51 protein-coding genes, 1 tRNA gene and 3 rRNA genes (2 of these 55 cut by a window edge) are annotated in these 57,671 nt (G+C 38.8%); 46 read left to right on the forward strand and 9 right to left on the reverse strand.

The window, feature by feature from the left end:
• Positions 1 to 1,181 carry the 3' portion of an alpha-N-arabinofuranosidase gene (locus OZX58_RS01140; protein ID WP_277141146.1) on the forward strand. The gene continues 313 nt to the left of window position 1, outside the view, so 1,181 of the gene's 1,494 nt are visible here — the last part of the coding sequence; the start codon falls outside the window, past its left edge; it ends in the stop codon at positions 1,179 to 1,181.
• A gap of 81 nt (positions 1,182 to 1,262) precedes the next feature.
• Here OZX58_RS01140 and OZX58_RS01145 read toward each other — a convergent pair whose 3' ends face one another.
• Positions 1,263 to 2,345, reverse strand: a complete 1,083-nt coding sequence (locus tag OZX58_RS01145) for a GntR family transcriptional regulator (RefSeq protein WP_277141147.1) — start codon at positions 2,343 to 2,345, stop codon at positions 1,263 to 1,265.
• Positions 2,346 to 2,660: 315 nt separating this feature from the next.
• On the opposite strand from OZX58_RS01145, the gene OZX58_RS01150 reads away from it, so the two are divergent.
• The 7 genes from OZX58_RS01150 to araA are packed head-to-tail and all read left to right on the forward strand — an operon-like array spanning position 2,661 to position 11,376.
• Entirely contained in the window at positions 2,661 to 4,265 is a 1,605-nt protein-coding gene (locus OZX58_RS01150) for an FGGY-family carbohydrate kinase (protein WP_277141148.1), read from the forward strand.
• Position 4,266: 1 nt separating this feature from the next.
• On the forward strand, positions 4,267 to 4,995 hold the full coding sequence (locus tag OZX58_RS01155; RefSeq protein WP_277141149.1) for an L-ribulose-5-phosphate 4-epimerase: 729 nt from the start codon (positions 4,267 to 4,269) through the stop codon (positions 4,993 to 4,995).
• A gap of 30 nt (positions 4,996 to 5,025) precedes the next feature.
• Positions 5,026 to 5,994, forward strand: coding sequence for a family 43 glycosylhydrolase (locus OZX58_RS01160; protein WP_277141150.1), 969 nt, complete (start codon positions 5,026 to 5,028; stop codon positions 5,992 to 5,994).
• 14 nt (positions 5,995 to 6,008) lie between these two features.
• Positions 6,009 to 7,268: an oligosaccharide MFS transporter gene (locus tag OZX58_RS01165; protein WP_277130743.1), complete on the forward strand. Its 1,260-nt coding sequence runs from the start codon at positions 6,009 to 6,011 to the stop codon at positions 7,266 to 7,268.
• 18 nt (positions 7,269 to 7,286) lie between these two features.
• Entirely contained in the window at positions 7,287 to 8,792 is a 1,506-nt protein-coding gene (locus tag OZX58_RS01170; protein ID WP_277141151.1) for an alpha-N-arabinofuranosidase, read from the forward strand.
• A complete protein-coding gene (locus OZX58_RS01175) occupies positions 8,789 to 9,943 on the forward strand; it encodes a sialidase family protein (protein WP_277141152.1) in 1,155 nt (384 codons plus the stop codon). The genes OZX58_RS01170 and OZX58_RS01175 overlap by 4 nt, the downstream gene beginning before the upstream one ends.
• Positions 9,944 to 9,954: 11 nt before the next feature.
• Positions 9,955 to 11,376, forward strand: coding sequence for an L-arabinose isomerase (gene araA, locus OZX58_RS01180; RefSeq protein WP_277141153.1), 1,422 nt, complete (start codon positions 9,955 to 9,957; stop codon positions 11,374 to 11,376).
• Positions 11,377 to 11,438: 62 nt separating this feature from the next.
• Here the strand turns inward: araA and OZX58_RS01185 are convergent, their stop codons facing one another.
• On the reverse strand, positions 11,439 to 12,389 hold the full coding sequence (locus OZX58_RS01185) for a 1-phosphofructokinase family hexose kinase (protein ID WP_277141154.1): 951 nt from the start codon (positions 12,387 to 12,389) through the stop codon (positions 11,439 to 11,441).
• 22 nt (positions 12,390 to 12,411) lie between these two features.
• On the reverse strand, positions 12,412 to 13,155 hold the full coding sequence (locus OZX58_RS01190) for a DeoR/GlpR family DNA-binding transcription regulator (RefSeq protein WP_277141155.1): 744 nt from the start codon (positions 13,153 to 13,155) through the stop codon (positions 12,412 to 12,414).
• Positions 13,156 to 13,319: 164 nt separating this feature from the next.
• On the opposite strand from OZX58_RS01190, the gene OZX58_RS01195 reads away from it, so the two are divergent.
• From OZX58_RS01195 to OZX58_RS01220, 6 genes are all read left to right on the forward strand, one after another.
• On the forward strand, positions 13,320 to 13,778 hold the full coding sequence (locus OZX58_RS01195) for a PTS sugar transporter subunit IIA (protein ID WP_277141156.1): 459 nt from the start codon (positions 13,320 to 13,322) through the stop codon (positions 13,776 to 13,778).
• Positions 13,775 to 14,095: a PTS galactitol transporter subunit IIB gene (locus OZX58_RS01200; protein ID WP_277141157.1), complete on the forward strand. Its 321-nt coding sequence runs from the start codon at positions 13,775 to 13,777 to the stop codon at positions 14,093 to 14,095. Before OZX58_RS01195 ends, OZX58_RS01200 begins: the two co-directional genes overlap by 4 nt.
• A 24-nt stretch (positions 14,096 to 14,119) precedes the next feature.
• On the forward strand, positions 14,120 to 15,484 hold the full coding sequence (locus tag OZX58_RS01205) for a PTS transporter subunit IIC (protein WP_277141158.1): 1,365 nt from the start codon (positions 14,120 to 14,122) through the stop codon (positions 15,482 to 15,484).
• Between the two features lie 9 nt (positions 15,485 to 15,493).
• A complete protein-coding gene (locus tag OZX58_RS01210) occupies positions 15,494 to 15,706 on the forward strand; it encodes a hypothetical protein (RefSeq protein ID WP_277141159.1) in 213 nt (70 codons plus the stop codon).
• Positions 15,703 to 16,473 carry a class II aldolase/adducin family protein gene (locus tag OZX58_RS01215; RefSeq protein WP_277141160.1) on the forward strand — a complete coding sequence of 257 codons (771 nt, stop codon included), beginning with the start codon at positions 15,703 to 15,705 and terminating at the stop codon, positions 16,471 to 16,473. Before OZX58_RS01210 ends, OZX58_RS01215 begins: the two co-directional genes overlap by 4 nt.
• 279 nt (positions 16,474 to 16,752) lie before the next feature.
• Positions 16,753 to 16,815, forward strand: coding sequence for a hypothetical protein (locus OZX58_RS01220; RefSeq protein WP_277141702.1), 63 nt, complete (start codon positions 16,753 to 16,755; stop codon positions 16,813 to 16,815).
• A 49-nt stretch (positions 16,816 to 16,864) separates the two neighbouring features.
• Here OZX58_RS01220 and OZX58_RS01225 read toward each other — a convergent pair whose 3' ends face one another.
• A complete protein-coding gene (locus OZX58_RS01225) occupies positions 16,865 to 17,806 on the reverse strand; it encodes an aldo/keto reductase (RefSeq protein WP_277141161.1) in 942 nt (313 codons plus the stop codon).
• A gap of 396 nt (positions 17,807 to 18,202) precedes the next feature.
• Here OZX58_RS01225 and OZX58_RS01230 point away from each other — a divergent pair, with 396 nt between their 5' ends.
• The 21 genes from OZX58_RS01230 to OZX58_RS01330 all read left to right on the forward strand — a co-directional run bounded on the left by OZX58_RS01230 (position 18,203) and on the right by OZX58_RS01330 (position 40,981).
• Positions 18,203 to 19,309 (forward strand): MFS transporter, encoded by a 1,107-nt coding sequence (locus OZX58_RS01230; RefSeq protein ID WP_277141703.1) that lies wholly within the window; start codon positions 18,203 to 18,205, stop codon positions 19,307 to 19,309.
• A 2-nt stretch (positions 19,310 to 19,311) separates the two neighbouring features.
• Complete coding sequence (nadC, locus tag OZX58_RS01235; protein WP_277141705.1) at positions 19,312 to 20,160, forward strand: carboxylating nicotinate-nucleotide diphosphorylase; 849 nt, start codon at positions 19,312 to 19,314, stop codon at positions 20,158 to 20,160.
• Positions 20,161 to 20,236: 76 nt separating this feature from the next.
• The gene (locus OZX58_RS01240) at positions 20,237 to 20,734 is read left to right on the forward strand and encodes a cupin domain-containing protein (RefSeq protein WP_277141162.1); all 498 of its coding nucleotides are present in this window, start codon (positions 20,237 to 20,239) and stop codon (positions 20,732 to 20,734) included.
• 338 nt (positions 20,735 to 21,072) lie between these two features.
• Positions 21,073 to 21,984 carry an L-lactate dehydrogenase gene (locus OZX58_RS01245; RefSeq protein ID WP_277141707.1) on the forward strand — a complete coding sequence of 304 codons (912 nt, stop codon included), beginning with the start codon at positions 21,073 to 21,075 and terminating at the stop codon, positions 21,982 to 21,984.
• 298 nt (positions 21,985 to 22,282) lie between these two features.
• Positions 22,283 to 22,651, forward strand: a complete 369-nt coding sequence (locus tag OZX58_RS01250) for a helix-turn-helix transcriptional regulator (protein WP_277141163.1) — start codon at positions 22,283 to 22,285, stop codon at positions 22,649 to 22,651.
• Between the two features lie 28 nt (positions 22,652 to 22,679).
• A complete protein-coding gene (locus OZX58_RS01255) occupies positions 22,680 to 23,555 on the forward strand; it encodes an ATP-binding cassette domain-containing protein (protein WP_277141164.1) in 876 nt (291 codons plus the stop codon).
• Positions 23,555 to 24,310 (forward strand): ABC transporter permease, encoded by a 756-nt coding sequence (locus OZX58_RS01260; RefSeq protein ID WP_277141165.1) that lies wholly within the window; start codon positions 23,555 to 23,557, stop codon positions 24,308 to 24,310. The genes OZX58_RS01255 and OZX58_RS01260 overlap by 1 nt, the downstream gene beginning before the upstream one ends.
• A gap of 23 nt (positions 24,311 to 24,333) precedes the next feature.
• The gene (locus OZX58_RS01265) at positions 24,334 to 25,098 is read left to right on the forward strand and encodes an ABC transporter permease subunit (protein ID WP_277141166.1); all 765 of its coding nucleotides are present in this window, start codon (positions 24,334 to 24,336) and stop codon (positions 25,096 to 25,098) included.
• 29 nt (positions 25,099 to 25,127) lie between these two features.
• Complete coding sequence (locus OZX58_RS01270; protein ID WP_277141167.1) at positions 25,128 to 25,343, forward strand: hypothetical protein; 216 nt, start codon at positions 25,128 to 25,130, stop codon at positions 25,341 to 25,343.
• 303 nt (positions 25,344 to 25,646) lie between these two features.
• The gene (locus tag OZX58_RS01275) at positions 25,647 to 26,732 is read left to right on the forward strand and encodes an ABC transporter ATP-binding protein (RefSeq protein WP_277141168.1); all 1,086 of its coding nucleotides are present in this window, start codon (positions 25,647 to 25,649) and stop codon (positions 26,730 to 26,732) included.
• Complete coding sequence (locus OZX58_RS01280; protein WP_277141169.1) at positions 26,732 to 27,598, forward strand: sugar ABC transporter permease; 867 nt, start codon at positions 26,732 to 26,734, stop codon at positions 27,596 to 27,598. Before OZX58_RS01275 ends, OZX58_RS01280 begins: the two co-directional genes overlap by 1 nt.
• Positions 27,599 to 28,423 carry a carbohydrate ABC transporter permease gene (locus OZX58_RS01285; protein ID WP_277141170.1) on the forward strand — a complete coding sequence of 275 codons (825 nt, stop codon included), beginning with the start codon at positions 27,599 to 27,601 and terminating at the stop codon, positions 28,421 to 28,423.
• Complete coding sequence (locus OZX58_RS01290; RefSeq protein WP_277141171.1) at positions 28,407 to 29,702, forward strand: MBL fold metallo-hydrolase; 1,296 nt, start codon at positions 28,407 to 28,409, stop codon at positions 29,700 to 29,702. The genes OZX58_RS01285 and OZX58_RS01290 overlap by 17 nt, the downstream gene beginning before the upstream one ends.
• A 47-nt stretch (positions 29,703 to 29,749) precedes the next feature.
• Entirely contained in the window at positions 29,750 to 31,054 is a 1,305-nt protein-coding gene (locus tag OZX58_RS01295) for an extracellular solute-binding protein (protein WP_277141172.1), read from the forward strand.
• A gap of 143 nt (positions 31,055 to 31,197) precedes the next feature.
• Positions 31,198 to 32,694: a hypothetical protein gene (locus OZX58_RS01300; protein WP_277141173.1), complete on the forward strand. Its 1,497-nt coding sequence runs from the start codon at positions 31,198 to 31,200 to the stop codon at positions 32,692 to 32,694.
• A gap of 257 nt (positions 32,695 to 32,951) precedes the next feature.
• Positions 32,952 to 34,253 (forward strand): extracellular solute-binding protein, encoded by a 1,302-nt coding sequence (locus tag OZX58_RS01305; protein ID WP_277141174.1) that lies wholly within the window; start codon positions 32,952 to 32,954, stop codon positions 34,251 to 34,253.
• Positions 34,254 to 34,393: 140 nt separating this feature from the next.
• Positions 34,394 to 35,311, forward strand: a complete 918-nt coding sequence (locus tag OZX58_RS01310; RefSeq protein WP_277130727.1) for a magnesium transporter CorA family protein — start codon at positions 34,394 to 34,396, stop codon at positions 35,309 to 35,311.
• 14 nt (positions 35,312 to 35,325) lie between these two features.
• On the forward strand, positions 35,326 to 36,246 hold the full coding sequence (locus OZX58_RS01315) for a serine hydrolase (RefSeq protein ID WP_277141175.1): 921 nt from the start codon (positions 35,326 to 35,328) through the stop codon (positions 36,244 to 36,246).
• A 125-nt stretch (positions 36,247 to 36,371) separates the two neighbouring features.
• On the forward strand, positions 36,372 to 36,935 hold the full coding sequence (locus OZX58_RS01320; protein WP_277130723.1) for a TetR/AcrR family transcriptional regulator: 564 nt from the start codon (positions 36,372 to 36,374) through the stop codon (positions 36,933 to 36,935).
• Positions 36,936 to 36,950: 15 nt separating this feature from the next.
• Positions 36,951 to 39,818: an MMPL family transporter gene (locus OZX58_RS01325; protein ID WP_277141176.1), complete on the forward strand. Its 2,868-nt coding sequence runs from the start codon at positions 36,951 to 36,953 to the stop codon at positions 39,816 to 39,818.
• 143 nt (positions 39,819 to 39,961) lie between these two features.
• The gene (locus OZX58_RS01330; protein ID WP_277141177.1) at positions 39,962 to 40,981 is read left to right on the forward strand and encodes a zinc ribbon domain-containing protein; all 1,020 of its coding nucleotides are present in this window, start codon (positions 39,962 to 39,964) and stop codon (positions 40,979 to 40,981) included.
• A gap of 58 nt (positions 40,982 to 41,039) precedes the next feature.
• On the opposite strand, the gene OZX58_RS01335 is transcribed toward OZX58_RS01330, so the two are convergent.
• From OZX58_RS01335 to OZX58_RS01345, 3 genes are all read right to left on the reverse strand, one after another.
• On the reverse strand, positions 41,040 to 42,416 hold the full coding sequence (locus OZX58_RS01335; RefSeq protein ID WP_277141178.1) for an NAD-dependent succinate-semialdehyde dehydrogenase: 1,377 nt from the start codon (positions 42,414 to 42,416) through the stop codon (positions 41,040 to 41,042).
• A gap of 173 nt (positions 42,417 to 42,589) precedes the next feature.
• Positions 42,590 to 43,369, reverse strand: a complete 780-nt coding sequence (locus tag OZX58_RS01340; protein ID WP_277141179.1) for an alpha/beta hydrolase — start codon at positions 43,367 to 43,369, stop codon at positions 42,590 to 42,592.
• A gap of 83 nt (positions 43,370 to 43,452) precedes the next feature.
• Positions 43,453 to 43,881: a cytidine deaminase gene (locus tag OZX58_RS01345; RefSeq protein WP_277141180.1), complete on the reverse strand. Its 429-nt coding sequence runs from the start codon at positions 43,879 to 43,881 to the stop codon at positions 43,453 to 43,455.
• Positions 43,882 to 44,001: 120 nt separating this feature from the next.
• Between OZX58_RS01345 and OZX58_RS01350 the strand changes: the two genes are divergently transcribed.
• The 11 genes from OZX58_RS01350 to OZX58_RS01400 all read left to right on the forward strand — a co-directional run bounded on the left by OZX58_RS01350 (position 44,002) and on the right by OZX58_RS01400 (position 55,511).
• Entirely contained in the window at positions 44,002 to 44,610 is a 609-nt protein-coding gene (locus OZX58_RS01350) for a TVP38/TMEM64 family protein (protein ID WP_277130714.1), read from the forward strand.
• Complete coding sequence (locus tag OZX58_RS01355; RefSeq protein WP_277141181.1) at positions 44,610 to 45,152, forward strand: GNAT family N-acetyltransferase; 543 nt, start codon at positions 44,610 to 44,612, stop codon at positions 45,150 to 45,152. The genes OZX58_RS01350 and OZX58_RS01355 overlap by 1 nt, the downstream gene beginning before the upstream one ends.
• Before the next feature lie 226 nt (positions 45,153 to 45,378).
• Entirely contained in the window at positions 45,379 to 46,686 is a 1,308-nt protein-coding gene (gene serS / locus OZX58_RS01360; RefSeq protein WP_277141182.1) for a serine--tRNA ligase, read from the forward strand.
• A 591-nt stretch (positions 46,687 to 47,277) separates the two neighbouring features.
• A 16S ribosomal RNA gene (locus OZX58_RS01365) occupies positions 47,278 to 48,845 on the forward strand.
• A gap of 212 nt (positions 48,846 to 49,057) precedes the next feature.
• Positions 49,058 to 51,969 (forward strand): 23S ribosomal RNA (locus OZX58_RS01370).
• 82 nt (positions 51,970 to 52,051) lie between these two features.
• Positions 52,052 to 52,168, forward strand: a 5S ribosomal RNA gene (rrf, locus tag OZX58_RS01375).
• The 16S, 23S and 5S rRNA genes sit together here with 1 tRNA gene alongside, the layout of an rRNA operon.
• A gap of 11 nt (positions 52,169 to 52,179) precedes the next feature.
• A tRNA-Asn gene (locus tag OZX58_RS01380) sits at positions 52,180 to 52,252 on the forward strand.
• Between the two features lie 125 nt (positions 52,253 to 52,377).
• Complete coding sequence (locus tag OZX58_RS01385; protein ID WP_277141183.1) at positions 52,378 to 53,379, forward strand: mannose/fructose/sorbose PTS transporter subunit IIA; 1,002 nt, start codon at positions 52,378 to 52,380, stop codon at positions 53,377 to 53,379.
• 18 nt (positions 53,380 to 53,397) lie between these two features.
• On the forward strand, positions 53,398 to 54,204 hold the full coding sequence (locus tag OZX58_RS01390) for a PTS mannose/fructose/sorbose transporter subunit IIC (protein WP_277131309.1): 807 nt from the start codon (positions 53,398 to 53,400) through the stop codon (positions 54,202 to 54,204).
• Between the two features lie 26 nt (positions 54,205 to 54,230).
• Positions 54,231 to 55,145 (forward strand): PTS system mannose/fructose/sorbose family transporter subunit IID, encoded by a 915-nt coding sequence (locus tag OZX58_RS01395; RefSeq protein ID WP_277131311.1) that lies wholly within the window; start codon positions 54,231 to 54,233, stop codon positions 55,143 to 55,145.
• A 6-nt stretch (positions 55,146 to 55,151) separates the two neighbouring features.
• Positions 55,152 to 55,511 carry a DUF956 family protein gene (locus tag OZX58_RS01400; protein ID WP_277131312.1) on the forward strand — a complete coding sequence of 120 codons (360 nt, stop codon included), beginning with the start codon at positions 55,152 to 55,154 and terminating at the stop codon, positions 55,509 to 55,511.
• A gap of 50 nt (positions 55,512 to 55,561) precedes the next feature.
• Here OZX58_RS01400 and OZX58_RS01405 read toward each other — a convergent pair whose 3' ends face one another.
• Positions 55,562 to 56,932, reverse strand: coding sequence for an amino acid permease (locus tag OZX58_RS01405; RefSeq protein WP_277141184.1), 1,371 nt, complete (start codon positions 56,930 to 56,932; stop codon positions 55,562 to 55,564).
• Between the two features lie 60 nt (positions 56,933 to 56,992).
• Positions 56,993 to 57,671, reverse strand: the 3' end of a protein-coding gene (locus OZX58_RS01410; RefSeq protein WP_277141185.1) for an amino acid permease. The gene runs 692 nt beyond the window's last position; 679 of the gene's 1,371 nt are visible here — the last part of the coding sequence; the start codon falls outside the window, past its right edge; its stop codon occupies positions 56,993 to 56,995.

Raw genomic sequence — 57,671 nt, forward strand, 5'->3', positions numbered from 1 at the left:
GTCTGCATGAATTTATGAATTGGGTACAAAAAATCAATGCTAATGCTGATATGGCAATAAATTTGGGAACTAGGGGAATTGATGCTGCTAGAAATTTAGTAGAATACTGTAATTTTCCTAAAGGAACCTATTGGAGTGATTTGAGAATTAAGAATGGACAAACGGAACCATTTAATATCAAGTTGTGGAGCTTAGGCAATGAAATGGATGGCGATTGGCAAATTGGTCATAAGACTGCTGAAGAATATGGACGCTTAGCTCATGAAACTGCAAAGGCAATGAAAATTGTTGATCCTTCAATTGAATTAATTGCTTGTGGTAGCTCTAGCCATACGATGGCAACTTTTGGTAAGTGGGAAGAAACGGTTTTAGATCATGTTTATGATGATGTTAATTATCTTTCTTTGCACCAATATTATGATAATAATGAACATAATATTAAGAAGTTTTTGGGCTTTTCTGTTGACTTTGATAATTTTATTAATGATGTTGTTGCAATTTGTGATGCGGTAAAGGCTCGTAAACATAAAAATAAGACAATGTATTTAGCCATGGATGAATGGAATGTTTGGTACCATTCTAAAGATGCTGATGCTAAAGCAGATCCTTGGCAAATTGCGCCACATTTATTGGAAGATCATTATAATTTTGCAGATGCATTGGTTGTTGGTGCAATGGCAATGGTACTGATAAATCATGCTGATCGAGTTAAAATTGGTTGTTTGGCACAGCTTGTTAATGTTATTGCACCAATTATGACCAATACTGAGGGAGAGCCTTCAGTTTGGCTGCAATCTATTTTTTATCCATTTATGCAAGTTTCTAATTATGCTCAAGGTGAGGCGTTAAAAGTTGAAGCTAACTGTAAGAGCTATACGGTAGAAAATATGACAGTGCCGTATATTAGCTCAAGTGCGGTATATAATTCTGATAAAAACGAGCTTGTTTTATTTATTGAGAACAAGTCTGATCAGGAGTCCCAATTTAATTATGAATTGACTAGTTGTACGGATGTTAGCTTAGTTGATGCAACTCAATTTTGTGGTTATGATTTGAAACAAACCAATGAAGATCAAGCGATGCAATTAGAAAAATTATCTAAAATTAAAGTAGCTGCAAATAGTATAGCGGGTAAGTTGGGACCATATTCATGGAATATGATTAGATTATCTGCTAACTAAAATAATTATTTTAGTTAAATAGATTAAAAAACAGATTAAGTGTTTTTCGATAACAACTTTTAATCTGTTTTTTTAATGCATTTATTTTTCTATAGGTTTAGCAACTGAAGCTCTTATTTTTAACTTAGGATAGTGAACAATGGATTTAAGTTTTTTCCCGTGAATTAATTTCAAAATCCCTTGCCCTGCTTCTTTGCCAACAGAGGTTCGCTCGTAATTCATCGTCGTTAAACTTGGTGTTAGGTATGCGGCTGAGTCAAAATCATCAAATCCAACCAGTGAAATATCTTCTGGAACCTTTAACTGCATTTTTTTAAGCATATCTAAGACTAATAAGGCCAAACTGTCGTTGTAACAAGCGATTGCTGTGGGCTTCTGACTATCTTTTAAGTAAAAGGCTATTTTTTTGCTGATTGCTTGGAAGGGATCATGAGAATTATACATGATGATACTGCTGTTAGAGAGATTGGAGTTGGTTTCTTGATAAGCTTCTACAAAACCATCCATCCGATGTACTCCTTGAAGATCATCAACTTGAAATATTCCTAATATTCGCTGATGTCCTAGCTTAAGCAGGTACTTGATAAGCTCTGTTTCTGCTTTTTTGTCATCATTTGTGATTGATGGAAAATTCAATTTAGAATATTCCGCATTGATGAATAACAGTGGAATCTTACTTTTAGCAATTCGTTTATAGATATCGAGATTTGGGCTAGTCTTGGCACTTTCACTTGGCTCAATAATTAATCCTGCAACTTGTGAGTCAAGCATTTTAATTAGGCTTTCACGTTCTTTTGAAGGTTGATTATGGGTGTTAGCCAATAGTAAGGAATATTCTTTTTCACTTATTTCATTATCAATCTGTGAAATTATCTTAGGAAAAATATAGTCTGCGATATGGGTGCAGATTAATCCAATTGTTTTACTTTCGGGATTAACCTGCCATTTTTTATTCCAGTCCTGAATAAACATCCCGCTGCCTTGAACCTTATAGATTAGATGCTCATTTTGTAGTTCAGTTAACGCTTTACGAACAGCATAGCGGGATTTGTTAAACTGCTGCATTAATTCAGTTTCAGTTGGTAATTTCTGATTAATTTGAAAGTGGCCAAAGGTTATTTCTTTTTTTAGAGTCTCTTTAATTGTGAGATAATCACTTTTCATTTTAGAAACCTCCATATTTATCCGAATAAATTATATATTACGAAAAATATCATGCTTAAAATAATAGTTTAGCACTTTGTTGATAAATATCAATTAATAAATTTTGAAATTACGCGAAAAAATTTTGGGTAAAAAAATAAAAATATTTTTAATTAGTAAATAAATGTGATATACCAATATATTTTTATTAATAATTATTCGAATGAATTTTAGGAGAGCTTGAATTATACGTATAAATATTATATTATGTAATCGCTTTCTAGAGAGCGTAGCTACATCTCAATTTAATGAGATTAGAAATGGAGATGTGATTTGTTGAATATCACGGATACAGCTGAATTAATTCGGTCAGGAAAAACTGCTTTAGGAATTGAATTTGGTTCAACACAAATTAAAGCAGTGCTAATAGATGGTCAATTTAATCCTATTGCGACAGGTACTTTTCAATGGGAAAACAGTTTAAAAGACGGTATTTGGACGTATGCAGATGAAGAGATTTGGTCAGGATTAAGAGCCAGTTATAAACAGCTTGCAGCTAATGTTAGTAGTAAGTATCATGTTAAGATTGAAAAAATTAATGCGATCGGAATTAGTGCCATGATGCATGGCTATCTAGCATTTGATCAAAAAGATCAATTGCTAGTGCCGTTTAGAACTTGGCGTAATACGATTACTGATGATGCAGCCAGTGAATTAACACGCTTATTTAATTTCAATATCCCACTTCGTTGGAGTATAGCACATTTATACCACGCTATTTTACATGATGAAAAGCATGTAAAGGATATTGCATATATTACAACTTTAGCTGGATATGTTCACTGGAAGTTATCTGGCGAAAAAAGCGTTGGTATTGGTGATGCTTCAGGGATGTTCCCGATTGATCAGACAGGGGACTTTAATTCCAAGATGCTCGAACAATTTGATAACTTGCCACAAGTTATCAAATACCCGTGGAAAATTAGAGATATTTTACCGAAAGTTTTGACTGCAGGACAAGTAGCTGGCCATTTAACTGAAGAAGGTGCTAAGTTGCTTGATCCAACTGGAACACTGCAAAGTGGTAGTATAATGGCACCACCTGAAGGTGACGCTGGTACCGGTATGATCAGTACTAATAGTGTCCGACTTAGAACCGGTAATATTTCTGTTGGCACTTCTGAATTTTCAATGGTAGTTCTGGATAAGCCTCTTAAGAAGGTTCACCGTGATATCGATATTGTAGCAACTCCAGATGGCTTACCAGTAGCTATGGTTCATGTAAATAATTGTTCTTCTGATATTAATGCTTGGGCAGAAATTTTTAAGGAGTTTGCTGAGCGTTTAGGTAGAAACCTATCTGCAGATGAACTGTATAGTACGTTGTTCTTAAATACTACTAAGTCAGACCCAGATGCTGGTGGCATGGTTAATTATAGTTACTTCTCTGGTGAGCCAGTAACCAATACCGATGAAGGTCGGCCAATGCTTGTTAGAACTCCTAACAGTAAATTTACATTAGCAAACTTTATGTTGGCACAACTTTATTCGGCTTATGCTCCGCTTAAGATTGGGATGGATGTTTTGACAGATGAAGAGAATGTCAAGACTGATGTCATGATTGCACAAGGTGGCTTATTTAAAACACCGGTAGTTGGACAGCAAGTATTATCTAATATCTTAAACTTGCCAATTTCCGTCATGCTTAATGCCAGTGTTGGTGGCCCATGGGGCATGGCAGTGCTTGCGCAATACGCTGCACAAAATGAATCAGTCGCATTGGCAGATTATCTCGATAATCAAGTTTTTGTTAATTCAGAAATGATGAGTTTAAGTCCAGAGCCTGAAGGTGTCAAAGGTGCACAAAAGTATATTGATCGCTATAAATTAGCACTAGAACTTGAAAATCAGGCGGAAATACTAAAGGACGAGGAAGAATAGAATGTTAGAACAACTGAAAAAAGAAGTTTATGAAGCTAACATGCAATTACCTAAGCTGGATTTGGTTACCTTTACTTGGGGCAATGTGTCTGGGATTGATCGTGACAGCGGCTTGTTTGTTATCAAACCTTCAGGTGTGGAATATGAACAACTGAAACCCGATGATATGGTGGTGGTTAATCTTAAAGGCGAGGTAGTTGAAGGTACGCTAAACCCATCAAGTGATACGCCGACGCATACTTTCTTGTACAATGCCTTTCCTAAGATTGGCGGTATTGTCCATACCCATTCACCGTGGGCTGTAGCCTTTGCGGCAGCCAAAATGGATATTCCTGCAATGAACACAACTCATGCTGATACCTTTTATAATGCAATTCCGGCAGCTGATGCTTTAACTAAGGTTGAAATTGAGGAAGATTATGAAGGTTACACGGGTCAAGCGATTGTGCGGACATTCAAAGAACGCGGTTTAGATTATGAGGCGACTCCAGGAGCATTGGTCAGTCAACATGGTCCATTCTGCTGGGGTGAGACGCCCAAAAAGGCGGTATATAACGCTAAGGTACTAGAAGTAGTGGCTGAGGAAGATTATCACACTTTGCAACTAACAAGGGCTAATAGTGAATTACCACAATACTTACTGGATAAGCACTATTATCGCAAGCATGGTAAGAATGCCTATTATGGTCAAAATAATGCACAATCACAGACACATGCAAAGAGAAAATAGAAAAATTTTTAAAAAAGGGAGTTAATTAAAATGACAGATACGTATACTAACCCTTTGATTATTCAAAGAGCAGACCCGTTTATTTATAAACATACAGATGGTTATTATTATTTTACGGCTTCAGTACCAGCTTACAACCGGATTGAATTAAGAAGAGCTAGAACTTTGGAAGGCCTAGCTCACGCTGCACCGAGAACGATTTGGCGTAAACATGATGAGGGTGAAATGAGCCAATTAATTTGGGCTCCAGAATTGCATTATATCCAAGGCAAGTGGTTTATTTACTTTGCCGCTGCAGAAACAACCGCTTTTGATGAAAATGGTATGTTCCAGCATAGAATGTTTTGTATTGAATGTGATGAAGATAATCCAATTACAACTGAAGATAAATGGATTGAACGTGGTCGGGTGATGACACCGATGGATAGTTTTTCACTAGATGCTACATGTTTTGAGTATCAAGATAAGCTTTATTATGTTTGGGCACAAAAAGATCCAGATATTAAGGGTAACTCTAATTTATATATAGCAGAAATGGAAAATCCTTGGACACTCAAGACAGATCCAGTAATGCTTTCAAAGCCTGAATATGATTGGGAAACTAGAGGCTTTTGGGTAAATGAAGGTCCAGCAGTAATTCACCATGGTGGCAAGTTCTTCTTAACGTACTCTGCAAGTGCTACAGATGAAAATTATTGTATGGGAATGTTAACTGCTTCTGACGAATCGAATTTATTAGATCCTAAGAGTTGGAGTAAAAATGCTGAACCTGTATTTAGAAGTGATTTAGAGCAAAAACAATATGGTCCAGGCCATAATTCATTTACTAAGGCAGAAGATGGGGAAACAGATGTTTTAGTTTATCATTGTAGAGATTATACCGATATTAAGGGCGATCCATTATATGATCCAAACCGCCATACAAAGGTTCAAACTTTTAGTTGGAATAATGATGGTACGCCAAACTTTGGTAAACCAGTACCATATAACTATAAATAAAGAGGGTAGTAAGAATGAATACAGAAACTAAAAATAAACACTTTTGGGGTTTCCCATTTACAGATTTTACCTATTTCTTCATTTGGGCAACTGTTAATGGTTATTTGACCCTTTGGATGGAACAAGTAGGCCACCTGAATGGTACAGAATCAGGATTAGTTTTCTCAATGATGGCCGGAATTTCGTTGATTTTCCAACCATTCTTTGGAATTATTTCGGATAAGTTACTATTTAAAAAGAACTTGATTGTAATTATTGGTATCGCTGGTATTTTTATTGGACCGTATTTCCAATGGCTATTTATTCCACTAATGAAAGTTAATTCTTTCTTAGTTGCAATTGTTACTGGTACATTTCTTAGTTTTGTATTAAACGGTGGCGTCAGTGTAGTCGAAGAGTATGTTCAACGTGCTAGTTTAGCTAATGGCTTTGAATATTCACATGCTCGTTTGGGTGGTTCAGTTGCCGGAATTGTAGCTTCACTTGTAGCTGGTCGGTTATTCTTATGGCAACCAAATGCTATTTTCTGGAGTTGTTCGATTGCAGCTGCTATCTTTGTTTGTTTACTTCTATTTAGTGACAAAATCAATTTAGCTAATGCATCAGCAGCTGGTGATACTTCTAATTCGTTAGATATGTCAATCATTGGTTCTGTTTTTAAGAGTAAGAATTTCTGGGTATTATCAATTTTCTACATGGGAGCTTCAGCTATTTTTGATGTTTTTGACCAACAATTTATTATTTTCTTCAAGACATTCTTTGCTACAGCTGCCCAAGGTACACTGGTTTACAGTTACATGTCTTCTGGACAAACTTTAATTGAATTTTTCTTAATGTTTCCAATGCCTTGGATTATTAACAAAATTGGTGCCAAAAATGGATTAATTGCTTATGGATTTTTAACTTGTATTCGAATTTTAGGTTCATCTTTATCACCAACTTGGGGTTGGATTGTCTTCTTCAGATTACTTGCTGGATTAGAAATGCCATTACTTTTAACTTCAATTACTAAATATATTTCAGGAGCATTTGATATTCGTTTGTATGCAACAGTTTATGCAATGGCGTCAAATTTTGCTAAACAAATATCGGTATTCATATTCTCGTCGCTTGCGGGTAAATTATACGATAGCATGGGTTATCAACATACATACGTTATGATGGGTATCTTTGTCTTTGTTATTACTTTATTTGCAGCACTTACTTTAAAGAGAGAAGATCCAGTACAAGCTGGAGAAGTTGAAGAAGAGCCTGTTGCAAAGTCGACTAATTGAGCCGAATAGAGGTTAATTATGTTAAAGGCTAGTTTTAAGATAAACAGTGATAATCGAATTGGTAAAATTGATCCTAGAATGTGGGGATCTTTAACTGAGCAACTTGGTCGTGGTGTTTATACTGGCATTTATCAACCGGATCATCCGCTAGCTGATGAAAATGGCTTTCGTAAAGATGTTGTTTCTGCGATTAAAAAGTTAAACGTCCCTCTAATTAGGTATCCTGGTGGTAATTTTGTTTCAGGATACAATTGGGAAGATGGCATTGGACCAAAAGAAGAGCGTCCAGTTAAATTAGATCTGGCTTGGAAAAGTATAGAGACTAATCAATTTGGACTTCATGAGTTTATGAAGTGGTGTCAAACTATCGGTGCTCAAGCTGATATGGCGATTAATCTTGGTACACGAGGAATTGATTCTGCCAGAAATTTAGTTGAATACTGCAATTTCCCTAAAGGTACGTATTTAAGTGATCTAAGAATTAAAAATGGTCAAACTGAGCCCTTTAATATTAAGTTATGGAGTTTAGGCAATGAAATGGATGGCGAATGGCAAATAGGCCATAAAACAGCAACAGAATATGGTCGCTTAGCCCATGAAACTGCTAAGGCAATGAAAATTGTTGACCCAACTATTGAGTTAATAGCTTGTGGTAGTTCTTTACATACTATGGATACTTTTGGTGTATGGGAAGAGACAATTTTAGACCATATATATGATGATGTTGACTATCTGTCCCTTCACCAATATTACGATAATGATGACCATGATATTAAAAAGTTTTTATCATCATCAGTTGATCTTGATAGTTTAATTAATGATGTAATTGCAATTTGTGATGCAGTTAAGGCACGTAAACACCAAAATAAGACGATGTATCTAGCTATGGATGAATGGAATGTTTGGTATCATTCTAAAAAAGCTGACGATAAACAAAAGCCTTGGCAAATTGCACCACCTTTATTGGAGGATCATTATAATTTTGCTGATGCATTAGTAGTAGGATCATTAGCAATGGTATTAATGAATCATGCCGATCGGGTTAAAATTGGCTGTTTAGCACAATTAGTAAATGTTATTGCTCCGATAATGACTAATATTTCTGGAACACCAACAATTTGGTTACAATCAATTTTTTATCCGTTTATGCAAATATCAAATTACGGTCAAGGCGAAACTTTACGGGTTCAAAGTCATTCAGAAAGTTACAGCTTGGAAAATAGAGTAGTTCCTTATGTTGAAACATCAGCTGCGTACAATTCTGCTAAAAATGAAATAGTTTTATTTATTGAAAATAAAGCAGATAAAGAAGTTGAAATTTCTTATGAAATAGATGATTTTCCAGCTATAAATATTATTGAAGCAACGCAATTTTGTGGTTATGATTTAGAACAAACTAATGAAGATCAATTAATGAAAATTGAAGAATTAAAGCAATTAAATCTTGATAGTAATCGTGTTGTTGGTAAATTAGAAGCATATTCGTGGAATATGATAAGACTATCTGTAAAAGATAAGGGATGAATATTATGAGAATGCTTAATAAGAAAAGATTTTTATTAATATTAGGACTTGCTTCGCTCGGCTTAACTTTTGGATATACAAAGAATACAGCTCAAGCAGATACGAATGGCCCAATAGTTACGATTGCAACTAAGACGCAATTTCCAGATACAAAAAGTCCTAGTTTTTTGTATGGAAGAGGTTTAGTTACAAGTCATACAAGTACAAAATATAACGGAAGACTTTATGTAACGTCAGAACATTATGTTAGCGATACCCCCACTTTTTTAATATTTGAAAGCTTAAATAATGGTAAGACGTGGTCAAAGATTAGTGAAATTAAAGATACACATAATTTTGCATCTAATGGCCAGGCATGGGGCAATCGTTATCAACCATTTCTGTATGAATTGCCAGAACAAATCGGAAAGATGCCTAAGGGGACTATAATTTGTGCGGGGAACTCTATTCCTGGTGATTTAAGTAAAACTTCAATTGTTTTGTATTATAGTACGGATCATGCTCGTAGTTGGAAATATTTAAGTACTATTGCTACTGGTGGCTATGCTGATGTAAATACAACCAGTAATGGTCCTGTATGGGAGCCGTTTGTTAATGTAGTTGATCATAAATTAGTTTGCTACTTTTCAGATGAACGAGATAAACCTGCGCATAGTCAAAAATTGTCTCATCGTGTTTCAACTGATGGAATTAACTGGTCAAACGAAGTGGATGATGTTGCTTTTAAATCAGAACAAGCTCGACCAGGAATGGTTACTGTAGCTAAAATGGCTAATGGTAAATATATTATGACTTATGAAGTTGTTAATTCCGGTGAATGGCGTACAAATTATAAAATTTCAAATGATGGTTTAACTTGGAATGCAAGCGATGAAGGAACACGTCTAGCTTATGGTGGAGCCCCGTATGTAGTAGTGATGCACAATGGTGATGTTGTAGCAAATACTGATGGCAGCGGTGATTTATATGTTAATAAGCACAATGGTAATGGGGCATGGCAAAATGTAAAAATTTCTATGCCACTTGCTTACTCCCGCTCATTAACTGTATTGCCTAATGATGATTTATTAATTGTAAGTGGTGGACCGCTTAAGTCACCAACTGATCCTAACAGTAATTCATTAACCTCGATGATCTATAGTTTTAAGTAAGGAGAATATAAATGTTATCTATTCCAAAATATGAATTTTGGTTTGCTGCTGGGAGTCAACACCTTTATGGTGAAGAAGCTTTAAGTCAAGTTGCAGAGAATTCCAAAAAAATTGTTGCTAGTCTAAATGAAAATGGCAATTTACCATATAAAATTGTGTTTAAAGAAGTACTAACAACTGCTGATGAAATCACTAAGTTTATGAAAGAAGCCAACTACAATGATAATGTTGCTGGGATAATAACTTGGATGCATACTTTTTCACCAGCTAAGAATTGGATTCGCGGATCACAATTATTGCAAAAGCCATTGTTGCATTTTGCTACACAATACTTAAATTACATACCTTACGAAACGATGGACTTTGACTACATGAACTTGAATCAAAGTGCTCACGGTGACCGGGAATATGGCTATATCAATGCTCGTTTAAATATGCGTAATAAGGTTATTTATGGTCACTGGCAAGATCCAGAAGTTGTAAAGCAAATTGCTGATTGGGAAGATGTTGCAGTTGCTTATGACGAATCATTTAAGACTAAGATCTGTCGTTTTGGTGATACGATGCGTAATGTTGCCGTTACAGAAGGTGATAAGGTTCAAGCACAAATTCAATTAGGTTGGACAGTTGATTACTATCCTGTTGGTGACTTAATTGACGAAATGGACAAAGTTAAAGAATCTGAAATTGATGACGAATATGCTGACCTGAAATCGCGCTACATTATGGTTCAAGGCGATATGGATGCAAAAGCTTATGAAGATACTGTTCGCTATCAATTAAGACAATATATTGCTTTAAAACGTTTCCTTGAACGTGGTGGCTATACTGCCTTTACGTCAAACTTTGAAGATTTGCACGGAATGAAGCAATTGGAAGGTTTGTCAGCTCAATTGATGATGCGTGATGGCTATGGCTTTGCCGGCGAAGGTGACTGGAAGACTGCTGGATTGTTGCGGATCTTTAAGATTATGACACATAACAAGAGAACTGCATTTATGGAAGACTATACTCTTGATTTGCGTAAGGGTCATGAAGCTATTTTAGGCTCACACATGCTTGAAGTTGACCCATCAATTGCTTCTGAAAAGCCACGGGTTGAAGTTCACTCATTAGACATTGGTGGCAAGGATGATCCTGCGCGGCTGGTATTCTCCGGTGGTGAGGGCGACGCTGTTGATGTAACTTTGGCTGACTTCCGTGATAACTTCGAGATTGTTACTTATCCAGTAATTGGTCATAAAGCTGAGGAAACACCACACTTACCTGTTGCTAAGCAAATGTGGACACCAAAACCTGGCCTTAAAGAAGGTGCCACTAAGTGGATTCATGCTGGTGGTGGTCACCATACTGTAATGTCATTTGCAGCTACTGAAGAACAAGTTCGCGACTTGGCTACAATGTATGGCGTTAACTTATGTGATATTGAATAAGGCTAATATTATAAATAAAATAAAAACTTCAGTAGACATTTGAATCTACTGAAGTTTTTATTTTATTTGATGGGAACCAATTCAATGGTTTTCATTATTTGTTTAACATTATTTTTTTGAACAAAACCTGTTTTTGTTTCCATAGCGTTTGCTGTTCCCGAAGCAATTGCCCAACGGATAGCAGATTCGAAGTCAAGCTGTTTGTCTAATGCATATAATAGTCCACCAACAACCGAGTCACCAGATCCTTCAGTGTTTACTACCTTTACTGGATTAAATTTTACTTGAAAGAAGTGATCATGATGTTTAACTAATGCACCTTTGTCGCCTAATGAAACAATAATATTTTGAATTTTATTTAGATTACTTTGAGTGATTTCCTTTTTTAAAGCGTAACAATCATAAGTTACTGTAGTTGAAAGAAGATCTGCAATTTCTTGTTCATTAGGTTTAATAAAGTCAGGCAACAAGTTGCTTTTTAATACTTCCGTTAAAGCTTTACCGGAAGTATCCAAAATAATTTTTATCTTTGGGTCCAGCGTCCTAATTAGGCTAATAATTCTAGTATAAAAATTATTAATTTGAGTAGGAGGTAAGCTACCATTTAAAGAAATTGCTGAAATTTTGTTATTGCCTATTAATGATTTCAATTTATTGAGTAAATGTGTGAAATTTAATGAAGATAAATAGTCTCCGTGTTCATTAATTTCTGTTTTTTTATTATTTTGTTGAATTATTGTGTAGCAATTGCGGGTGTTACCAGCAATCTTAATAAAATCAGCAGTATATTGATCTTCACATGCCTGATCTTCAATATATTGACCATTGTAACCTGCTAAAAAACCTGTTGCTGCTGTTTTTGCACCAAGATTAGATGCAACACGAGCAGCATTAATTCCTTTACCGCCAACCATCTTTTTTATTAAATTGACTCGATTAAGTGAGCCTACTTTTAATTCTTTGAGTTGGTATAGACGGTCAACGGATGGGTTGACTGTAATTGTAATATCCATTATCTATTCCTATTCTAAATTATTAGTAAATCATTTTAATATATTTTGAATATTTCTTAACTTTTTCATTTTCAATTTCTGGATCTGTTACCAAACAATCAAATTTATCTAATTTTTGAAAAGTTATAATATCTGAATGATCTAATTTAGTGTGATCTGCTACAACAAATGATTTTTCAGAATGTGCAATGGCAATATTTTGAATGTTGCCTTCAGGTATTGTGCTTGTTGTAACACGATTTTCACTGATTCCATTGGTAGAACATAATGCATAATCTAAATTGAGACCATTAAAAATATTTTCAGCTTTTTCTCCTAAGAATTCTTCGGTGTTTCTATGTAATTCACCGCCAGTAAGTAATAAACGACAGTCACTTTTATTTATTTCATTAAAAGCTGGCAAACTGTTAGTTACAAAGGTCAAATTCTTCGGTATTAATAGGGGTACTGCCATTAGTAAAGTGGTTCCCGCACCTAAAAAAATTGTTGAGTTATTAGTAATTTCATTTGCTAATAATTTGGCAATTTCTTTTTTTTCAACGATATTTTTCTTTAATTTTTCGTTTGTTGTTGATTCTGTCTGATTATTGCTTTGGGCACCGCCATAAATCCTGGTTATTTTTCCCTGTTCTTCTAAGCGCTTAAGATCACGTCTGATAGTCATTGGTGAAACTTGTAAATTTTTTGCAATATCAACAGTTGTCATAAACCCTGTTTTACTTAGAATATTGTTAATCTCTGTTAATCTTTTTTCTTGTAAACTCACAAAATCACTTCTTCATACTAGAATTATATTACACACATAGTATAGCAAACATTCCTGAACAATAAAAGTAATTCTGTGTTTATCTTTGTTAAATTTAGGTTGACAATGTTCAACTTAGGTATTATATTGAAAACGTATACATAATAAGAAAGGAGGTTTAAGTATTGTTTTACGAAAATTTAATTGATTTAAATGTTTCTGTGTCTACTGAAGAGCAGTTATTTGATTTGGTGGGGTTAAGAGCCATCAATTTGAAGTATGCAAATTTAGGTTATATTACGAGTCTTGAGAAGAGGGAGCTCTCTTATCCGACTGGATTAAAGTTCCCGAAAATATCCTTAGCGTTGCCACATGTGGATCCACAATATGTCAAACGACCATTTATATATATTGCGAGAACTAATCAACCATTAAAATTAAGACAAATGGGTGATAATGCTGAGATTACAGCTAGTGATTTTTTGTTTTTGGGTTTAAAGAATGGTAAAAAGCAACCAGAATTGCTATCTCAAATAATTTCAGCTTTTCAAGATGAAAACTTTGTTGGGCAATTTAAAGAGATAACTACTACTGAAAAGATGCTTCAGTTAGTTGAAAGAAAGTTTGAGGGATTATCAAAATGAAAACTATTTTAGTTTGTTGTGGAACGGGCGTTGCTACTAGTCCTCAAGTCGCTAATAAAATTAATGATTTTTTAGCAGACCAAGGATTAGATCAAATTGCTGAAGCTACGCCAGAGCCTGTCGCAGAAGCCAAAGGATCTGTTGAAAATGATGCTAATGTCATTATTTATGTTGGCATTGCTCCAGCTGATGGGGAACTTCAAGAAGCACTTGATCAAAACAACGTTGTTGGTATGGTAGGTTTACCATGGCTAACTGGTATGGGACAAGATGAAGCTAATCAAAAAGTAGCTGATATTGTTAAACAGGCAAAATAACAAATCGTATAGGAGATGATTTGAATGGACTGGAACGCGATAGTTCAAGGAATTTTAAGCGTTGGAGCTCAAGTATTAATTCCAATTTTAATTATGATTTTGGGACTAATATTTGGAATGAAGCCTTCTAAGGCTGTAACTTCTGGACTGTATCTAGGAACTGGGTTTATTGGTATGTCAATGGCAATAAACCAATTAACTCAAACTGTTAGTCCTGCTGCTAAAGCTTTAGCTAAATATACTGGAATCAATTTACCTGCGGTAGATTTCGGCTGGACTGGTGCAGCTTCAATTACATGGAGTTGGACCTTAGCTTTTCTTTTCTTTGCAGTGGAAATTGTTGTAAATATCATTATGCTTCTGGCAAAACTGACAGACACGATGAACGCAGATATGTGGAATGTTTGGGGAGTGGCCTTAACTGGCTATATGGTTTACCAAATTTCTGGTAGTTTAATTTGGGGCTTCATCTGTGGTGCAATTCAAGTAATGATTTGCTTGAAACTTGGCGATATGTGGAGTAAAGAAATTGCTAATATGTTAGGTTATGAGGGTGTTACTGTAACTCACATTGAGGCTTTCACTGCTATTATTATGTCACCTATTAATAAATTGATGGATTACATTCCGATTTTTAATCGTGAATGGGATGCTACTGCTTTAAAGAGAAAAATAGGTGTTTTTAGTGAGCCTGTAGTTATGGGATCGATTATTGGTCTGATTTTAGCTTTAGCAGGAAGATATAGTATTGGTGATGCACTTAATCTCGCAGTCACTGTAGGTGCGGTAATGGCAATTTTTCCAGTAATGGCTAAGTTCTTTATGGATGCTTTGACACCATTTGGTTCAACTATGAGTGACTTTATGAAAAAGCATGTTAAAGGTAGAACATTTGTCATCGGTTTAGATTGGCCTATTTTAGGTCAAAGTACGGAATTATGGGTAACAATGGTTCTAATGATTCCTGTATCAATTATTTATGCTGCCATTTTACCTGGAAATACTATTTTACCAATTGCTGGTGTTATTAATTACTGTATTGGTGTTGGTGGATTGCTACTTACAGGTGGTAATTTACTAAGAATGTTGGTTTTAGGCGTTATTTATGAACCGGTTTTCTTATACGGTGCATCATACTTTGCTAATATTTTTACTAAATTAGCTAAATCAAGTACTTCTATTAAGGTACCAGCTGGCTCTCAGGTCTCATGGAGTTCAATTGAAGCTCCTGAGTTAAGATATGCAATGGCTTGGGCTGGACGTGGCAATATTTGGGCCATTATAGGATTGATTGCTTTACTTGCTATTTTTTGGTGGCTATATAGATCATTTAAAAAGAATCCAATTCCAGCTTTAAAGTATCAAAAACCTACTGCTAAAACAAAATAGGAGTCACAAATGAAAAAAAGCTCAGGTAAAAAAATATTTTGGACTTGTTTGTCTTTTTTAACTTTTGGTTTATTTAGTTTGGCGCTTATTTCTAAAAATTATTGGCTTAACATTTTCGTTATTGTTTTAGGGATGCTTATTAATAAGAAGGGAAGTGATGCTCTTTTTATTAAAAAAAGTTTTATTGCTAAGAGTGATATGAGGAGGAAAAATAATTTATGAAATATCCTGCAGGAAGAATTCCTTTTGAATATGAACGGGAAGATTTAGCAAAAGTTGTTCGTGAAGTTATGGAACGTCGAGACACTAATATTGTTGGTGGCAACATTAGTATTAAGGTTCAAGACGAAACGGGTAAAAATTATTATGTTATGACACCAACAATGATGTCAGAAGCATATATGGGTTATCTAAATGCTGATCAGATTTTAGTTATTGAACCACATACGCGTAGAGTAATTTCAGGTAATGGCAAAGTTACTCGTGAGATTAATATGCATGAAGCAATTTATGATACTAATCCAGATATTAAATGTGTTTTTCACTCACATGCAGATCAGTGTATGTTTTGGGGAACGAGTGGCTTGAATATGCCAAATGTTACAGAAGCTACACAAAAACTTAAAGAAATTAAAACGCTTGACTGGCACCCAATGTGTACAGAAGAATTGGCACAATATGTTGCTAGTGAAATTAAAAAGTTAGGTGCTAAGGCTTTAAGAAATGGTTTTCTGTTAAATTCTCATGGTACATTGTTTACTTCAGGTGGTAAGGATATGGATCCATTAACAGCACTCCATAAATCTTTAGCCGATGTAGATATTACCGAATATAATGCTAAAGTTGCATATAAGCAAACTGTTTTCCAACAAATTGGAGTATTAGATGGATATTATTCTGAAGACACTAAAATTGGAACTTGGGAAGATGTTAAGGCCGGGAAAGCACTCTATAATAAAAAAACAGCTCAAAATAAAAAGGGCGACTAAAAAAGTGCCCTTCTTATAAAGTTTAACCACTTTGACCATATAATATTTTTTTATTGAATGCAACTATTTATCAAGATTAATTGTGCAAACCCTGATCATTTTGATCAGGGTTTTTTGTATAATTTATTGATAGTTATTATTTGAATAAGTTAAGCTACATAAAGATAAATATATATAATTTAAGTAATTTTTTAGCAGATGAATTTAATAATGGAAAAATTGTAATAGCAATCAGGTAAGATTGTATTTGCGACCAAAGGAATTAATCTAAGTCGGCGAGTGATTACGAAATATCGCCAAAAATTGAATATTGCTAACAGTTATCAACGCAAAACAAAATAATAGCAATCCCAAAATGCTCGGATTGCTGTTATTTGTTAATTGCTAAATTTTACGGCAAATCGTTACCTGCTGCTAAATAAATGTCATACCACTCTTGAGCAGATAAACTAATGTCTGCTCCCTTCACACTATCAATGATATGTTCAGGGTTCATTGTGCCGATAACTACTTGAATTTTAGCAGGATAGCGCAAAATCCATGCTGCCGCAATGGCATTTTTGGAAACACCTTTTTGGTCGGCTAACTTTTGTAAAGCGGCATTTACTTCAGGAAATTTAGGATTACCAATAAAGTTACCCTCGATTTGCCCATATTGAAATGGGGACCATGCTTGAACCGTCATGTTGTGCAAGCGAGAATAATCAAGGACGCCGCGATCATGGTCAATACTACGTGTATCAGTCATGTTGGTATGAATGCCAAAGTCGATGGGTTCCGTGTGCATGACGCTAAATTGTAGCTGGTTAATCAGTAACTTTTGACTGATACCTTGTTGCAATAATGCAACTTGCATCGGGTTGAAATTAGAAACACCGAAGTGGCGCACCTTTCCTGCAGTTTGTAATTCGTCAAAGGCAGCACCAATTTCAGCTGGGTCCATTAGGGCATCAGGTCGATGCAAAAGTAGACTATCAAGATAATCAAGCCCCATTCTGGTTAAAATGCCATCAACAGCCTCAATGATATATTTTTTGGAAAAATCATAGCGGGTAGTTTTGTAATTTAACCCAGGATTTTCGTAAATACCAGTTTTGGATTGGATATAGAAGTCTTCGCGGTTAAGTGATGATTGCTTAAATGCTTTGCCGAAAACTTCCTCGGACTTGCCGTGACCGTAAACGTCGGCTGAGTCAATATAATTAATACCGACATCATGAGCGGTTTCTAAAGCCGTCGCGGCTTCATTAGTCGTTAGTGCATTCATGCGCATAATGCCTAGCGCAATTTCTGAGCCAGAAAAATTTGTCTGACCAATTTTAATTTGTTTCATAAGAGTACCTCCTTACGATTAGTATAAGTCTTTTTGAGCCTAAAGCTAATCGAATATTATGTTTGTAGGTGATGTAAATAAAAGGAAACAAATTATTTGTTTTGTGCTTTATTTTTTATAAAATAAGAACTTTATCTTAAAAATAAGCATAAAAATTCATATAACACGAATTATTTGCTGAAATAATGTTGAAATATTACATTAGAAAGTCTACAATTAACGAGAATTGTCAATTGGTGATTTATGAATGGTAAATAATTAACGAAATATTTTAAATGACGTCGAGACTTTATGGCGTTAAGTTTACCGATAATTGTTAATTTGTGGGGTAAAAGAGTGTATAAGAAAAAGGGATTTATTTTTGCAATTGTTGGCACAGCCTGGCTGTTTGATGCGATGGATGTTGGTTTATTGTCGTTTATTATGCCAATTGTGCATAAGGAATGGGCATTGACCAATTCACAAACCGGTTTAATTAGTTCAATTAGTACGATTGGCATGATCTGTGGTGGCTTTTTCTTTGGTTATTTGGCTGATCGAATTGGTCGCAAAGACACATTAATGTTGTCGCTACTAACGTTTTCAATTGGGAATTTTGTATTAGCGTTTGCACAAGGCTTCGATTCATTTTTAATAATTAGGTTCTTCGTTGGGATGGGACTTGGTGGTGAGCTGCCAGTTGCAGCAACCTATGTTTCGGACTTATATAGTGGTGCTAAACGATCACGAATGTTAATTTTAGCTGATAGCTTTTGGGCTTTGGGCTGGCTAGTTGCATCATTTTTGTCATTTGCATTGAATGGTATTTTATCTTGGCGTGGTTTGTTAATAGTAACGGCAATTAGCGCATTTTTTGCAATTGTTGTGCGTAAACACGTACCAGAAATTAAGCAGCCGGCTAAAAAAGAACATCACTTTACCATTAGTAAATTTTTAAACTTTAAAACGATTATGCTGTGGCTAGCTTGGTTCATGGTTATGTTTAGTTACTACGGTATGTTTATGTGGCTCCCGGGAATTATGACAAGTAAAGGTAATAGTGTAGTAGATAGTTTTGGCTATTCAGTTATTATTATCGTTGCACAATTGCCTGGATACTTCACTGCTGCTTGGCTCACTAAAAAAATTAACCTACGTTATATTTTTGCAATATATATGGTAGGAACAGCAATTGGCGCCGTTTTATTTGGTCAAGCACAGACACCGGTTGCAACGGTAATTTGTGGTTGTATCTTGTCCTTCTTTAATTTGGGTGCTTATGGGACGATTATTGCCATCACACCAAGTATCTATGAACCAGCAATTAGAGGAACAATGACTGGATTGGCTGAAGGAATTGGCCGAATTGGTGCAGTAATTGGGCCACTGCTTGTTGGGGTATTAATTGACCAAAAGATTGGAATTAATGCAATTTTTGTTATTTTCATGATTTCGCTGCTCGTTGGAGCTGCGGCAATGCTCTTAATACCTGTCAAAAAGCAAGCAGAAGTTAATGAGGATTAATGATGAACAATTTATTATTACGTGAAAAACTAATTGGCTTTTTAGAAGAAGATCTTGAAAAAGGTGATTACAGTACCCAGTTTTTAACCGGGAAAAAGATCAGCGGTCATTTTGTTGCTAAACAAGATGGCGTTATCTGTGGTCAGCAGGTACCACAAGTTGCTTATGATCTATTGGGTCAGGCAAACTATCATCCACTAGTAACCGATGGTACTTTAGTTAAACAAGGAACGTTAATTGGGGAAGTAACTGGTGATGCAGCAGTTATTTTAAGTGCTGAACGTGTGGTATTAAACCTTATTCAGCGAATGAGCGGCATTGCAACGACAGTTAAAAAGGCTATTCAGCTTTTGAACGACGATTCGATTAGAATTACTGATACCCGTAAGACTGCGCCGGGATTGCGCATGTTTGATAAGTATGCTGTTAGAATTGGTGGTGGAGTTAATCATCGTTTTGGCCTGACTGGTGGTGCCATGCTTAAGGATAATCATGTTGCCTTGATGGGCGGCGTTAAAGAAGCAATTTTAGAATTAAAATCTGTTCAGGGACCGTTAACCCCGATTGAAGTTGAGGTTGAATCAATATCTGAATTAAAGGAAGCAATTGCAGCTAAGCCGACCACAATAATGTTTGATAACCAAACGCCGGCTACAATTAAGGAATGGGTTAAATTGGTACCTTCTGGAATAATTACCGAAATTTCTGGCGGTGTTAATCTGACCAATTTGGCTAGTTATCGCGGATGTGGTTCCGATTATATTTCAATGGGATGCTTGACCAATGATGTGTCCCCTATTGATATCAGTTTTTTAGTCCAAGGTGTCTACAAGTCAGGTGCAATTAAGTAATTTGTTCAACTTTTTCGGGTAATGGTAAAATAATTTTGATTACTAACCTTTGTTTATGAGAAAGAGAACAGAATCTATGAATACTAAGGAAGATTATATTGAAAAGCTGGACTTAGAGCCACACGCTGAAGGTGGCTGGTTTAAGGACATTTCTCATAGTCCAGACAAGTACTTTGCGCCAGAGAGTAACGGCGAACGTTATCGTTACACTTCAATTGTGTTTTTGCTTGATGCTAGCAGTCCATCGCATTTACACAAGCTTAACCACGATGAAATTTGGTTTTATCATGATGGCCAGCCGATTACCATCCATTGTATTAGTGAAAGTGGCAAATACTGGACTGTTAAATTAGGTAAGGACATTAAGAATGGTGAAGTTTTGCAATACAGCGTACCGCAGAATACAATTTTTGGTGCTGAGGTAGAGGGCGGCAAGGGCTTTTGTCTTGTGAGCTGTGTAGTAGCACCAGGCTTTGATTATCATGACTTTATTTTATATAGTCGGCAAGAATTGCTAACGATGTATCCTAAGTTAACTGATGTTATTACGCGAATGACAGTTGATGAAAAATAACGTAAAAAGAGTACTTCTCAAACAGAAGTACTCTTTTAGTTTGTGGAAAATTACAACATAAAAACTTATGAACAATAAATTCACAGTACCTGTGCAAAAAAAATCGTGAGTGAAGAAATAATCGCTAAATTAGCGTCATACTGGTAATAAAAAATAAAGTTATCAACAGAAAATGTGGAAAAGAGTTCAAAATCAGTGTATTACTATTTGTGCTCTGTGCATATTTCAAAAACACTGCTGATTATTTTAATATTTTTTTCAAAATAAATTTATTTTTAATTGGGATGAGCTTATAATGGAGTTTATATTAACAATCTTATCAACAGAAGGGGGAAATTATTATGAATAAAATTGGCATTATTGGCGATGGCCACGTTGGCTGTACAGTTGCTCACCAGCTGATTGTTTCTGGATTGGTAGACGATCTGGTATTAATTGACGAAAACGAAGGTAAAGTTAAGGCAGACGCGCTTGACTTTGAGGATGCAATGGCGAACCTGCATCATCACGCTAATATAACGGTTAACGATTATGCGGCTCTTGGCGATGCGGATATTATCATTAGTGCAATGGGCAATATTAAGTTGTCCGCGAAGGATCGTTTCGGCGAGTTGCGCTATAATAAGCCGCGCATGGCTGCAGTTACTGATGGCATTAAGAAGAGCGGTTTTAATGGGATTATTATTTGTATTTCTAACCCTGTTGACGTCATTACCGGCTTGTATCAGGAATTAACAGGGCTGCCGAAAAACCATGTCTTTGGTACAGGCACCCTGCTTGATACTTCGCGAATGAAGCGTGCTGTTGGTAAAAAGACAGGGGTTGATCCACGTTCGGTTATTGGCTTTACACTTGGTGAACATGGTGATTCACAATTTACTGCTTGGTCAACGGTTAAGGTCTTGGAAAAGCCGTTCATTGAAACTGCTAAGAAGAACTCTTGGAGTTTGGCTGACATGAACGAAGAAATTAAGCAAGGCGGCTACACGGTTTATGCCGGTAAGCAATACACCAACTTTGGTATTGCAGCTGCGGCTGTTCGCCTAGTTGAAGCTGTCTTAAGTGATTCGCGTACAGAAATGCCAGTATCCAATTATCAGGAAGAATACGGGACATACATGTCATATCCTGCAGTAATTGGCAGGGATGGTATCGTGCAAAAGGTTGAATTGGATTTAACTGATGCCGAAAAGAAGCAATTAAAAGAAACTGCCGAAACCATTAAGGAAAAGGCAAAGAAAGAAATTTAGTTGGATATTAGTTAAAAGGTCAGTGAACTAATCAAAGTTCACTGATTTTTTGTGTTGATTTTTCAAAAAGTAATTGAGTATTTTTTGAGCTGATAATAGCTTGCCATAAATTAACATGTAATTTGCATTGTTTTGACTGCAACCAACAAATGCCTTGCAATTCAAGGGTTTTTAACCAGCTTCGCAAAAGCTAGTTGCGTAATTGTCAGTTGCTTTTTACATTACTGATTGAAATAATTGCTTGCTTATTTAATGGATTATGACAAACTAAATGAGTAACAATTTAGGAGGAGAAAAAATGATTAAGTTTGCAGAACAATTAAAAACTTACCGTAAAAGTAATTCTTTGTCACAGGATGAACTAGCAGCTAAATTACTTATCAGTAGACAGGCTATTTCGAAATGGGAGTCTGGTGATTCAACACCTGATTTGGATAATGTAGTTAAATTAGCAGAAATCTTTAACGTCAGTTTGGATGATTTGGTATTAGGAATTAAGACAGACTCAAAAATAGATAAAACTCAATTTGTCTTTAATCCACAAAAAAATAAATATGTTCGGCGTTATGGCACAATGAATTTTTGGGATTTCTTAGGTCATTTTTGGTGGTTGTTTATTATATTTTTAGTTGCGCTGTTTTTTATAGCTCTGGTTATTCATCTATAAGATAAGAAATTAGTTTAGAAGAAAATATATGCTAATAGTTGATAATCTGAATGTCTTTATTGGGCATAAAAAAATTGTTAATCAGGTTAATTTTAATATTAAATCTGGGGAAATTGTTGGCCTAATCGGTCCCAATGGTGCTGGCAAAACAACAATAATGAAAACTATTCTTGGACTAACAAAATTTACTGGTGAAGTTAAAGTAAATAACGAAAATGTCACGGAAACTAATCATCATGCACTAACGAAGGTTGGCGCATTGATAGAGCATCCCGCAATATATCCTTTTTTAACTGGTAGGCAGAACCTAGAGCTATATAGTGAGCAATCTACAGACACGGCTTATTTAGTTTCAACGCTTGAAATGAACAATTATCTTGATAAAAAAGCTTCTGGATATTCTTTAGGAATGAAGCAAAAGTTAGGAATTGCCATTGCTTTTTTGAATACGCCACAATTAATTATTCTTGATGAGCCGATGAATGGTCTTGATATTGAAGCAACCATTAGAGTTAGGCAGCTGATTGAACACTATGCAAAAAAGGGGACGGCATTTTTAATTTCCAGCCATATTTTAAGTGAGCTGCAAAAAGTCAGCACTAAAGCAATCTTAATTAGTAATGGCCAAATTATTATGAATCGAAAAATAGCAGAATTTAATAATTTTGTCCGGCAAGATTATAAGTTAATGACTGAAAATAATTCTCTTGCAGAAGATTTATTTAAAACGAAAAAGATTAAATTCGCGGAGCAGGATAATTATTTGATAGTAAAACCACAAAATCTCTATCAAATCCAAGATGAGCTTTTAAAGCAAAATATCCACTTAAAAGAAGTGTCGCCAGTAGTAGCTGATTTTGAACAAGTCATAGTTAATCTTTTAGATAAACAGGGGACGAAGTGATGATTAAGGCTGTAAAAGAAGAAATTTATAAATTTAATCATCAGAAAACGCCATTGTATGGCTTGCTTACTTTAATATTATTGATGATTTACAGCGCCGTTACTTCCAATATTAGTGTTATAAATTTAACGTCAGCCTTTGGTGCAATTGAATGGGTACCAATCATTATAATTGCGGTTGGTTCGGCATTTTTTTCAATGGAATACAGCAATCACACGATTTTATTACTGTTAGCTAAAAATCGTAAAAAATCTCAAATCTATCTTGCAAAATTTATGGTTATTTTACTTTATGGCTTAGCACTAACCATATTTTCAGTGATTATGACTTTTTTACTAAACTTTATTTTAAAAGATCAGAAATATCATTGGCTTATGATAATAAATGGCAAGACAATCTTAATGGGTCTTGGGTTAAATATCTTAGGAATGCTAATTTACTTATTTTTTGTTATTTCGATGTCTTTTATGTTAATTATGCTGGTGAAAAACAACGCGGTAGTTATTTGTATTGGGCTTTTTTGGGGCTTCTTTGGTGCCAGCCTATCAACAGCATTAATGAAGACCTTTTCGGCAATTATTAGCATTTTGAAATGGAATCCGTTAAATATGATTTTTATTTCGCAACAATTATCGAAGCCTGTTTATAGTAAGGTCTCGCAATTAAGCAGCCTGCAATTGATTTTGGGAATAACTGGTTACAGTTTGCTTTTTGCAATCTTAGGTTACTTGTTATTTAGGCAGCGGAGAGCGTGATTTTTGAGAAATGAGATATAAAAATGATTCACAGCATAAAGCAAGAGTTCTATAAGCAAGAACATAAAAAAATTACGTGGTTTGTGCCAGTAATCCTTTTAGTATTAATGATAATGGCTGCTTACACATTAGGTTATGGTGAATCTAAACGCTTATTGATGACTTGCTATGATGCACCAGACTGGATAATGTTTATTTTGGTAATTAGTGGAGCAACAATGTTTTCCATGGAATTTCAAAACAATGCAATTCTTACGATATTGTATAAAGCTTCTAAAAAATGGGATATTTATTTAGCTAAATATATTGTGGTTATTATTGATGATTGCTTTTTACATGTGTTGGCAATTATTTTTACGATTTTTTTGAAGACAGTAACGTTTGGTGCAACAATATCTTGGACTGCTGTTTATGAATATCAGCAGCCAATTTGGCTAAATATGATTAATACAATGTTGATCGATTTGTTAACAACGATGTTGATTATCAGCTTGGTATTCTTGCTGTCATGCTTAATTGCTAACAATGCAGTTGTGATTACGGTTAGTTTTTTAGTTGTATTTTTAGGACAGGTAGTTTCAGATAATTTATTAAATTTAGGCAAGTTTGTTAGCGTGCTTAAATGGAATCCGTTAAATATGGTGAGCTTGACGCGGCAATATTACAATTTTGCAATGTATTATTCGACTACTCATCTTGCAAATATTCAATTGATGTTAGGCACGTTAATCTACTCACTGATATTTTTTATACTTGGTTATCTGATTTTTAGAAAAAGAAAGTTTTAGATAGATTAATTTTAGTAGAAAGAGACAATATGGTTAGAGTATTTCGTTGGTTAACATGGCTTAGTTGGTTTATCACGATTGGCTTACTTGTCATTGCAAAAGTTGAGCACAAATTACGTGCGGCATTACCGCTGATAGCTCATAATACCCCGCATGGTGTTTTGGGTTGGACGTTGGCGATCGCGTTATTATTAACGTGCATTTATCAGTTTATCAAGCTGATTTTTGGTCAATCAAAGGAATAAAATTTTTAATTAATATTCGGTTAATCAGCCGGTTTCGAAATAATCGTGATCCAAAAAGGTGGTAGTAAGAATTACCGCCTTTTTGCTTTGCTCTGGATAATGACTAAATAGAAACAATAAATAATATTTTGGGTAAATAATTAACTATTTAAGAGGTAAAAGCGAATATTAGCTTTAAAAATCAACTTACTTTTAGTAAATTACGAATTTTTGCTAGAAAAAGATAGTTGTACTGTAGCACAATTTATCTTAAAATTAGGGAGGAAAATAAACAGGTAATACAAGATATAGTGGTGCGAACTTATGGATGATAACAAATTCGTTGAAGTAAAAAATCTCAGGAAGGTCTACGACAATGGGCATGAAGCCATTAAAGACGTTAGCTTTTCTGTTAAGAGAGGAGATTTAGTTTGTCTTTTAGGGCCATCAGGCTGTGGTAAAACAACTATTTTGAATATATTGGCAGGGCTGCTTAGTCCGTCTGCTGGTGATATTTTGTTTGGTGGAAAGTCGGTAGTAGAGACTGCACCAAAGGATCGGCATATTGGCTATGTTTTTCAGAACTATGCCTTATATCCGCACATGACGGTTTTGCAAAACGTGATGTTTCCATTAGTGGTTGGTAAACATAAGAAGTCCAAGAAGGAAGCCGAGCAGATTGCGCGTAAGTATATGGGACTAACGCAGATCACTGACTTAGCTGAGCAAAAGCCGGGTAACTTGTCAGGTGGGCAGCAGCAACGGGTAGCAATTGCGCGGGCATTGGTGCAGGAGCCGCAGATTTTGTTAATGGATGAGCCTTTATCCAACCTTGATGCCCGTTTGCGGCTGAAGATTCGTGAAGAAATTCGTTCATTGGTTAAGTCAGTAGGAATTACGACCTTATTTGTTACTCACGATCAGGAAGAAGCTTTGTCAATTGGCGATAAGATTATTCTCTTCAATGATGGTCTTATCCAGCAAGATGATTTGGGACAGAATTTTTATTTGGAACCAAATAATTATTTTGTGGCTAATTTTGTCGGTAATCCCGTGATTGATAATTTTAAGGTTACAAAAACTGCTGATGAACTGCGGGCGAGCGATTTTACAATTAAACTGGCAGACCTAGATCAATCGCGGTTTAAGCGTGAGATGCCAGATGGTGAGTATACGTTATCGGTGCGTCCGGAAAATATTGTCCCTCAAGAAGATGGAATTATAACAACGCAGGTTGATGATGTTGAGTTGATTGGTCGTGAGCGGATTTTGAAATTTACTCATGATGATGTTCAAGTGCGGTCATTGGTGAATTTGGAATCGCCATTAAAGCGCGGCGACCAGATTAAACTGGGGCTGAGGCTCGATCGAATTTTTCTCTTTACCCCTGAAGGAGAGCGCGTGTACTAATGAAGACAAATCAAAAAAAGGCGTGGTTGTTCTTAGCGCCGACAATTATTTTTGTAACCTTATTCAGTATTTATCCGATTTTGCGAGCCTTTGGTATGAGCCTGCAAAAAGGTTCATTGATTGACTTGTCTTGGGCTGAATTTAGTAATTATCAGTATCTTTTTCATGATCCTGAATTTTGGTTGGCTATTAAGAATACTATTTTGTACGCTGTCATTTCTGTACCGGTAGGCTTGGCGATTTCAATCATGTTGGCGTGGATTATTTTTAGCAAAGTTAAGCACAAAGCGTTCTTTGAAACGACCTTCTTTATGCCGTATGTAACCTCAACGATTGCGATTGGGATTGTGTTTCGTTATATCTTCAACGGCGACTACGGGATGCTGAACTTTATTCTGCGCAGTCTGCATTTGCCCGCACCCAATTGGATTGATGATCCAGCAATGTCATTAACGACGATTATTATCTTTGGCATTTGGACATCACTAGCCTTTAACATTGTTATTTTGATGGGGGCATTGCGCAATATTGACCCAAATTTCTACACAATTGCGGAGATGTACGGGGCCAGCGGCAAGGATAAGTTCTGGCGGATTACAATGCCGGAGTTAGTACCGACAATTGCCTTCTTGTTAACGATGAATGTGATTGGTGCCTTTAAAATTTATACTTCGGTTTACGCCTTATTCAATGGTCAAGCCGGGGTTGGTAATTCCGCGACGACTGCAGTGTTCTATATTTATAACAAGTTCCAGATTGTTGGTACACCCGGTGTAGCGATGGCGGCGACAGTTATCTTGTTTTTAATTATTCTGCTAGCAACTTTTTTGCAGCGCAAAATGATGAAGAAGATTGGAGAAAATTAAATGAAAAAACTACGTTTAGGTGTTTTATTCAGCTATCTTATTTTGTTCATCTTCGCAGTCATCACGGTTTTTCCGTTTGTTTATATGCTTTTAGGCGGATTAATGAGTTTTCAAGAGACGACCTCAATTCCGCCGACACTCATTCCGCACCATTTTGAATGGAGCAATTATGCTAAGGTTTTCGCACAAGCTCCCTTTGCGCGGTACTTTTTCAATACGATATTAACTGCCAGTATTACAACAATTGTCAGTTTGTTCAACTCACTATTAGGTGCCTTTGCGATGGTTAATCTGCACTTTAAGGGCAAGGGAGTTGTGCAGATGGTGCTGCTATCGTTATTAATGGTGCCAGGAGAAGCAATTATTTTTACCAATTACAACACGATTGCTCATCTGGGACTGCTTAATACCTACATTGGGTTGGTGCTGCCGTTTTTGACGTCAATTTTTTATATGTATTACCTGCAGAGTTATTTTGGTTCAATTTCGGACACAATTTATAAAGCGGCGATGATCGATGGCGCTAGTGATTGGGAGTACATTTGGAAGATTTTGGTGCCCATGTCCAAGGGCGGTCTGTTTACTGTGGGCTTACTTAGTTTTATTTCTGGCTGGAACTCATTCTTGTGGCCGTTATTAGTAACTAATGAAGACACGATGCGGCTGCTTAATAATGGGTTAGCCACGTTTGCTTCGGATGCTGGGAGTGAAACCCAACTTCAATTAGCGGCGGCAACGTTGACAGTTTTGCCCATTTTGATTTTGTACTTTATTTTTAGAAAACAGATTATCCAAGGAGTTGTGCGCAATGACCTTAAAGGATAGAACAACAATTACTTTTTATAATGGACTGACGACAATTGGCGGGCCGATGATTGAGGTTGCTTATCATAAGTCGCACGTGCTGTTTGACCTAGGTGAAGTTTATCGACCTGAGTTAAACTTGCCGGATGAAAGTTTTGCGACGTTAATTAAAAACCAATTAATTGGGGATGTTCCTAATTTTTATGATCCACAATTGACAGGCAAGGCAATCGATCACGAACGTTTTGAATATGCGGCTGCTTACATGTCGCACCTTCATCTTGACCACAGTAAGGCAATGAACTTTTTGGCACCAGAGATACCACTTTATGCGGGACCGATTACTGCTAAAATGCTGCCTGCGCTCAATGAACGGGGAGATTTTCTATTGCCAGCTGCAGGACATGCGGCTAATTATACTAGGCCGATTATTGTGGCTGAATATCGTCAGCCAATTAAGGTCGGTGAGATTACCCTTGAAGTGTGGCCAAGCGATCACGATGCCTATGGAGCAACTGGCTTAATTGTTACAACGCCAGATAAGAAAATCGCTTATACGGGCGACATTCGGCTGCATGGTTATCATCCCGACTGGGTGCACCAATTTTTAGCAACTGCTAAGGGCAGTGATGTGTTAATCATTGAAGGCACCGGTGTCTCATGGCCAGAAGAACATCATGACCAAAGTAGTGAGGAGTTTACTGGTCCGAAAAATGAGCAGGAATTGACGGAGCAGATAGTAAAGCTGCAAGAAGCTAATCCTAATCGCCAGATGACTTTTAATACTTATCTGACAAATGTCGAGCGTCTGTTAAGAATTATCAGCGACTCGCCACGGCAAGTTGTCTTGCATGCGGCGCGGGCACATTTGCTCAAAGAAAGTTTAAATAAGGATTATCCGTATTATTACTTGCCGCAAGATAAAAGGTTTGCTGACTTAAAACCTGAATTGGCGGTTCCTTATCAGGAATTGCTGGCAGACAAGAGCAAATATCTGTGGCAGGCAGTAGCTGATTTTGACAAGCTGCAGGAGGGTGGTATCTATCTTCATTCTAATGCTGAACCGTTAGGGGAATTTGATCCGGCATATCGCCCATTCGTCCAGCAGTTTGCCGCAAAGCAGATTGAGTTCAAGTCGTTGCGCTGCTCGGGTCATGCCGATGTTAAAGAGCTCAAAGAAATTATTGGCGAGGTTCAGCCAGCAATACTAATCCCGGTACACACATTGCATCCGGAACTGGAGAAGAACCCATTTGGTGAGCGGATTTTACCTAAGCGTAAGCAAATAATTACGCTTTAGTGAATCAAAAATTGTTGTTTAGTTTTTGTTTTTAGGAGGTTTACCTAATGAAGTTTAGTAAAAAGCTTGCTGCGGCTTTGGCCACGGGATTAATTTTGCTGGGGACGGCTGCGTGTTCTAATGGCGGGTCTTCATCGTCAGGTACGAGTGCTGATAAAATCCCAACTAAAATTACCAAGAAGACGACTGTTGTCTTTTGGAATGGGATGACCGGTGTGCAACAGGAAACGCTGAAGAAGTTGACCCAGAAGTTTGAGCAAAAGAACCCAAATATTACGGTTAAATTGGAAAATCAAGGGGCATACAATGATTTGCAGGCAAAAATCAATTCGACCCTGCAGTCGCCGAATAATTTGCCAACGATTACCCAAGCTTACCCTGATTGGCTCTATACCGCATCAAAGAATAAGTTGCTGGTTGACCTAAAGCCATACATTAATAATCAGAATGTTGGCTGGGGCAGTGCTGCTGCTTCAAAGATTAAACCGGCATTACTTACGGGCGCGCAAATTGGCGGTGTGCAATACGGGATTCCGTTTAATAAGTCAATTGAAACTCTGACTTACAATGCCGATATGTTTAAGAAGTACGGTATTGAAAAGGCACCGGCAACAATGGCTGAACTCAAGCAGGACGCACAAATTATTTATACCAAGAGTCACCACCAGGTTGTTGGTGCTGGCTTTGATTCCTTATCTAACTATTATGTTTTAGGGATGAAGAATGAGGGCGTTGATTTTTCAAGCAAGATTGACTTCAATGGTGCTACGTCTAAGAAGGTTATCAATTATTATGCCGATGGTATCAAGGCTGGTTACTTTGAAATTGCCGGCTCAGAACATTACTTATCAGGTCCTTTTGCCAATCGTAAAGTAGCAATGTATATCGGGACTTCTGCTGGTGAAGGCTTTGTTAAAAAGGGTGTCGGCAATCGGTTTACTTATGATGTGGCACCGCGTCCTGGTAAATACACAATGCAGCAGGGAACAGATATTTACATGTTCAAACATGCGACTGCTGAACAAAAAGCAGCTGCCTTTATGTACATTAAGTTCTTAGTTTCCAAGAGTAGTCAGCTAGAATGGGCTAATGCGACTGGTTATATCCCAGTTAACCAAGAAGTTGTTGATTCTAAGGAATACAAGGCTAACAAGAAGATTAAGCTGCCAGCTAAATTAGAAGATGCAATGAAGAACCTGTACAGTGTGCCAGTTGTTAAGAATGCTGGTGCTGCTTATAGTGAGCTCAATCCGATTATGCAAAATATTCTGTCTGCAGCGCAAAAGAAGCAGGCAGTTGATAATGCAATCAAGTCTGGCAAGTCAAAATTTAATGCTGCATGGCAACAATAAAAACTGAATAACAAATTACGCTAATTAAAAATGTCTGTCCTATGTGGGGCAGGCATTTTTTGATATATTAAAGCGAGGAACTATTGATGTTTATATGTTTAGCGACTACAATAATTTAAGTAATTTATTGTGAGGTATTAATAATGAAAATCAGCAAAAAAATTATCATATTGCTTGGCACGGTAATACTAGCTGGACCTGCTATGTTGGCAAGTCAGCCAGCCCAAGTTCAAGCTTCGACTAACCAAACTAATTTAAAAATCAATCATTCGCGTGTTTATAATAAATATGGTCAAAAGCTATTGTCTTATCGTGGTAAAAGCTCTTTGATTACTGCTAAGTCAATTAATGTGGCTAGTCAAGCAGTACCAACAACAGATCCACGGTCTAAGAATTATTCTTTTCATGATGAGAATTGGGATTGGTATTACCTACCATATAAAATGATTAATGGAAAAACATATTATAGTATTGGTCATGGCGGTTATATTAAAGCAGCCAATGTGACAAAGATCAATGGTCAGTCACTTTTGGCAAATCAAGCTTCAATTAAGCTGACTGAGAAGATGTTTGATGATAAAAAAGCCAATACAATTAGGGTATATGACGCAGATTTAGGCAAAAAAATCTCGAAACATTTTACACCAGGTCAAAAGGTAGTTGTAGATGCTGTAACAGATGGTAGTGATATAGACTATCAAGTTGACGAGGGCTATTCAACTATGTATCGCATTAAGGGGAGTAATCAATTCTTAGATGAAGATTATGATGATGGTGAAGTTTTAACTACAGTTTATAGTAAAAAAGATTTGCAATTACTGCCATGCAGTACGCATATGGCTGTTCTGACAACTAAAGACACCAATTATTATACATACAAGGGCAAAGTAGCTACTCAGAGTGTAATTCCTAATTCGAACTTGGTTATTGTTCCTGATAATACACCAAATTCAGTTGTTCAGGGAATTACTGTCAAGAAGGGCAGAATTGAATATGCAACTAAGGCATTTTATTTGCGTGAACCTGGGCAAACTGAACCTGAATTATTTTATCAAGTTGAGTCTATAGTAAGGGATGGCAGCTATGCGCTTCTTAAAGCAACTGATATTAAGTATATCTATGGTATTAAATTGGCCCCGCTCAATACTAAAGAAGATGCATTGGCTGATAAGCCTCTAGCTTCAACTACTAAACGTGCGGAGTTAAAGCAATTACTGGATCAAGCTCCAGAAATTAGGGCTAGTGAAAAATATCGTTATTCTAGTAATGGTAGCAGTTCATACGAGTATTATTTTAAAAAAGCTCAAATTGCCTATGATTCATTAATTAGTACAGATGCTGAGGTTCAGCAAGCTATCACGGATCTTAAAGCAGCTGTTACCGGACTTAATAGTGGTCAGAGAATAAAAGTTAAGGATATTAATCATTTAACTGCTAAGGAAGCCAAAGCGATTATTCCTTTAGCTAACAGTGATCTTGAAACTAAGTATCCTAAGGAAACAAATCATTATTATAATGCCCGGTTTAATAAAGATAATACTGAGTTAGATGTATATTTATCAGATTATACGGTTAAACCAGCTGTCACTACTAAGGTAGGCAAGCTGAACATTGCAGATTATGTAGAAGTAGAAAAATAAAATATTTTAAGACTGATTGTTTCAACTCGCAATCAGTCTTTTTTTATTCATAAAATTAGAACAAACTGGTAACTTTTAAATTTTATTCGATAAAAATACGAACTTTAACTATAATTAAATATAATATTTTTACAAAAGCCGAATTTTTGGCGAAAATTTAGTTGTAATTTTACAGAGCTTGCTATACAATTAACAAGAATTATTAATTGGTATTTTATTGCAGATTAAAAGCAATTATTTTTGGAGGAAAATCTAAAATGAAATTCGGGAAAAAGCTTGCAACACTTGCAGTGGCAGGCTTGGCTTTAATGGGAACTGCTGCTTGTTCAAAGAGCAATTCGTCAACTTCAACTAACACTAAAATTCCTAAAGTAACTAAGAAAACTACGGTTGTTTTTTGGCACGGAATGCAAGGTGCACAGGAAAACACTTTGAAGAGCTTAACCAAGGAATTTGAGAAGAAGAATCCTAACATTACGGTTAAGTTGGAAGAGCAAGGCGCTTATAACGACTTACAATCTAAGATTAATTCGACCTTGCAATCACCAAAGGACCTGCCGACAATTACTCAGGCTTATCCTGATTGGCTCGAAAGTGCTGCTAAGAACAAGATGTTGGTTAATCTGACACCATACGTTAATAACAAGGACGTTGGTTGGGGCAGTCAACAAGAAAGTGGTATTAAGTCCGATTTGCTTGATGGTGCTAAGATTAATGGCACCCAATACGGGATTCCGTTTAACAAGTCAATCGAAATTTTGATTTATAATCCAGCAATGCTGAAGCAATACGGAATTAAGAAAGTTCCAACCACGATGGCGGAACTTAAGCAGGCTGCCCAAACAATCTACCAAAAGAGCAACCATAAGGTAGTTGGTGCTGGCTTTGATGCTTTGGACAACTATTACGTATTAGGGATGAAGAATGCTGGGCAAAACTTCTCCAGCAAGATTGATTTTGCTGGAAATGATTCTAAGAAGATCATCAATTACTTTGCCGATGGTGAAAAAGCCGGTTACTTTAGAATGCCGGGTTCAGACAAGTACCTCTACATTCCGTTTACTAACAAGAAGTTGGCAATGATGGTTACTTCTTCATCAACTGAAACTTGGATTAAGCAGGCAGCCAAGAAAGGCTTTACCTATGATGTTGCTGCACGTCCGAGCAAATACACAATGCAGCAAGGAACCGATATTTACATGTTTAACCACGCAACAGCTATGCAAAAGTCAGCAGCCTTCATGTATATGAAGTTCTTGGCTTCGGAATCAAGTCAAGCTAAGTGGGCTAAAGAAACTGGCTATATTCCAGTTAATGAGAATGTGGCTAAGACTAAGAGTTACAAGGCTAACAAGTCTCTGAAATTGCCAGCCAAGTTAGAGAATGTTTTGCAGACTAATACGATGTACAGTGTGCCGGTAATTAAAGATTCCGGTGCAACTTACAGTCAATTGCCAGCAATTATGCAATCAATCTTGTCAGCTGCACAAAAGAAGCAGAATGTTAACAATGCGATTAACACAGGCAAGACAAAATTTGACGCTGCATGGAAGCAATAATTAGGTAAATTATTTTATAAAAAAACAGGCCGTTGGGTCTGTTTTTTATTTATTGTTTTTTGCTTGAATGGTAAGATAAATAAAGCATAGGATTGATCGTTTTTGTGGTCAATTAGATTAAAGAGCTAGGGGTGAACGCGGTGATTAGAGAACAATCTTTTCCTGTAGATACCGAATATAAGTGGTATGACATCAGTAATTTGAGTGAGGAAGACAGCAACAGGCTGCAGGATGATTTTAATTTCACTCCTGATATGATTTCTTATATTTCTGACCGCCACGAACGTCCGCACTATGACTATGATACGCATACGCAAATTCACTTGTTGGTTTATGATGTGCCTATTTGGCCGACCAAGTCGATTAAGCATTTTACGTCGCACCCAATTACTTTTTTAGTCTCTGGTGAAAATATTTTTACATTCCATACGGAATCAACCAGTTATGTCTTTGATGAATTTAACGATCAGCCGATGCGGCGCAAATTGGCACAAGCTCAAGATGTAACAGAACTATTGATGAAGTTTCTGCTATTTTCATCGCAGTACTTCCAGCGGGCAATCACGCAATTAGATGTTGAGCGCAATAGTTTGGACCAAAAGTTGTCCGACGACATTGATAATCATGACTTAGTGGAATTATCAAATATTGAAAAAAGTTTAGTTTATTTGTCTAGCTCAATTCAGACAGATTTAATGATGCTTCATAGTTTAAAATTATCAAAATTAGACTTTACCAAATATGCGCGTGAGCGGTTGGATGATGTTTTAATTGAATCTAATCAGGCTGCAGAAATGGTGAAGATTTCGCAGCAGGTAACGGCAACTTTGTCAGCGACTTCCAATAATATGATGAATAATAACCTGAACGACACGATGAAATTCCTGACGGTATGGTCACTAGTTCTGACGATTCCGACAATTTTGACCGGTTTTTACGGCATGAATGTCAGCTTGCCGGTAGGACACAAACCATCTGACTGGATTGCAATTACCGTTTTTGCCATTGTTTTGATGGTGTGGTTAATTATTTTAATGAAACGACATCATTTCTTCTAAATTGAGGCTAATTTATGAAAAATAAAATTGTGGTTGGTTCATTAATTGCGGCGCTTTTGTCATTTATGCTTTATTCAGCCAACTTGAAGCGGGTTGAAAATACCAGCGTGCATATTGTCAGTCCGCAAAATAAAGTAGTTAAAAAAGGTGCTGCTGCGAAAAAAGGCCATGAGCCGAGCGTTGCCGAGGTTGAGTACACCGCAGATGTTAAGGTTGAATCCGGCAGCGACAAGGATTGGGCCCAGCAGATTGAACAGGTGATGGGCAAAGACAAAAGTTATCAAGTCTGTGTGCAGGACTTAAATTCGCACAAGTTTGCCCGGGTTAATAATACGGTTAAGGCACATGGCGTGACTGCCAGCAGCCGGCTATATTTATTAGCCGCGATTTACTACCAGGAGCAGCATGGTAAGTTAACTTCACGCACGGCAATTAAAATCAAAAAGGCTGATCGCGTTAAGGGTGAACAAATGTTAAAACCCGGCTATGCTTATGGCATTGCTTACTTGAAGCAGGCAATGATGCATGGCAATAAGACTGCTGCTAATGCCTTGTTGCGCAAAGTTGGTCCAAATAAAGTTAATGAAATTATTGACCAAATGGGCGCGACTAAGACTAAGGTTGGCAGTAAGTTTACTGCTGATCCAGTAAGCATGACGACGGCAACTGACTTAGCTAATGTAACGAGTAATTTATACCAGAATAGAACTCTTAGTCGGCAATATGCGAATTTAGCTTTAGGCGCGCTCAATCTAACCAGGTCTAAGTCGCAGCTCGTTCACGGACTTCATGGTCAAATATACACGGTTTCTGATAGCAAGTCAGCAGTGGCAATTGTCCAAAATGGCGCTCATGCATATTGCATGAGTGTTTGGTGCAGTGATGATGCGGCTTTTGCCAATTTGGGACAGACCATTAATCGCTTTTTTAAATAATAATGAAGACAAGCCTTATGTTAGTAAGGCTTTTTTGTTTAATTGAAAATAATTTACAGCTTGTAGATTGTAATCTTCACATTGTAGTGTTATATTATTCATCGTGCTAGTAGAGGAGGCGTGGAATGGTTCAAAAAAGGAGCCTTGACTTAAGTAAAGTGATTGCGAAGGCAACCGAAATGATTGCGCAGAAAGGTCTTTCGAAAATGACCCTGCCCAATTTGGCTAAGGAGCTAGGTGTGCGGTCGCAATCGCTTTACCACTATGTTTCGGGACGCAAGCAGTTGTTGTCGCTTGTCGGTGCCAGTCGAATTAAATTACTGGGTAAACGGTTAGTAGAAAATTTAATTGGCTTGTCAGGTGTTGATGCGCTGCTTAAATTTGCGGATATTGTGCGTGATTTTATTTTGCATGATCCCGCACTGCTTAGTATTTTGTATCATTTAAACGAATACCAGCAGGATGATGCGATTAGTCAAGAAATTATGAATATTATTGCCTTGGCTGAAAAATTAAACTTGCGTCATGATAGTAAGGTATCACTTCACGCTTTAATTGGTGCAGTTCTTGGTTATGTCTTCTTGGATGTTTCATCATCATTTACCGATGAAACTGACGAAGAGGCCGATCAAGGTTACCATAAATTACTGCTGCAGCTGGTTCAGCCAAAGCAGGCTTTAAACAATTAGAAAGGAAAAAGTAGAGTGCAAAAACTACTAAAAAACCATGTCTTTTCATTAATTGCATGGGTTTTAATTTTAATTATTTCTGTGATTGCTTTACCCGATATTACCGGGTTAACACGTGAGCACTCAAATGTTTCTCTCCCGCAAAATGTCCAAAGCGAGGTAGCTCAATCAATTCAAAACGATTGGGGACCTAAGCAAAAGAACACTTATCAAATTGCGGTTGTGTTTAATAAGGATAAGGGCAAGATAACAGATGATGATAAGGTGGCCATCAACCAAACGATTGACGACCTTAAGAGTCATCAGGATAAGTATGGCATTAAGCAAGTCCTAGGGCCTGAAGATAATATTGCCACCAAGAAGAAGCTGGAATCAAAAGACGGCACAACTTGGATTATGCAGGTTAACGTTGCTAAAAAGCACGCGCCAATTAATGATGTGGAAACGCAATTAACTAGTGCGGTCAAAACCGCGGGCGTGAAGACTTATGTAACAGGCGCGGATGTTTTACAAAATGCTTTTACTAATTCAATTCAAGAGGGCATTAAGAAGACTGAGTTAATTACGGTTATCTTTATCTTTATTGTCCTAGTAATTGTCTTTAAGTCACCGATTGTGCCGCTGATTTCATTATTAACAGTTGGGGTATCGTTCATTACGGCCTTTTCAATTGTGACTAACTTGGTGGCGCACTACAATTTCCCATTTTCAAACTTTACGCAGGTCTTCATGATTATCGTGCTGTTTGGGATTGGAACCGACTATAATATCCTGCTGTATGATAAGTTTAAGGAAGACCTCGGCATGGGGATGGATCGCTACAAGGCGATGAAGAATGCCCTGAAGGTTGCCGGCAAGACAATCTTGTATTCCGGGTCTTCGATTTTAATTGGTTTTACTGCTTTAAGTTTAGCGAAGTTTTCAATTTACCAATCAGCTGTCGGTGTTGCCGTTGGGGTCGCCGTCTTGCTGGTTGTCCTATTAACGCTGAACCCATTCTTTATGGCTGTTTTGGGTGAAAAAATGTTCTGGCCGGTTAAGAAATTTACTGGCGAACATGAGGATAAATTATGGCACGGAATTTCTAAGGGAACCTTGGCCCATCCAATTGTTTACTTAATAATCTTGGCCGTTGTAGTAACGCCATTTGCGCTGTTTTACTCAGGTCATTTAAATTATGATGATACTGATGAAATTGCTGATAGTGTCCCAGCTAAGGCAGGACTGCAGGTTGTGGAGAAGCACTTCTCTAAGGGAATGGCTGAGCCGACCACACTCTACATCAAGAGCAATCATCGCCTTGACAATGAGGCAGACCTGAAATTGATTGACCAATTAACAAAACAACTGCAGGCTTCCAAGGACGTATCCTTTGTGACCTCAGTTACCCAGCCTTATGGTGAAAGCATCCAGCAGCTGTACGTTAACAACCAATTGGACACGGTTAATAACGGTGTTGATCAAGCACGCAGCGGCTTAAACAAGTTAAGTAAAGCCAGCAAGAAAGTAACGTTAGGTGCTAATCAATTAGCTAACGGAACCGATCAATTGCAAAATGGTGCCAGCACCCTGCAGGGCGGTTCTAGCAAGCTGCAGAGCGGCAGTCAGCAATTAGCATCAGGGTTAAACCAGTTGAATTCGCAACTAGCATCTAGTTCACAGTCTATGGCTAGTCAGCAGCAGAGTATCAAGACGAACCTTGAACAAAGCTATCAAGAGAACTTGACTAGCAATGTGGCTAAAATTCCGGGTCTGTCACCAAGACAACGGTTAGCAGTTATGCAGGCTGCAGGTGCGGCTCTTGCCAAATCATGGTCCACTGCTTCGGCAAGCATGCCAGATACTAGTAGTCAAATGGGTCAATTACAATCAGGTGTTGGCAGTTTAGCGTCTGCTTCTAACCAATTAAGTTCAGGAGCAGCTAGTCTTAATAGTGGCATTGGCCAATTAAATTCAAGTACAGGTCAATTGAGCTCAGGAGCCGGTAAATTAGCAACCAGCACGCCAAAGATTACTTCAGGCGTTGATACTGTTAATAGCGGTTTAGGTCAAGGAGCATCATACTTAACCGGCCTAGCAAGTTCTTCTGCAGCTGATACTTTCTATATTCCAACTGAATTTATCAAGTCGGATATGTTCCAAGATTCGGTTAAGGTCTACTTAAGTCCGAATAAGAAGTCCGCAATGTTAATGATGGTCTTTAATTCTAATCCAAGTAGTACCAAGGCAACTGGTGAAGTTGAAGAACTCAGTCAAATGGCTAAAAAGTCACTTCAAGGGACCCGCTTAGAAAAGGCGACAGTTGCCATGGGTGGTGAAAGCTCCAAGATTGCTGATATTAAGCAGGTTGCTAACGGCGACTTTATTAGAACTGCAGCTATCATGCTCATTGGTATCGGCATTGCTTTGATTTTTGTTACCAGATCATTATTGCAGCCGCTGTATATTCTGGGAACACTGCTGCTTGCTTACTTCTGCTCATTATCAATTAGTGAGTGGCTGGTCAAGGCATTGCTGGGTAATAGTATGCTGACGTGGAATACACCATTCTTTAGTTTCATTATGCTGATTGCTTTAGGTGTTGACTACAGTATCTTCTTAATGACGCGTTATCGCGAAATTGAGGGCGGCAAGCCAAGTGAGCGTATTTTGAAGGCCTGCGGTATTATCGGCACCGTTGTTATTTCGGCAGCGATTATTCTTGGTGGTACGTTTGCAGCGTTAATTCCGTCTGGCATACCAACCTTGATTGAGGTGGCACTGGCCGTAATTATCGGTTTAATTATTCTGGTCTTTATTATGCCAATTACTTTATCAGCAGCAGTTAAGCTGACTTATGAGGGTTTGCATTGGGGCCGCAAGAATAAGCGCATCAAAAAATAATTAATCAAAATAAGATTGAATAACTCAACTTTGAGCTGTTCAATCTTTTTTTATTGGCTAAAACTAATAATTTTGGTTGTAAACTAATAATTTTGTTTTATTATTAACTTAAAAGTAACTATTAAAAATAAGGAGTGTAGTTTATGACTACTTGTCCAAACTGCGGCAAAGCAATCACTGATGACGATCAGCTGTGCCCGAATTGTCACTTTAATTTGCAAAAATATCGGCAGACGTTCTTTACAGATAGGCGTGAGGAGGTAAAGTATGAAGACGAAAAGATGGGTAAGAAAATCGCCAGCCGCGAGGCTTACCGCCAGGAGTTTTATCCTGATAAGCAAAATTCAACGATTAAAAAGATGTTGGAATGGATTCGAGTTAACAGTATGATTGTGTTTTTAGTGGGGATTGTGCTGTTAATTATCATGAGCTTTTCGCGGGGCTTAGGCTGGATTAGCTTTTTCTTGCTGCTGTTCTGGCTATACTTTGTTTGTTCACGTCAAAATGAGATTGAACGCTATACCGTTGACCGCCGGTTAACAGAAAAGGTTAACCAGCTTGGTTCGAATATGTTTAATAAGGTTGAGGACCATAGTCAAAAGGTGCGCTCTTATACCAAAACAAAGTCTGACGGTCCAGATGAAGTTGAAGAAGAAACGGTCACTGTCAAAAAGCATTTTAACTATATTCAGCTATCAGTGGTAATGACGTCTTTGATTAGTTTAATAGTTTTGTTTACGGGGTCTGGGGCTTCGGTTTCTGATATTACTTACACGGGCAAGATGTCGATTACCCGTGTTGCCTTGAGCTTGGCGGGACAATTATTTGCTTCAAGTTCAACGCTTTTGCAGGGTGTGCTTTTGTGTGTAATTTGGCTATTGTTAATAATCTTTCCGATAATGATTATGTATCAAGCCCTGCAAAATACGAAAAAGGGTAAGTGGCTGACCTTCATCCTTTCTTTATTAGAAACGGCGTTCTTAATTTACTTAGTCTTTAGATTATCAAGCAGTACTCGGGCTAATACAGGAATTCTGCACAGTCTGACCAGTCAATTGGTGTTGTATGCCGTGTCAATTGGTGCTTCAACGTACTTTTTGATTTTGGCAAGTTTAATGACAACTGGGCTTGCAGGTTTTGACTTATTTAGAAAACATTCTTAAAAAAGAGCAACAAAAAAATGCTGGGCATGAAGCTCAGCATTTTTTATGTTAGTTAAATTTATTTATGAGGAACATCGATTACGAGGTGTTCGTTAACAAAGGCCATCATGCCTAAGTCACTTAATTCACGGCCGTAACCAGAGTTCTTAACGCCGCCGAATGGTAATTCGCCTGAAGTAATCCAGGTGCCGTTAATTACGGTCATCCCACTCTCAATTTGTGCAGCCAATTCTTGTGCGTGGGCAATATCAGAACTGATGATTGATGAACCTAAGCCGTAACTTGAATCGTTGGCTAAGGCGATAGCTTCGTCTTCATCTTCAACTTGGTAAACCATCGCAACTGGACCGAACATTTCTTCGTCAAATGCTGGGTTCTTCTTGTCAATGTCGGTCAGGATTACTGGTCTAAAGAACGCACCGTCGGATTCGATTTCTGGATATTGGTAGAAGACTTTAGCACCAGCATCAACTGCTGCTTCAACTTGCTTAACTAACTTATCTCTTGAACCAGCTGAATTCATTGGCGGCAAGGTAGTTGCGTCATCCATTGGATCGCCAGGCTTCAAGTTAGAAAAGACGTTCTTTAATTCGTGTAAAACTTCTTCGTAGCGGGATTTAACAACAATAATTCGCTTGGATGAGGTACATACTTGTCCGCCGTTATAAGTTCTAGCTCTGCATAGAGTTTCTTTCAAAACAGCTGGATCAGCATCATCCAAAATGATGAATGGATCGTTACCACCAAGTTCCATGGTTGACTTCTTCAAGTTTTTACCGGCATTAGCGGCAACTGAAGCACCACCACGCTCAGAACCAGTTAGAGCAACACCAGAAATTCGTGGGTCAGCAATAATACTGTCTAATTGGTCATAAGTTGGGTAAAGGTTGATGAAACTGCCTTCAGGAGCGCCGCCTTCTTTAACAATCTTGGCAGCTAAAGCAGCAGAACCAGGAACATTGTGGGCATGCTTCAATAACATAGGGTTACCAACGATAAAGTTAGGAGCAAAGACCCGGATAATTTGGTAAAGTGGGAAGTTCCATGGCTCGCAGGCCATAATAACGCCAGTAGCTTGCTTTAAGTAGTAAGCGTGACCGAGTTTAGATTCAACTGGTTGCGGCTTCAGCATTTCTGGGCCTTTTTCAGCGTAGTATTCACAGATTGAAATACAAAGTTCAACTTCTTCTTTTGACTCGTGGAGCATTTTACCCATTTCAAGGGTCATCATTTCAGCCATTTCGTCTTCATGCTTACGCAAGCTGTCTGCAACTTGGTGCAGAACCGTGGCGCGGCTTTCAGGACTTTCGTGTTGCCACTTCTTGTATAACGAATGGGCAAGATTAATTGCTTCGTCAATTTGGGTAGCTGTTGGGTTGTCGTATTCGGCAAACTTTTCATTGGTGTATGGGTTGATTGATTGATATTTAGCCATATTGTTACCTCTTTTTAAAATCATTCTTAAAACATAATAGATGTTTCAAGATACATTATAAAGCGTTATCAATTTTATTTAAATTGAACGAACTGGCCTTTACAAATAATTAATGTGCTTACAAAAAAACCGCGAAAAATTAAGATTTTCGCGGTCTCTTGGTAGTTTGTTAGTTACATCATTTGCATTAAATAGGCAAGTGAAGCATCAATGTATTCATTGGCATAGGCCATTGCGTGCTTTTGACCTGGTAGAACGGTGAGCTCTGAACCACGGTCTTGGTCAGCTAAGTCTTGAATGAAATCTAAGACGTACTTCAATGGGGATAATTCATCGGCCGAATTAATTAACCATAGGTGGCCTAAGTTGCTGTAGTCGTAAGATTTGGCATCCAATTTTTCAAAAGTAGCCGCATCGTTTGAACCAGCATAGGCTAAACCGAAGTATTTGTAAAATGCATCGTTAATTTCCTTAGAGTCGGTTAAGCCAAGTTCGCCGCGGGCGTCGATTGAGGCCTTGGTATTTTCGTGTTCTTTCATCCAAGCGGAGTAATTGACTGGTGCTGACCAAGTGACTGTTGGGAAGCCGTACTTTCCAGCAATGTATAAGGCCATCACGCCGCCGGAACTAGCGCCGATTTGGGTAATGCCCTTGGTATCTGTTCCGGTATAGTCGGAATTAAGCAGCCATTCGACGAACTTAACGGTATCATCATGTGCTGCTGGGAAGGTATTGGTTGGTGCTAAACGATAATTGGGCACAAAGACAGTGAATCCCTTCTGCGTCATTTTGAGGCATAGGTCCTTAACGTCACCCTTGTCCCCGCGAATCCAGCCGCCGCCGTGCCAAAAGATTAGGACTTTAGTGGTTTTTGAGGCTTCGTCTGGTAAGTAAATATCAGCTGCCAAGTTGTGCTCTTCATCATAAATAATATCATTCTTAATTTTAGCCATATATTAAACCTCCAATATAACTATTTTTAGTGTCTCTTCTATATTAAGATAAATTTGTGCTTTTGGGTAAAAGAATTTGGTGATTAATCTTGTGATATTGAAGTTTCTGTTCCCCACCAGTTAGGAATTAGCTCTGCCAGAGTAATTGTTTGCCTTGCTGCATAATCTACCATAAATTCGGTATCCTTGTTTCGTGGGTCTAATTGCATTAGAAATTCGCGGCAGGCGCCGCAGGGCATACCGGAACTGCCGCCATAAGGCGGGCGGTCGCGAAAGGCGATAATGCGCTTAATATGAGTTTGACCAGTAGCCACATACATGTTTAAAGCGGCGACACGTTCGGCGCATAGGTTTAAGACGCCCGAGCAGCTTTCAATGCACACACCGACAAATATTTGACCGTCTTCTGCTTCTAGGGCACAAACAACACTGCGAGCGTAAACAAAGGGTGAAACGTCGCCAGGACTGTATTCCTTGGCTGCGGTTTTATATAATTGGTTCCAGATATCCATTTTGACCTCCTTTTAGTGTTGATAATTTTAAATTATTTTAATTATTATCCCGAATTAACCTAAAAAGCAATCATCGGTCGTGAAATTTTGGTAAAATTGACCTTAACATGGAGGAATATTATGCACTTGTCACCAAAAGCTAGTCGCCGGTTAATTAATATTTTGACCGTTGTTAGCGGGATTATTATTATCTTACTGTGTATCTATTGGTATCGTCTAGGGATTTTTACTAGTCAGGCGAAGATGCGCGCATATTTGGCCAATAAAAAAGTTATTGGGCCGATTATATTTGTGTTAATTCAGACAACGCAGGTTGTGTTTCCAATTATTCCCGGTGGTGTCTCACTGCTTGGTGGGGTGGTGTTCTTTGGCCCCGTTGCCGGATTTATCTATAATTATATCGGCGTTTGCATTGGTTCAATCATTGATTTCTTTTTGGCGCGTTATTATGGGCGGCCGTTTATTTTGCATATTGTTTCTGAAAAGACACTGAATAAATATATGAAGTGGACGAAAAATCAGCGTAAGTTTAACTGGTTTTTTGCGATTTGTATTGTGGCGCCGATGGCACCAGACGATGTGTTATGTATGCTGGCGGGCTTAACCGATATGAAATTCTGGACCTACTTTTGGATAATCATTTTGGGCAAACCGTGGACAATTGCGGCGTACAGTTTCGCCTTAATGTTTGGGATGGACTGGTTGCTCAAACTTGTGGGCAGTAAATAATGGTCAGCCGTGTTTATTTGCGTTCATTTAATTTGGCAGATGCTCCGACAATTTTAAGGTGGGGGCAGGACGATTACTACTATAAATATGCGGGCTTTAGTCGCTACCAAAATTTGGCGCAGGCCGAAACTGCAGCAGGACAATATGCGACGCGTGACAATAGTTATGCAATTTGTCTAAAAGAAACGCAGCAGCTGATTGGACTGGTTGAATTATATGAGCGCGGGACAAATGAGCAAGATTTATTGCAGACTAAAGAAGTTGGTTTTCTATTAGATAAATCATTTTCTGGTCACGGCTATATGACCGAGGCCCTGCAGCTTGTCTTTGCCTATGCTTTTAATCAGCTTGACCAAACCGAAATTTGGGCCGGGACTTTTGTTCATAACCTCAAATCGCAAAAATTGCTGCAGAGGCTGGGCTTTAAGTACGTTTATTCTGTCGATTTAAGTAAAATAAGCCAACTTTTTTCCTATCAAGAAAAATACTATTTGCTTGTGAGGAAAGAATGGCTTAAAATAAATTCAAACACGGAATCTTAAGACTATTTCAGAGAATTCGCGGTTGGTGCGAGCGAATAAATGTCGTTTCCAGATTCTTTAATGTGGGTAATTAATAGTTACACGGGTCGCGGCACCGTTATCGCCAAATAATGAAGTGCAGTTATTTTGAATAATAACTGAAACTGGGTGGTACCGCGAAGCTATGTATGAGCCAATTCGTCCCAAGATGTAGGGATGAGTTGGCTCTTTTTTATGGAGGTAAACAATGCTAGATATTAAGGTGATTCGTGAGAATCTCGATTGGGCAAAGGATAAGCTTGCTACGCGTGGAATTAAGCCGGAGCAATTAGATGAATTGATTAAGATTGACCAAGAACGTCGTGAAAGCTTAAATGAAAGTGAACAATTGAAGGCTAAGCGTAACGATGTTTCTAAAAAAATCGCTGAAGCTAAGCGTAATAAGGAAGATGCCGCAGATGCAATTGCAGAAATGCGTGAAGTCGGCAGTGAAATTAAAGATTTAGATGATAAGGTTAATGAGTTAACTGATAAGCAAAATTATATTTTGTTGCGCTTGCCTAACTTTCCTGATGATTCTGACCCAGTTGGTCCTGACGAAAGTTACAACCAAGAGGTCCGTAAGTGGAGTGAACCAACAAAATTGAACTTTGAACCTAAAGCCCACTGGGATTTGGGGACAGACTTAGATATTTTGGACTGGGATCGTGGTGCCAAAGTTTCTGGCGCACGTTTTGTCTACTATAAAGGTGCTGGTGCCCTTTTAGAGCGGGCCGTGTTTAACTTTTTCTTAGATGAAAACACCAAGGCTGGTTATACAGAAATTATTCCACCATATTTGGTAAACGATGAATCAATGCAAGGAACCGGTCAATTCCCGAAATTCCGCGAGGACGTTTATACAATTGTGGATAATGATGACCCAGATAAGGAACTTGACTTAACCTTAATCCCAACTGCTGAAGTGCCACTAGTTAACTATTTCCGTGATGAAATTATCCATGAAGACAGATTGCCGATTAACGTGACGGCACTTTCCCCAGCTTTTAGAAGTGAGGCTGGTTCTGCTGGTCGTGATACACGCGGATTAATTAGAATGCACGAATTTAGAAAAGTTGAAATGGTTAAGGTATGTAAGCCTGAGGAATCATGGCATGAATTAGACAAGTTGACAGCAAACGCTGAACACTTGCTTCAAAAGTTAAACTTGCCATATCACGTTGTGGCATTGTCAACTGGGGATGCCAGCTTTACTAGTGCCAAGACTTACGATTTGGAAGTTTGGATGCCAGCACAAGATAAGTACCGTGAAATTTCTTCTTGTTCTAACTGTACTGACTTCCAGGCACGGCGTGCACAAATTCGTTACCGTGGCGAAGATGGTAAATTGCATTTAGCACATACATTGAATGGTTCAGGCTTAGCTGTTGGTCGAACAGTTGCCGCTATTTTGGAAAATTACCAAAATGAAGATGGTACAGTGACAGTTCCTGAAGCACTAGTGCCATATATGAACGGAATGACAAAAATTACTAAAGAACAAAGCTTAATTTAAGCGTTAAGAGGTCCATTTGGACCTCTTTTTTAATTATTTTGAAAAAAAGTGAAATTAATTTTATGCCGTTTTTCGACTGAAAATAGCTAGATTCCGAATATTTTTATTGGTATGTGGTATTAAAATTAGATAAATGCAGCTAAATGATATTAGCTTAAACTAATTAGACAGTAGTTTTAAGTAAATAGCGAACAAAGTACTAAGCTTGACGAAAGCAGCTAAAGAGGGTAAAGTATTACTTGCGCTTGAGAGAGCTGGTTAGCTTAATCAAGTGCAAAAATAAAAACTAAGCAAGAGGGCTTGACAAGAGCTCAAAGGTTTAGTAAGATAATAAACGCTGCTGAGGGAGTTGAAAACTTCTTCAACAGGGGGCAGAAAAAACTTCTTGACAAAAGAAAATACTTCTGTTAAAATAAAGAAGCACTGATGTAAGTTATTTACGTCAGTGGGTAGTACCTTGAAAACTGAACAATGTTTTCGCAAAGTGTGCGGGTGTAAGAACCCAAAACAAAAAAGCGAAGTCAATTTCGCAAGCAAATAAATCCGAGATGCAAATCTTGGAACGAATGAGCAAACATTCAAACAAACATTAAAAATGAGAGTTTGATCCTGGCTCAGGACGAACGCTGGCGGCGTGCCTAATACATGCAAGTCGAGCGAGCAATTTTAACAGAATACCTTCGGGTAGGAAGCTAAAAGCGCGAGCGGCGGATGGGTGAGTAACACGTGGGTAACCTGCCCTCTAGATTGGGATACCATTTGGAAACAGATGCTAATACCGAATAAGAAGTAAGATCACATGATCTAGCTATGAAAGGCGGCTTTCGAGCTGTCACTAGAGGATGGACCCGCGGTGCATTAGCTAGTTGGTAAGGTAACGGCTTACCAAGGCAATGATGCATAGCCGAGTTGAGAGACTGAACGGCCACATTGGGACTGAGACACGGCCCAAACTCCTACGGGAGGCAGCAGTAGGGAATCTTCCACAATGGACGAAAGTCTGATGGAGCAACGCCGCGTGAGTGAAGAAGGTTTTCGGATCGTAAAGCTCTGTTGTTGGTGAAGAAGGATAGATAGAGTAACTGCTATTTATTTGACGGTAATCAACCAGAAAGTCACGGCTAACTACGTGCCAGCAGCCGCGGTAATACGTAGGTGGCAAGCGTTGTCCGGATTTATTGGGCGTAAAGCGAACGCAGGCGGGAAGACAAGTCAGATGTGAAAGCCCTCGGCTCAACCGGGGAATTGCATCTGAAACTGCCTTTCTTGAGTGCAGAAGAGGAGAGTGGAACTCCATGTGTAGCGGTGGAATGCGTAGATATATGGAAGAACACCAGTGGCGAAGGCGGCTCTCTGGTCTGTAACTGACGCTGAGGTTCGAAAGCATGGGTAGCGAACAGGATTAGATACCCTGGTAGTCCATGCCGTAAACGATGAGTGCTAAGTGTTGGGAGGTTTCCGCCTCTCAGTGCTGCAGCTAACGCATTAAGCACTCCGCCTGGGGAGTACGACCGCAAGGTTAAAACTCAAAGGAATTGACGGGGGCCCGCACAAGCGGTGGAGCATGTGGTTTAATTCGAAGCAACGCGAAGAACCTTACCAGGTCTTGACATCTAGTGCAATTCATAGAGATATGAAGTTCTCTTCGGAGACACTAAGACAGGTGGTGCATGGCTGTCGTCAGCTCGTGTCGTGAGATGTTGGGTTAAGTCCCGCAACGAGCGCAACCCTTATTATTAGTTGCCAGCATTAAGTTGGGCACTCTAATGAGACTGCCGGTGACAAACCGGAGGAAGGTGGGGACGACGTCAAGTCATCATGCCCCTTATGACCTGGGCTACACACGTGCTACAATGGTTAGTACAACGAGGAGCGAACCTGTGAAGGCAAGCGAATCTCTTAAAGCTAATCTCAGTTCGGATTGCACTCTGCAACTCGAGTGCATGAAGCTGGAATCGCTAGTAATCGCGGATCAGAACGCCGCGGTGAATACGTTCCCGGGCCTTGTACACACCGCCCGTCACACCATGAGAGTCTGTAATACCCAAAGCCGGTAGGATAACCCTTCGGGGAGTCAGCCGTCTAAGGTAGGACAGATGATTAGGGTGAAGTCGTAACAAGGTAGCCGTAGGAGAACCTGCGGCTGGATCACCTCCTTTCTAAGGAAGAGCGAATAGGTGGAGAGTAGAAATACTAGAGGAAGCCTAGGAGCAACGGAAGCACACGGAGCGAGAACATTGTTTAGTTTTGAGGGTAGTACCTCAAAAGAGTTAGTACATTGAAAACTGAATATAATCCAAGAAAAAACCGAGACACAATCAAAGAGATAATAAACAGATTGCAAGAGCGACCGAGAGAGTATCTTGAGTAAGGTCAAGTAAATAAGGGCGCACGGTGAATGCCTAGGCACAAGAAGGCGAAGAAGGACGCGACTAACAGCGAAATGCTTCGGGGAGTGGTAAGTACACAATGATCCGGAGGTATCCGAATGGGGGAACCCAGTATGAGCAATCATACTACTAGCTGATGAATACATAGTCAGTTAGGGCAAGACGCAGTGAACTGAAACATCTAAGTAGCTGCAGGAAGAGAAAGAAAAATCGATTTCCCAAGTAGCGGCGAGCGAAACGGAAAGAGCCCAAACCAAGTGATTTATCATTTGGGGTTGTAGGACTGTAATAAGGTAGTGCAAGAGATAGCAGAATTATCTGGGAAGGTAAGCCAGAGAGGGTGAGAGCCCCGTAAGCGAAATCGAATGCACACTGAGCAGGATCCTGAGTAGGCCGGAACACGAGGAATTCCGGTTGAAGCAGCGAGGACCATCTCGCAAGGCTAAATACTAATTTGTGACCGATAGTGAACCAGTACCGTGAGGGAAAGGTGAAAAGAACCCCGGAAGGGGAGTGAAATAGAACCTGAAACCGTGTGCCTACAAGTAGTCAGAGCCCATTAAAGGGTGATGGCGTGCCTTTTGTAGAATGAACCGGCGAGTTACGTTAACTAGCGAGGTTAAGTCAGAAAAGACGGAGCCGCAGCGAAAGCGAGTCTGAATAGGGCGAGAGAGTTAGTTGATGTAGACCCGAAACCAAGTGACCTACCCATGGCCAGGTTGAAGGTGCGGTAAAACGCACTGGAGGACCGAACCCACGTAAGTTAAAAATTGCGGGGATGAGCTGTGGGTAGCGGTGAAATTCCAAACGAACTTGGAGATAGCTGGTTCTCTCCGAAATAGCTTTAGGGCTAGCCTGGTGCGAGGATGATAATGGAGGTAGAGCTCTGTTTGGACGAAGGGCCCGTCAGGGGTTACTGAATTCAGATAAACTGCGAATTCCAGATATCAAAGCACTGGAGTCAGACTGCGAGTGATAAGATCCGTAGTCGAAAGGGAAACAGCCCAGATCACCAGTTAAGGTCCCAAAATCTATGCTAAGTGGAAAAGGATGTGGAGTTGCGTAGACAACTAGGATGTTGGCTCAGAAGCAGCCATCATTAAAAGAGTGCGTAATAGCTCACTAGTCGAGTGACGCTGCGCCGAAAATTTACCGGGGCTAAGCATAGTACCGAAACTGTGGATGTGTAGTAATACACGTGGTAGGAGAGCGTTCTAAATGCGGTGAAGGCTAATCGAGAGGATAGTTGGAGCGTTTAGAAGTGAGAATGCCGGTATGAGTAGCGAAAGACAGGTGAGAATCCTGTCCGCCGAAAGACTAAGGTTTCCTGGGGCAGGCTCGTCCGCCCAGGGTAAGTCGGGACCTAAGGTAAGGCCGAGAGGCGTAGCCGATGGACAACAGGTAGAGATTCCTGTACTGCGTTAAATCGTTAATAGCGAAGGAGGGACGCAGGAGGCAAGGAACGCATGGCGCTGGAAGCCCATGTTCAAGCAACAAGTGTGAGAGTGAGTTAAATGCTTGCTTTCAATAAGCACAAGTTGTGATGAGGAGCGAAATAAAGTAGCGAAGGTTCTGTAGTCACACTGCCAAGAAAAGCTTCTAGTGAGAGATAACGTACCCGTACCGCAAACCGACACAGGTAGTCGAGTGGAGAACACTAAGGTGAGCGAGAGAACTCTCGTTAAGGAACTCGGCAAAATCGCCCCGTAACTTCGGAAGAAGGGGTGCTGGTGTAACAGCCAGCCGCAGTGAATAGGCCCAAACAACTGTTTATCAAAAACACAGGTATCTGCAAAGTCGTAAGACGACGTATAGGTGCTGACACCTGCCCGGTGCTGGAAGGTTAAGGAGAGAGCTTAGTCATTAAGACGAAGGTTCGAACTGAAGCCCCAGTAAACGGCGGCCGTAACTATAACGGTCCTAAGGTAGCGAAATTCCTTGTCGGGTAAGTTCCGACCTGCACGAAAGGTGTAATGATTTGGGCACTGTCTCAACGAGAGACTCGGTGAAATTATAATACCCGTGAAGATGCGGGTTACCCGCGACAGGACGGAAAGACCCCATGGAGCTTTACTGCAATTTGATATTGGGTAGCTGTTAAACATGTACAGGATAGGTAGGAGCCAGAGAAGATAGGACGCTAGTCTTATTGGAGGCAATGTTGGGATACTACCCTTGTTTGATGGCTACTCTAACTAGTATCTCTAAGCGAGATATAGGACAGTGTCAGATGGGCAGTTTGACTGGGGCGGTCGCCTCCTAAAGAGTAACGGAGGCGCCCAAAGGTTCCCTCAGAATGGTTGGAAATCATTCACAGAGTGTAAAGGTATAAGGGAGCTTGACTGCGAGAGAGACAACTCGAGCAGGGACGAAAGTCGGGCTTAGTGATCTGGTGGTACCGCATGGAAGGGCCATCACTCAACGGATAAAAGCTACCCTGGGGATAACAGGCTTATCTCCCCCAAGAGTTCACATCGACGGGGAGGTTTGGCACCTCGATGTCGGCTCGTCGCATCCTGGGGCTGAAGTTGGTCCCAAGGGTTGGGCTGTTCGCCCATTAAAGCGGCACGCGAGCTGGGTTCAGAACGTCGTGAGACAGTTCGGTCCCTATCCGTCGTGGGCGTTGGAAATTTGAGAGGAGCTGTCCTTAGTACGAGAGGACCGGGATGGACATACCGCTGGTGTACCAGTTGTCTTGCCAAAGGCATCGCTGGGTAGCTAAGTATGGCAGGGATAAGCGCTGAAAGCATCTAAGTGCGAAGCCCCCCTCAAGATGAGATTTCCCATACGTAAGTAGTAAGACACCTCTAAGACTAAGAGGTAGATAGGCTAGGAGTGGAAGAGTCGTGAGACTTGGAGCGGACTAGTACTAATCAGTCGAGGACTTGACCAGAGCTTGAGCAATCTGGAGAGTGTAAGAAAGTTTTTTCAAGAGATTATATTTAGTTTTGAGTGTAAGAACTCAAACAAAAAAGTACGGTGGCAATAGCAAGAAGGAAACACCTGTAACCATGTCGAACACAGTAGTTAAGCTTCTTCACGCCGAGAGTAGTTGGTGGGAGACTGCCTGCGAGGGTAGGACGCTGCCGTGCTTTTTTAATATTCCGGCTTAGCTCAGTTGGTAGAGCGCTTGACTGTTAATCAAGATGTCGTCAGTTCGAGTCTGACAGCCGGAGCAAGGTAAAAGAAAGAGGACCCGAGGTCCTCTTTTTTGTTGTCTTTAAATTTGGAAATCCTGTGTTTATATTGATATAAAGGGTATAATGAAAGTAGATACATATTATTTAAAGGAGGAAATCACATGGTAGGAATTTTACTTGCTAGCCATGGTGGGTTTGCAGATGGTATTGCTCAATCGGCACAAATGCTATTTGGTGAACAGGACAATTTTGCTCATGTAACGTTATCGCCTGATGAAGGACCAGAGGACATTCATGACAAAATGGAACAATCAATAGCATCATTTTCTGATCAAAATGAAGTGTTGTTGTTAGTAGATCTTTGGGGAGGAACGCCATTTAACCAAGCTAATACTCTGCTTGAGGATCATCCAAGTTGGGCAATTGTTACTGGCATGAATCTACCAATGGTTGTTGAAGCTTTAACTCAAAGGTTGACGAATTCTGATGCAACAGCGCAACAAGTCGCTACTGCGATTATTAATTCAGCTCGTGATGGCATTAAAACTAAACCTGTTGACTTAATGCCGCAAGAGGCTGCGACGGTCGAGGCAACGGCACCTGCTAAAACGCAAAAGTCGATTCCGGTTGGAACAGTAATTGGTGATGGTCATCTTAAAATTGTGTTGGCCCGGATCGATTCAAGGTTGCTTCACGGACAAGTTGCTACTGGTTGGATTCCAACAATGCATCCTGATCGGGTAATCGTTGTTTCGGATCATGTTGCCAAAGATGAAATGCGTAAGAGTATGATTCGTGAAGCAGCACCTGCTGGTGTGAAGGCCCATACAGTCCCACTTAAAAAGATGGTCGAAATTGCTAAGGATCCGCGTTTTGGTGATACTCATGCCTTATTATTATTTGAAAATCCGGAGGATGTTCTGACCGTAATTAAGGAAGGCGTGAATATTGAAACTGTTAATGTTGGTTCAATGTCATATTCAGTTGGTGATGTTAATGCCAACAATGTTTTATCAATGAATCAGCAGGATGTTGATACTTTCCACGAACTTGAAAAGATGGGCGTTAAGTATGATGTCCGTAAAGTTCCGACTGATAAGTCAGGCAATATGGACGCGATTTTGAATAAAGCTCAAAATTTGCTTGATGAACAAAATAAATAATAAAAAAGGAGTGAAAAAATGAACGCTATACAAATGGTTTTAGTTGTTCTGGTTGCTTTCCTCGCAGGTATGGAAGGTATCTTGGATCAATGGGAATTTCACCAACCGCTAGTTGCTTGTACATTAATTGGTTTGGTTACTGGACATCTTGACCTAGGAGTTATTTTAGGTGGGCAATTACAAATGATTGCTCTGGGTTGGGCTAATATTGGTGCAGCAGTTGCGCCCGATGCCGCTTTGGCATCTGTTGCTTCGGCAATTATTTTGGTTCAAAGTGGTCAGGGTACAAAAGGAATTGGAATGGCCACAGGGATTGCGATGCCTTTGGCAGTTGCGGGTCTGTTTTTAACGATGATTGTCCGGACGATTTCAACTGGGATTGTTCACATTATGGATGCCGATGCCAAAAAGGCAAATTGGCGTAAAATTAATATGTGGCAATGGATTGATGTTTGTTTGCAAGGATTAAGAATTGCGATTCCAGCTGCGTTATTATTGGCAATTCCAGCATCAACAGTTCAGTACTGGCTGGGACTGATGCCTACTTGGTTAAGTGACGGTATGTCAATTGGTGGTGCGATGGTTGTAGCTGTTGGTTACGCGATGGTTATTAACATGATGGCTAGTCGTGAAGTTTGGCCATTCTTTGCCATTGGTTTTGCCTTAGCAGCAATTAAAGATTTAACATTAATTGCCCTAGGCGCAATTGGACTGGCGCTGGCAATTATGTACTTGGCTCTTGAATCAAAGGGCGGCAGCAGCAATTCTGGTTCAGCTAATGAGGGTACCGGCGATCCACTCGGCGATATCATTGATGATTATTAAAGTGATACTAAGAGGAGGATTTGATAATGGCTGATTCAAAAATAAAATTAACAAAAGCCGACCGCTTCAAGGTTATGTGGCACTCACAATTTTTGCAAGCATCATGGAACTATGAAAGAATGCAGAACGGTGGTTTTGCATACTCATTGATTCCAGCATTGAGAAAATTATATCCAGATAAAGATGACATGGCAGAAGCTCTGCAACGCCACTTGGTGTTCTTCAATGTTCACCCGTACCTAGTTTCACCAATTTTAGGTGTTACTTTGGCTTTAGAAGAAGATAAAGCTAATGGTGCCGAGGTTGAAGATGAAGCTATCCAAGGGGTTAAGGTTGGAATGATGGGACCTTTAGCCGGCGTTGGTGACCCCGTTTTCTGGTACACAGTACGACCAATTGTTGGTGCTTTGGGTGCTTCAATGGCAATTCAAGGCAATATCTTAGGGCCAATTTTGTTCTTTGTTATCTGGAATGTAATCAGATTGGCATTTATGTGGTATACACAAGAATTTGGTTACAAGGCTGGGTCTGCAATTACTAATGATGTGTCTGGCGGATTACTGCAAAAAGTTACCCGTGGTGCTTCAATGATGGGGATGTTCGTCCTCGGCTCGTTAATTGAACGCTGGGTTAACATTAAATTTACGCCGATTGTTTCTAAGACGCCGGTTCAAAAAGGCGGCTATATTGACTGGAATTCGTTACCAGCTGGTGCTAAGGGCATCCAACAAGCATTAATTGGTCAGAGTAATGGCTTATCGCTGACAAAATTCAAGACAACAACACTGCAGAATAATCTTGATAGTTTAATTCCTGGATTAGCTGGGTTACTGTTGACTTTTCTTTGTATGTGGCTGCTAAAGAAGAAGGTATCACCAATTGTAATCATTATTGGTATCTTTATCGTGGGTGTTGTGCTTCACGTGTTGCACGTTCTTTAATCAAAAATGGTTAAATCAAGTAATACTAAGGTCACCTTGACAATTAATGCCACTTGGTTTCGTGGGATCGCGACCTATGGCAAAGTAATGGTGGGCGATCAAGCATTTGAATTTTATAATGATCGGAACTTGAATGATTACGTCCAAATTCCGTGGGCGGAAATTTCTTGTGTGGTTGCTGACGTTCATTTTCATGGTCGTTACATTCCGCGGTTCGAAATCCGTACGCGCAAGAATGGTACGTTTATCTTTTCAACTCGTGATAATAAAAAGACTTTACGGGCAATCCGTAATTATGTGCCAAGTAATAATTTGCGTCAGGCACTAGGCTTGTGGCAAAAGTTAAAACGACGGCTTAAATCATAATTTAGACAAAATAAAATACTTAGATCAATTCTGATCTAAGTATTTTTTGTTTATTCAGCTTTTTCTTTGCGCCACAGTTTAGCAATTGCATAAAGAATAATGAAGATTGCTAATGCTGAAATCATGGCAACTCTGTTTTCTGGTAGAACCAGCAAGAGAATAATCATTAAGATGAAGAATACTAAGGTTGCGTAATCAAAGTATGGGAAGCCTGGCATCTTAAAACTAGTTAGTTGGTCTTCAGGAGTTGTCTTTCTGTAAGCAACGTGCGAGAGCAACATAATGCACCAGATAATGAGGAACATACTAGTAGTTGTCGATGAAATAAAGGTAAAGGCATCATTACCGATCATGATGATTAACAATGGTGCGAGCTCGATTAAGCAGGCAGACAAGATTAAACCATTTTGCGGCAACTGACGGTGTAAGTGACCAAATGTTTGGTTCCACTTGCCCTTACCGTTAAAGGTAATCGAAAATAATAGTCGCCCAGCACTGTAAAGCACACTGTTGGTTGAAGAAATAGCGGCAGATATAACCACGAAGTTAATCAGCGAACCAGCATTGTGGATTCCCGTTGCGGCAAGAGTTTGTACGAATGGGCTGGAGCTAGTTGAAACCTTGTTCCAAGGAATGACCACTAAGATTGCCACGATTGCTAAAACGTAAAAGAGGATAATTCTAGTTGGTACTTCGTTGATTGCCTTACTGATGGTTTTCTTAGGGTTTTGCGCTTCAGAGGCGGTAAAGCCCAAGAGCTCAATACCAACGAAACTGAAGATAACCATTTGAAAGCCTGATAAGAAGCCAATGCCGCCTTTGGCAAAGAAGCCGCCATTATTAAATAGGTTGCTAAAACTGACAGCACCATAAGTGGTATTCTTACCAGTAATCATCAAGTAAGCAACCAAAATAACAAAGGCCACAACCGTTACAATTTTGATAATAGCAAAACTGAACTCTAGGTTACCAAATAGTCGTGCCGACAACATGTTAATGCCCAATAGGACAGCTATTGTCACCAGCCCCGGCACCCAAGTCGGTAAATGAGGGAACCAGTATTGGAAATAAATTCCCAGCGCGGTCATTTCCGCCATTGCCAGGGTAATTAAACAAATCCAGTATAGGTAACCGGTGATAAAGCCAGTATCCTTACCTAAGTATTTTTCAATAAATTCAATGTATGAATGCTTGCTGAGGTCGGAAATAATCAGTTCACCTAATGCCCGCATCAGGAAAAAGAGAAAAATACCGACGATTAGGTAAATGAGGATAACACTTGGACCAGCCTTTTGAATACTGTTGCCAACACCAAGGAAAAGTCCCGTTCCGATAGTTCCGCCTAATGCAATTAATTGAATATGAGTATTAGTTAGCGATCGCTCATATTCAGTAGAATCTTTAGAATCTTTTTTGTCCATAAAATTACTCCAATTTAATCTTTAAAAATATTGTTCGGTTGATAAGTGCGCCGCAATCGGCTAGATCGCCCGTTCTTGGTGCCAGATTTTGCTGACAGCCCATAAAATAATAAAAATCAGAATCGCACTAATCATCGCCATACGGTTAGCTGGTAATGATAGTAATAAGATAATCATTAGACCAAAAAAGGCTAGTGTTAGATAATCCAACCACGGGTATTGTGGCATTTGAAAGTCGGTCAACTTGTTAGCCGGCGTTTGTTTGCGGTAAGACAAGTGGGTTAGAATCATCAAGCACCAAATAATTAAAAACATACTGGTTGAGGTTGAGGAAATGAAATTGAAAGCTTGATTACCAATCAAGATAATTACCAATGGTGCTAGTCCCATTAAGCAGGCTGATAAGATCAAACCATTTTGTGGTAATTGGCGGTGTAAGTGACCAAAGGTTTCATTCCACTTACCCTTACCGTCATAAGTAACGGAAAAGATTAATCGTCCAGCACTATACAGAAAACTGTTGGTTGAGGAAACGGCCGCAGAAATTACAACGAAGTTGATAATTGAACCGGCATTACGAATTCCCGTGGCACCCAATGCTTGGACGAAGGGGCTAGAAGTAGTTGCGATTTTATTCCACGGAATAACCAGCAAGATTGCCAAAATTGCCATGACGTAAAATAAAATGATTCGCAATGGTAACTCATTAATCGCTTTTCTAATAGTAACTTTGGGATTT

Origin of the sequence: Lactobacillus sp. ESL0680 (assembly GCF_029392855.1) — a bacterium.
Taxonomy (GTDB): domain Bacteria; phylum Bacillota; class Bacilli; order Lactobacillales; family Lactobacillaceae; genus Lactobacillus.

Bases quoted from the DNA above. Each gene is read 5' to 3' on its own strand.
- OZX58_RS01145 (WP_277141147.1), bottom strand. From the start codon at position 2,345: ATGAAAAGTGATTATCTCACAATTAAAGAGACTCTAAAAAAAGAAATA.
- OZX58_RS01155 (WP_277141149.1), top strand. From the start codon at position 4,267: ATGTTAGAACAACTGAAAAAAGAAGTTTATGAAGCTAACATGCAATTA.
- OZX58_RS01160 (WP_277141150.1), top strand. From the start codon at position 5,026: ATGACAGATACGTATACTAACCCTTTGATTATTCAAAGAGCAGACCCG.
- OZX58_RS01165 (WP_277130743.1), top strand. From the start codon at position 6,009: ATGAATACAGAAACTAAAAATAAACACTTTTGGGGTTTCCCATTTACA.
- OZX58_RS01170 (WP_277141151.1), top strand. From the start codon at position 7,287: ATGTTAAAGGCTAGTTTTAAGATAAACAGTGATAATCGAATTGGTAAA.
- OZX58_RS01175 (WP_277141152.1), top strand. From the start codon at position 8,789: ATGAATATTATGAGAATGCTTAATAAGAAAAGATTTTTATTAATATTA.
- araA (WP_277141153.1), top strand. From the start codon at position 9,955: ATGTTATCTATTCCAAAATATGAATTTTGGTTTGCTGCTGGGAGTCAA.
- OZX58_RS01185 (WP_277141154.1), bottom strand. From the start codon at position 12,389: ATGGATATTACAATTACAGTCAACCCATCCGTTGACCGTCTATACCAA.
- OZX58_RS01200 (WP_277141157.1), top strand. From the start codon at position 13,775: ATGAAAACTATTTTAGTTTGTTGTGGAACGGGCGTTGCTACTAGTCCT.
- OZX58_RS01205 (WP_277141158.1), top strand. From the start codon at position 14,120: ATGGACTGGAACGCGATAGTTCAAGGAATTTTAAGCGTTGGAGCTCAA.
- OZX58_RS01210 (WP_277141159.1), top strand. From the start codon at position 15,494: ATGAAAAAAAGCTCAGGTAAAAAAATATTTTGGACTTGTTTGTCTTTT.
- OZX58_RS01215 (WP_277141160.1), top strand. From the start codon at position 15,703: ATGAAATATCCTGCAGGAAGAATTCCTTTTGAATATGAACGGGAAGAT.
- OZX58_RS01225 (WP_277141161.1), bottom strand. From the start codon at position 17,806: ATGAAACAAATTAAAATTGGTCAGACAAATTTTTCTGGCTCAGAAATT.
- OZX58_RS01230 (WP_277141703.1), top strand. From the start codon at position 18,203: ATGGATGTTGGTTTATTGTCGTTTATTATGCCAATTGTGCATAAGGAA.
- nadC (WP_277141705.1), top strand. From the start codon at position 19,312: ATGAACAATTTATTATTACGTGAAAAACTAATTGGCTTTTTAGAAGAA.
- OZX58_RS01240 (WP_277141162.1), top strand. From the start codon at position 20,237: ATGAATACTAAGGAAGATTATATTGAAAAGCTGGACTTAGAGCCACAC.
- OZX58_RS01250 (WP_277141163.1), top strand. From the start codon at position 22,283: ATGATTAAGTTTGCAGAACAATTAAAAACTTACCGTAAAAGTAATTCT.
- OZX58_RS01255 (WP_277141164.1), top strand. From the start codon at position 22,680: ATGCTAATAGTTGATAATCTGAATGTCTTTATTGGGCATAAAAAAATT.
- OZX58_RS01260 (WP_277141165.1), top strand. From the start codon at position 23,555: ATGATTAAGGCTGTAAAAGAAGAAATTTATAAATTTAATCATCAGAAA.
- OZX58_RS01265 (WP_277141166.1), top strand. From the start codon at position 24,334: ATGATTCACAGCATAAAGCAAGAGTTCTATAAGCAAGAACATAAAAAA.
- OZX58_RS01270 (WP_277141167.1), top strand. From the start codon at position 25,128: ATGGTTAGAGTATTTCGTTGGTTAACATGGCTTAGTTGGTTTATCACG.
- OZX58_RS01275 (WP_277141168.1), top strand. From the start codon at position 25,647: ATGGATGATAACAAATTCGTTGAAGTAAAAAATCTCAGGAAGGTCTAC.
- OZX58_RS01280 (WP_277141169.1), top strand. From the start codon at position 26,732: ATGAAGACAAATCAAAAAAAGGCGTGGTTGTTCTTAGCGCCGACAATT.
- OZX58_RS01285 (WP_277141170.1), top strand. From the start codon at position 27,599: ATGAAAAAACTACGTTTAGGTGTTTTATTCAGCTATCTTATTTTGTTC.
- OZX58_RS01290 (WP_277141171.1), top strand. From the start codon at position 28,407: ATGACCTTAAAGGATAGAACAACAATTACTTTTTATAATGGACTGACG.
- OZX58_RS01295 (WP_277141172.1), top strand. From the start codon at position 29,750: ATGAAGTTTAGTAAAAAGCTTGCTGCGGCTTTGGCCACGGGATTAATT.
- OZX58_RS01300 (WP_277141173.1), top strand. From the start codon at position 31,198: ATGAAAATCAGCAAAAAAATTATCATATTGCTTGGCACGGTAATACTA.
- OZX58_RS01305 (WP_277141174.1), top strand. From the start codon at position 32,952: ATGAAATTCGGGAAAAAGCTTGCAACACTTGCAGTGGCAGGCTTGGCT.
- OZX58_RS01315 (WP_277141175.1), top strand. From the start codon at position 35,326: ATGAAAAATAAAATTGTGGTTGGTTCATTAATTGCGGCGCTTTTGTCA.
- OZX58_RS01320 (WP_277130723.1), top strand. From the start codon at position 36,372: ATGGTTCAAAAAAGGAGCCTTGACTTAAGTAAAGTGATTGCGAAGGCA.
- OZX58_RS01330 (WP_277141177.1), top strand. From the start codon at position 39,962: ATGACTACTTGTCCAAACTGCGGCAAAGCAATCACTGATGACGATCAG.
- OZX58_RS01335 (WP_277141178.1), bottom strand. From the start codon at position 42,416: ATGGCTAAATATCAATCAATCAACCCATACACCAATGAAAAGTTTGCC.
- OZX58_RS01340 (WP_277141179.1), bottom strand. From the start codon at position 43,369: ATGGCTAAAATTAAGAATGATATTATTTATGATGAAGAGCACAACTTG.
- OZX58_RS01345 (WP_277141180.1), bottom strand. From the start codon at position 43,881: ATGGATATCTGGAACCAATTATATAAAACCGCAGCCAAGGAATACAGT.
- OZX58_RS01350 (WP_277130714.1), top strand. From the start codon at position 44,002: ATGCACTTGTCACCAAAAGCTAGTCGCCGGTTAATTAATATTTTGACC.
- OZX58_RS01355 (WP_277141181.1), top strand. From the start codon at position 44,610: ATGGTCAGCCGTGTTTATTTGCGTTCATTTAATTTGGCAGATGCTCCG.
- serS (WP_277141182.1), top strand. From the start codon at position 45,379: ATGCTAGATATTAAGGTGATTCGTGAGAATCTCGATTGGGCAAAGGAT.
- OZX58_RS01385 (WP_277141183.1), top strand. From the start codon at position 52,378: ATGGTAGGAATTTTACTTGCTAGCCATGGTGGGTTTGCAGATGGTATT.
- OZX58_RS01390 (WP_277131309.1), top strand. From the start codon at position 53,398: ATGAACGCTATACAAATGGTTTTAGTTGTTCTGGTTGCTTTCCTCGCA.
- OZX58_RS01395 (WP_277131311.1), top strand. From the start codon at position 54,231: ATGGCTGATTCAAAAATAAAATTAACAAAAGCCGACCGCTTCAAGGTT.
- OZX58_RS01400 (WP_277131312.1), top strand. From the start codon at position 55,152: ATGGTTAAATCAAGTAATACTAAGGTCACCTTGACAATTAATGCCACT.
- OZX58_RS01405 (WP_277141184.1), bottom strand. From the start codon at position 56,932: ATGGACAAAAAAGATTCTAAAGATTCTACTGAATATGAGCGATCGCTA.